Raw genomic sequence first — 56,470 nt, forward strand, 5'->3', positions numbered from 1 at the left:
CAGGGNGANCGCGGCGGCGGGCTGCGGTCCTTCGAGGCGATCGTGCCCGGCCTGGTGCACGACCACTGCGCGGCGATCCACCCGATGGCCGTGGGCTCGCCCTTCCTCGCGACCGTCGACCTCGCGCGGCACGGGCTGCGCTGGCGCGCGGCGGAACTCGAGTGCGTGCATCCGCTCGACGACGGCACGGCGGGGGTCCTGCACCGCGGCGTCGACGAGACCGCGACCGCGCTCGGGCGCGACGGCGCCGCTTGGCGGGCGCTGTTCGGCCGGCCGGTGCGGAACTTCGACAAGATCGGCCCGGCGATGCTGGGCTCGCTGCTGCGCGTACCGCGCCACCCGGTGGCGCTGGCGGGATTCGGCGCGCCCACGCTTCTCCCCGCTGCAGCGCTCGCCCGCACCTTCCGCACGCCGCAGGCGCGGGGCCTGTGGGGCGGGGTCGCGGCGCACGCCTTCCGGCCCCTGCACGAACCGATGAGCTCGGCGATCGGGAAGGGCATGCTGACCGCCGGTCACGCCTTCGGCTGGCAGGTCGCCGAGGGCGGCTCGGGGGCGATCGCCGCGGCGCTGCTCGCCGAGTTCGAGGACCTGGGCGGCCGCGTGGAGACGGGCGCGCGGGTGACCGCTGCGAACCTTCCCGCGTCCGACATCACGCTCTTCGACCTGGACCCGCGCCAGGTCGCGGCGGTCCTCGGCGACCGGCTGCCCGCCCGGGTACGGCGCGCCTTCGCACGGTTCCGGTACGGGCCCGGCGCGTTCAAGGTCGACTTCGCCGTCCAGGGCGGCGTGCCCTGGACCAACCCCGACGCCCGCCGCTCCAGCACCGTCCACCTCGGCGGCGAGTTCGCGGAGATCGCCGCCACGGAGAAGGCCATCGCCGCCGGACGGATGCCCGAACACCCCTTCGTCCTCGTCGGGCAGCAGTACCTCGCCGACCCCTCACGCAGCGTCGGCGACGTCCACCCCATCTGGTCCTACGCCCACGTCCCGAACGGCTACGCCGGCGACGCCACCGAGGCGATCATCGCGCAGATCGAACGCTTCGCCCCCGGCTTCCGCGACCGCATCGTCGGCACCGCCGTCTGCTCCACCACCGAGATGTCCCGCTACAACGCCAACTTCGTCGGCGGCGACATCAACACCGGCTCCAAGGACCCGCTCCAACTCGTCTTCGGCCCCCGGATCACCGCGGCGCCCTACGACCTCGGCGTCCCCGGCATGTACATCTGCTCCGCCGCCACCCCGCCCGGGCCCGCCGCCCACGGCATGTGCGGCTATCACGCCGCCACCCGCGCACTCGATCGGCTCGGCCGCTGAGCGCCGAGCACCCGAAGTCCCAACGATCGGGGCACCGTCGCCCCGGAACGGAGATCACATGACCGAGATCCTGCTGCTGGTGCGCTCCGCCGCGGCCTCGCCCGAGGTGGAGGACGAGTACAACTCCTGGTACGACGAGGTCCACGTGCCGCAGATCCTCGAGCGCGTGCCCGGGGTGACGTCCGCGCGGCGCTACCGTCTCGCCGAGGCCCAGCTCGCACCCGCGGACAAGCTGCCCGTCGCCTACCTGGCGGAGTACCGGATCGAGACCGACGATCCCGCGGGCTCCGCGGCGGCGCTCGGCGCGGCGCTCACGGACGGGACGCTCGACATGAGCCGCACCATCGCGCAGCCCGAGATCCTGTTCTACCGTCCGGTGTAGCGCTCCGCGGCGGCCGGCCTACTGCGCGGCGTAGGCCGGCTCGCTGCGGAACCGGGAAATGCGGCCGTCGATGCCGCAGATCCGCCACATGAGCCTGCTCAGCGGGTTCATCAGACCGCACTTCTCAGCCATCATCCGCACGTCGCCGAAGACGTCGCGCTTCATCTGCTGCGACTCGTCCGAGCGCCAGAAGATGTCCTTCTTCACCGACCGCGGGACGTCGAAGGTCTCCCAGAACTCCTTGGGCGGCATCATGATCATGGTCACCATGACGCGCATGGTGATCGGCAGCATGAGCGAGAGCACCAGACGCGGGAAGGCGCCGCGCGTGGGGATGCGGTGCTCGAGCAGCTGGTGCGCGAAACCGATGTGGCGGGCCTCCTCGGCCACGTGGATCTGCATGATCGAGCTCATGGCCGGGTGCTGCTCGGAGCCCGAGCGCAGGAACTGCTTCTGCAGGTGATCGATGGGCTCCTCGCCGCCGAGCACCATCATGTAGAAGTACAGCGGCGTCATGGTCGCGAAGAGGGGCACGATCGGCGAGATGCGGCGCAGGAACCAGCTGCCGCCGGGGACGTCCATGCCCACGCGGTTGACGAACTCCTGGAACATCAGCGTGTGCTGGCACTCCTCCTTCGCCTCGTGCGTGGCGTAGCGGAACTCCGGCGAGTTGTTCGGGAGGGCCGCCGTGTACTGCATGATGCCGCGGATGAGCATCGACTCGAACTGCAGGCCCACCTTGGCCACGTTCGCCTGGCGCCACATGCCGATCTCGATCTGCTTGGCCAGCGGCTGCGCCTGGTACCACGGGTGCCGGCCGATCGGATCGAAGCGGGAGTCGCACACCCAGCGCGGATCGTCGGGGACGATGGCCAACTCGGGCGCGTCCCAGTCGATGTCGAGGTACGGGTCGAAGTTCCGGCGCACCGACGCCTCGGAGAGGTCCGTCAGCGTCTGCTCGTACTCGGCCTGACCGGGGAACGGATCCCCCATGGTGCGGCTCATATGCGTGAGTGCCAGTCGCATCCGCTGCTCGCTTCCGTTGCTTGCTCGATGAGAGATTGATAGCCGATTTCCCTCACCCTATCACTATCAATCAGCGGTGCTGGTTTCTTCGGCGACCAGCTACACGTACGACAGGATCAGCACGCCGGCCGAGAAGGCCAGCATGCCGAGGCAGTTCACCCAGAACGTGGAACCGAGGAAGCCGGCGCGCAGGTGGGCGACGGCCGCGCACACGAAGTACGCGACGACGCCCGCGTTGGCGGCGACACCCACGCCGGGGTACGCCAGGCCGGCGAGCAGCCCCGCGACCGCGACCAGCTTGATCACGACGAGGGTCCACCACCAGTCGCGCGGGAACCGCACCCCGTCGAGGCAGTCGCGGATGAAGGCGGGCGGCCGGAGCGACATCACCGCGTCGCCCAGCAGGACGACGGCGAGCGCGACGGTGAGCCACGGCCAGTGCGGCACATCGATGAAACCGGTGGTCATTGCGGTACTCCTTGTCCGAGAATCTGTCCGATCGCCTCGACGAGGCGCTCCGCCGCCACCTCCCGCGTGAGCGCGCCGCCGGAGGTGGCGAACAGCAGGCCGATGTAGACGGCGTAGAGGGTGCGCGCGGCGGCGCCGGGGTCGCCGCATCCGGCGGCGGCGAAGACCTGTTCGAAGTCGGCCTGTAGCTCGTCACCGAGGTCGCCGAACGTCCGCGAGCGGTGCTCACCCCGCGCGAGGACCGCGGCGTACTCCCGGGAGAGGTCACCGTCGGCGTTGAAGTAGGTGACGAAGGGCCGGACGACCTCGACGAGCCGCACCGTCGCCTCCCCCGGCGTCAGCGCAGGCAGCGCCACCGCGGGCTCGCGGCCCGCGTGCACGGCCGCGATCCAGTCGTCGACGATGGCGATGAGCAGGGCGTCCTTGTCACCCACCCCCATCACCGTCCCGACGCTGACGCCGGCGTCGGCGGCGATGCCGCGCACCGTCGTGCCCGCGAATCCGTGCGCGCGGAACGAACGGTCCGCGGCGGCGAGCACCCGCGCGCGGGTGCCGGCCTTGGCCTCCGCCCGCGACTGAACGCGTTCATTGAACATGTTCAGTAGCGTAGCGGGGCTCCCCCGGACACGCAAGAGCCCCGCCGGACATGCTGCCCGGCGGGGCTCTCGAGGTGGTGCCGTGAGACCTAGGCGGTCTCGGTGATCGGACGATCGACCCAGCTCATCAGGTCGCGCAGCTTCTTGCCGGTGACCTCGATCGGGTGCTCGGCGTTCTCCTTGCGGAGGGCCTCGAGCTCCTTGTTGCCGCCCTCGACGTTCGCGACGAGACGCTTGACGAAGGTGCCGTCCTGGATGTCCGTGAGGATGTCCTGCATGCGCTTCTTGGTGTCGGCGTCGATGACGCGCGGGCCCGAGAGGTAGCCGCCGAACTCCGCGGTGTCGGACACCGAGTAGTTCATGCGAGCGATGCCGCCCTCGTACATGAGGTCCACGATGAGCTTGAGCTCGTGCAGGCACTCGAAGTAGGCCATCTCGGGGGCGTAGCCCGCCTCGACCAGCACCTCGAAGCCCACCTTGACGAGCTCCTCGGTGCCGCCGCAGAGCACGGCCTGCTCGCCGAAGAGATCCGTCTCGGTCTCCTCCTTGAAGGTGGTCTTGATGACGCCGGCGCGGGCGCCACCGATCGCGGCGGCGTAGCTCAGGGCGAGGGCCTGGCCGTTGCCGGTCGGATCCTGGTCCACGGCGATGAGCGCGGGCACGCCCTTGCCGTCGACGAACTGACGACGCACCAGGTGGCCGGGGCCCTTGGGGGCGACCATCGCGACGGTGACGTTGGCCGGGGCCTCGATCAGCTTGAAGTGGATGTTGAGGCCGTGACCGAAGAACAGCGCGTCGCCGTCCTTGAGGTTCGGCTCGATGTCGGCCTTGAAGATCTCGGCCTGCGCGGTGTCGGGCGCGAGCAGCATGATCACGTCGGCCCACGCGGCGACCTCGGCGGGCGTGCCCACGGTGAGGCCCTGCTCCTCGGCCTTGGCGCGCGACTTCGAGCCCTCCTTGAGGCCGATCCGCACGTCGACGCCGGAGTCGCGCAGGCTCAGCGAGTGCGCGTGCCCCTGCGAGCCGTAGCCGATGACGGCGACCTTCTTGCCCTGAATGATGGAGAGGTCGGCGTCCTCGTCGTAGAACAGTTCGATTGCCACTGTGGTTCGGTGTCCCTTCTTGGTTTTCTGCAGTAGTGAAGTTAGCGGGTCGCGGTGATCGACTTCGGACCGCGGCCCAGCGCGATGACGCCGGACTGCGCGATCTCGCGGATCCCGAAGGGATCCAGGACGGCCAGCAGCGCGTCGAGCTTGTCCGGCGTACCGGTGGCCTCGATGGTCACCGAGTCGGGCGAGACGTCCACGATCTTGGCACGGAACAGGTCGACGGTGTCGGTGACCTGGCCCCGCGAGGTGGCGTCCGCGCGCACCTTGATGAGCATGAGCTCGCGCGCCACGGAGGTCGTCGAATCCTGTTCGACGATCTTGAGCACGGAGACCAGCTTGTTCAGCTGCTTGGTGACCTGCTCGAGGGGCAGCTCGTCGACCGTGACCACGATCGTCATGCGGCTGACGCCCTTGAGCTCGGTGCCGCCCACCGCGAGGGATTCGATGTTGAAGCCGCGGCGGGAGAACAGGGACGAGACGCGGGCGAGCACGCCCGGACGGTCCTCGACCAGAACGCTCAGCGTGTGCGTGGTGCTCACTTCTGCTCCTCCCCGGGCAGCGTCGCAGCGTCGGGACGCTCCATCGCGGCGTGGATGACGGCCGGCTCGTCGGCCGCGTCGTCCTCGTCGAACAGCGGACGGATGTCCCGCGCCGCCATGATCTCGTCGTTGCTGGTGCCGGCGGCGACCATCGGCCACACCTGGGCGTCGGCGCCCACGATGAAGTCGATGACCACCGGGCGGTCGTTGATCTCGCGCGCCTGCGCGATGATCGCGTCGACGTCCTCGGCGCGCTCGCAGCGGAAGGACACGCAGCCCATGGCCTCGCCGAGCTTGACGAAGTCCGGGATCCGCATCGAGTGCGTGGACAGGTCGGTGCTGGAGTAGCGCTGGTCGTAGAACAGCGTCTGCCACTGGCGGACCATGCCGAGGTTGCCGTTGTTGATGACGGCGACCTTGATCGGCGCGCCCTCGATCGCGGCGGTGGCGAGCTCCTGATTGGTCATCTGGAAGCAGCCGTCACCGTCGATCGCCCAGACCTCCTTCTCGGGCGCGCCCATCTTGGCGCCGAGGGCCGCGGGGACCGCGTAGCCCATCGTGCCGAGACCGCCCGAGTTCAGCCAGGTGCGCGGCTTCTCGTACTTGACGAACTGCGCGGCCCACATCTGGTGCTGACCGACGCCCGCGCAGTAGACCGCGTCCGGGCCCGCGGCGACGCCGAGGCGCTCGATCACGTACTCCGGGCTCAGCGCACCGTCGGACGGGGTGTTGTAGGCCAGCGGGTAGGTCGCGCGGATGCCGTTCAGGTACTCCCACCAGGCGGTGAGGTCCGGGGCGGCGATGGTGGCGCGGTCCTCGGAGATCGCGGCGATGAGCTCGGCGATGACCTCCTTGCAGTCGCCCACGATCGGGACGTCCGCGAACCGGTTCTTGCCGATCTCCGCCGGGTCGATGTCGGCGTGGATGACCTTCGCGTCGGGCGCGAAGGAGTCCAGCTTGCCGGTCACGCGATCGTCGAACCGCGCGCCCAGGGTCACCAGCAGGTCGGAGCGCTGCAGCGCGGCGACGGCGCCGACGGTGCCGTGCATGCCGGGCATACCCATGTGCTGCTGGTGGCTGTCGGGGAAGACGCCCCGCGCCATCAGGGTGGTGACGACGGGGATGCCGGTCAGCTCGGCCAGCTTGAGGAGCTCGTCCGAGGCCTCGGCCTTGAGCACGCCGCCGCCGACGTAGAGCACGGGCGACGCGGCCGCGGCGATGAGGCGCGCGGCCTCCCGGATCTGCTTGCCGTGCGGCTTGGTCACGGGGCGGTAGCCCGGCAGGTCGATCTGCGGCGGCCACGAGAAGACGGTGTCCTCCTGCAGCACGTCCTTGGGGATGTCGACCAGCACCGCGCCCGGGCGGCCGCTCTGCGCCAGGTAGAAGGCCTCGGCGATGACCCGCGGGATCTCGGCCGCGTCGTAGACCAGGAAGTTGTGCTTGGTCACGGGCATCGTGATGCCCGAGATGTCGGCCTCCTGGAAGGCGTCGGTGCCGATCAGCGGGCGGCCGACCTGGCCGGTGATCGCGACGATCGGGACCGAGTCCATCTGCGCGTCGGCCAGCGGCGTGACGAGGTTGGTCGCGCCGGGGCCCGACGTCGCCATGCACACGCCGACCTTGCCGGTGGCCTGGGCGTAGCCGGTGGCGGCATGGCCGGCACCCTGCTCGTGACGCACCAGGACGTGGCGGACCTTCTTCGAATCGAGGAGCGGGTCGTAGACCGGAAGGATGCAACCACCGGGAATGCCGAAGACCGTGTCCACGCCGATCTCCTCGAGCGACCGGACCACCGACTGGGCGCCGGTGACGCGCTCGGGGGCCACGACGCGGGCGCCCTGGAGGGCGCTGTGCGCGACGTCGGCTGCGACGTGCTGCTTCGAGGCGGCGGAATGCGCGCCGGGGATCCCGGCGCCGGGCTTACGGGCCCCGGGCTTCTGCCCTGGATGGGGCCGAGCTGTAGGTGCGCTCACGATGTGACCTTCTCACCGCTCTTGCGGTGCTCTGCTCTATGGACGTATCGGCGGGCGGCGCTGCCCGAAGACTATCCGGGCAACAAAAAACCCCCGTCAGCGGTAGCTGAGCGAGGGTAGCGCGTCGATGCTGGTGCGAAACGGTGGTAACCGGTTCAGGCGTTGACGCGCCGACCGATTACGAGGAGCTGGTTGCTGTGTTTCACACCAGTGAAACTAGGCCCCGGTATGCAGTCGCGTCAAACCAGTGAGCACCCACGTCTCATAGAGTGGGATTCTGCTGCCGCGTGCGACAATGCGTGTTATGAGCGAGCGCACCGTGAAGCAACCGAGCACGACCGGCACGACCCGCACCGTGACCACCGACCACACCGCGGACACCGCCGTGCCGATCGCCACCGGTGACCGCGTCGTGTTCAAGCACCCCCGCATCGCGCTGCTCGGCGTCGCCCTCTTCGCCGTGTGCCTCGCCCCGATCGTCGGGCCGTGGACGGTGGGCCGCTCCATCGACGGCACCGCCGCCGGCACGGGCGCCGCGATTCTGGGCTGGCTGCTGCTGATCGTCCCGGTCCTGCTCGCGCTGTGGATCCTGCGCGTGCGCACCGTCATCGGACCCGACGGGGTGCGCTCGGTCCGGCTCCTCGCCGCCACCACGATCGGCTGGGACGAACTGGCAGGCATTAGGATCGGACGTAACGGTGCGGTGTACGCAGTCCGCACCGACGGTTCCGAGGTGCGACTACCCGCCGTCACCATCAGCCAGCTCCCCCGCGTCGCGGTCGCCTCGGGCGGCCGGATCCCCGACGTCACCGCGGAATAAATCCCGCCGGACGGGTCTTCTCCTGTTCATGGGGAGCCCGTCTCCTCCACCAGCCCGCACGATACGAAGATCCGAGGCGAGAAGCACATGCCACCGCTCCGCTCACGCACCACCACCGTCGGCCGCAACGCCGCAGGCGCCCGCTCGCTCTGGCGCGCCACCGGCCTCACGGACAGCGACTTCGGTAAGCCGATCGTGGCCATCGCGAACTCCTACACGCAGTTCGTGCCCGGCCACGTGCACCTCAAGGACATGGGCGAGATCGTGGCCGAGTCCGTGCGCGCCGCTGGCGGCGTGGCCCGTGAGTTCCACACCATCGCGGTGGACGACGGCATCGCCATGGGCCACGGCGGCATGCTGTACAGCCTGCCCAGCCGCGAGATCATCGCCGACTCCGTCGAGTACATGGCGAACGCCCACACCGCCGATGCGCTGGTGTGCATCTCGAACTGCGACAAGATCACGCCCGGCATGCTCAACGCCGCGATGCGCCTGAACATCCCCACCGTCTTCGTCTCGGGCGGCCCGATGGAGGCCGGCAAGGCCGTCATCGTGGACGGGATCGCCAAGGCGCCGACCGATCTCATCACCGCGATCTCCGCCTCGGCGAACGACGCGATCGACGACGCCGGGCTGAGCGAGGTCGAGCGCTCCGCGTGCCCCACCTGCGGCTCCTGTTCCGGCATGTTCACCGCCAACTCGATGAACTGCCTCACCGAGGCCCTGGGCCTCGCGCTGCCGGGCAACGGCTCGACGCTCGCCACGCACGCCGCGCGCCGCGCACTGTTCGAGCGGGCGGGCAGCGTCGTGGTCGAGGCCGCGAAGCGCTACTACCGCGACGGCGACGAGTCCGTGCTCCCCCGCAACATCGCCACCCCCGCCGCGTTCCGCAACGCCATGGCGCTCGACGTCGCCATGGGCGGATCCACCAACACCGTGTTGCACACCCTGGCCGCCGCGCAGGAGGGCGAGGTCGCCTTCGACCTCAGCACCATCGACGCGATCAGCCGCAAGGTGCCGTGCCTGTCCAAGGTGTCGCCGAACAGCGACTACCACATGGAGGACGTGCACCGGGCCGGCGGCATCCCCGCGATCCTGGGCGAGCTGCGCCGCGGCGGCCTGCTCGAGACCGACGTGCACACGGTGCACGAGCCGTCCTTCGACAAGTGGCTCGACGACTGGGACATCCGCTCCGGCAAGGCCACCGACGAGGCGCTCGAGCTCTTCCACGCGGCCCCCGGCGGCGTGCGCACCACGCAGCCCTTCTCCACCAAGAACCAGTGGGAGAGCCTCGACACCGACGCGGCCGGCGGCTGCATCCGCGACATCGAGCACGCCTACACGGTGGAGGGCGGGCTGTGCGTGCTGCGCGGCAACATCGCCGTCGACGGTGCGATCCTCAAGACCGCCGGCATCGACGAGGACCTGTTCACCTTCGAGGGCCCGGCCGTCGTGGTCGAGTCGCAGGAGGAGGCCGTCTCGAAGATCCTGGGCAAGGAGATCAAGCCGGGCGACGTCGTGGTCGTGCGGTACGAGGGCCCCAAGGGCGGCCCCGGCATGCAGGAGATGCTGCACCCCACGTCGTTCCTAAAGGGCCGGGGCCTGGGCAAGCTGTGCGCCCTGATCACCGACGGCCGTTTCTCGGGCGGCACGTCCGGCCTGTCGATCGGCCACATCTCCCCCGAGGCCGCGGCGGGCGGCGTCATCGGCCTGGTCGAGGACGGTGACCGGATCCGGATCGACGTGCACACCCGCGCGCTCGAGGTCCTGGTCGACGACGAGGAGCTCGCGCGCCGTCGCGCCAAGATGGAGGCCTCGGAACGCCCGTGGCAGCCCAAGGACCGCCAGCGCACCGTTACCACGGCGCTGCGCGCCTACGCCGCCCTGGCCACCTCCGCCGACAAGGGCGCGGTCCGCTACGTGCCGTGACCCGGTAGATCCCGCACACGAGTGATGCCCCGGTCCCCACAGACCGGGGCATCACTGGTTGCTCCCCTCCCGTCGCGGCGTACGACTACAGCCACCGCGGGGCGTGGGGTGCACCCGACGGGTCGTCCAGTCCGACGCCGCCGCGCCCCGTCGCCCACCGGGCGACCGCGGCGACCGGACCCGCCACCGTGCGGGCGGGCTCACCCCCGGTCACCGGCACGGGATCCCTGCCCGGGCTGGAGAGCACCAGCCCGGCTCCGTCGCCCCGCTGCCGCCACACGCCCACCACGTCGTCGATCAGTGTGGTGCAGACCTCGGCGGGGAAGTCGGCGAAGCGGGCGTCCGTCCCGAGGTCGACGCTGTGGATCCACACCTCGCGCGTGCGCATCCACACCGTCTCCGCGGCCGGCACGAGACGCCCCTGCGCGGTCTGCACGGTGGCCGACCACGCGGCCGGTGGCGCGTTCCGCCACTTCTCGTCGAGCCGGGCGACGGAGTGGTCGAACAGGTTCCGGAGCGCACCGGCGTTCACCGTGGCCCCCTCCGCGATCTCGCGCGCCCGTTGCTCGGCGGATTCGTACATCGGGGTCCGGGTCCCCGTCACGGCCCAGTCCATGAGCCGGCACAGGGCGATCGCGTTGTATCCGACATGCGCGAGCAGGTGCCGGCGACTCCACCCGGGCAGTGCGGAGGGCTCGTCGAGCTCCGCGTCGGTGAGGCCGCCGAGGTGCCGTGCGAAGTGGGCCGTGCCGCGTCGGGCGATCAGCAGCTGGTCGGCCAGCTCGCGCTCGCGGAACCCGGTCATCGCACGACCGTCGTGTTCCGCACCGAGCCGATCCCCTCGATGGTGACCTCCACCGTCTCGCCGTCCCGGATGTGCCGCGGCGGCTTGCGGGCGTGGCCGACCCCGCCGGTGGTGCCGGTGATGATCACGTCGCCGGGACGGAGGGTCACGATGTGGGAGATGTACTCCACCAGCGCCTCCGGCCCGAAGACGAGATCCGCGGTGTTCGCCTCCTGCATCAACTCCCCGTCGAGCGTGGCGGTGATCCGGGTGTCGGGTGTGTAGTCGGTGACGAGGACCGGTCCGAAGCCCGACGTCTTCTCGAAGTTCTTGCCCTGATCCCATTGCAGCGTGCGGTACTGGTAGTCGCGCATGGTGTAGTCGTTCATCACCGAGTACCCCGCGATGTACTCGGCCGCCTCCGCCTCCGCGACCTGGTAGGCCCGCCTGCCGATCACGAACGCGAGCTCCGCCTCCCAATCCAGCTCCCCCGCCGCGTAACCGGGGACGATCACGTCGTCGTACGGCCCCGTCAGCGCGTCGGCGAACTTCGCGAACAGCGTGGGGTGCTGCGGAAGGTCCCGGCCCATCTCGCGGATGTGGGTGGCGTAGTTCAGACCGACGCACACGATCTTGCCGGGCCTCGGCACGACCGGCGCGTAGTCCGCGCCGGCGAGGGGGATCCGGTCGCCGGACGCGGCGCGCGCCAGCGCCTCCCACTCGGGGTCGGCGAGCAGGTCGGACAGGTCGGCGAAACCGTTGATGACGGTGGCGGTATCGGTGTCGACGCGGACGGCGGCGGTGCCGCGGTCGAGGCGCAGGGTGGCCAGGCGCATGGTTCAGGCTCCTTCGGGGATGTAGGTGCGGCTGAGGTGCAACCGCTCGATGACCGGGGCGTCGGAGAACGCGAACAGGTCGAGCTGCGATTCCGCGTCGAAGGCCCAGCGGGTCCAGGACGGGACGGCGATCAGATCGCCCGTGGTCACTCGCGTCGCAGTGTCGCCGAGGTGCACGGTCCCGGTGCCCTCGAAGACCTGGTAGACGGTGCTTCCCGCGTCGTGCCGCGGCCGAGTGGACGCCCCCGGGCGCAGTCGGTGGAACTCGGCACGAATGGTGGGCATGACGTCGCCCCCGGTCGTCGGGTTCGAATAACGCACGGCGGCGTGTCCGGGGCCGCAGGTGGCGGCATGCCCCTCGTCCTCGAGTTCCAGCTGCGCTGCGAGAGCCCGATCGGTGTGTTCCCAGCGGTAGGCCGCGATCGGCGAGTTGGTCTTCGCGTCGAGTCCGATGAGCGGGCGCAGGCCGGGATGCGCCCACAGCCGCTCCGCGCGGGAGACGTCGGGGGTGGAGTCGTCGGTCACCGTATCGGACCCGAACTCGAAGAAGGCCGTGTCGGTGTACTGCACCAAGGGGATGTCGAGTCCGTCGATCCACGCCATCGGGTGGTCGGTCTCGTTGTGATGGCCGTGGAAGTGCCATCCCGGGGTCAGCAGGAAGTCGCCGCGGCGCATGGCGACCGGATCGCCGTTCACGACGGTCCACACCCCCTCGCCCTCCACGACGAACCGGAAGGCGTTCTGCGAGTGCCTGTGCTCCGGGGCCACCTCCTTCGGGCCGAGGTACTGGATCGCCGCCCAGAGGGTGGGCGTGACGTGCGGTGCCCCACCCAAGCCGGGGTTCGCCAGGGCGATCGCGCGACGTTCGCCGCCGCGCCCCACCGGAACCAGATCGCCCGAGCGCTCGGCGAGGGGATACAGCTCGGACCACCGCCACACGTACGGCACCGCCCGCGGCGCCGGCGACGCGGGCATGAGATCGGCCGTCTGGGTCCAGAGTGGATTGAGGTGGCGGGAGTCGAAGTCCCGGTACAGCTGCGCCAGGCCCGGATCGTCCGCGGGAATGGGAGAGGTCGAAGACATCTGCTGCTCCGTCGGGTGAGGGTGCGGGGTTTCGCGAGCAAACGTAGGACTCTCGCTGCGCGGACGGCCCAAAGATTCTGATGAGCAGAATCTGCGAGGTGCGGACTGCGTTGTGGATCACACTGATCGGGCCGCTCCGATACCGCTCCGACCGAAGGAATCACGATGCCCCTTCCCACTTCTCACCATCTGATCGACGGTGCGCTCGTCGGAGAACCCGACCGGCCGTCGCGGTCCCCGGCGGACGGGACCGAACTCGGCACGTACGCCGACGGTGGTGCGGCGGAGGCGGACGCGGCCATCGCGGCGGCCCGGCGCACCTTCGACGATTCCGACTGGCCGCTCGACCGTCGCCGGCGACATCGGGCATTGTCCCGGATCGCCGACGGCATCGAGGCGCGCACCGACGACCTCGCTCTGGCGCTCGCCCGGGAGAACGGGAAGGTACTGGGAGAGGCTCACTTCGAACTGTCACTCGCCGTACCCAAGCTCCGCTACTACGCCGCGCTCGCGCTGGCGGATCACGGACGAGCAGCAGAGGTCTCGCCCGGGGTGCACATCCGATCGGTCGCTGAGGCGGCGGGCGTCGCCGGGGTCATCGTGCCGTGGAACTCCCCGGTCGTGCTGGCGGTGCGGTCGTTCGCGCCCGCGCTTGCGACTGGGTGCACCGTCGCGATGAAGATGCCGGCACAGACCGCCATGGTCAACGGGCTGCTGCACGAGATCCTCGCCGCCACTCCCGACCTTCCCGACGGCGTGATCAACTCGGTCACCGAGTCGGGTTCCGAACTGGCCCAGCGGCTCGTCTCCTCACCGGACGTCGAGGTGGTCAGCTACACCGGCAGCTCCGCAGTGGGGCGCACGATCATGGCGAACGCCGCCCCGCACCTCAAGCGACTCTCGCTCGAACTCGGCGGCAAGTCCCCGATGATCGTCTTCGATGACGCCGACCTCGACGCCGTCGTTCCCACGCTGACCGCCGCGATCACCACCTTCGCCGGCCAGTTCTGCATGGCCGGCAGCAGGATCCTGGTGCAGGCGTCGATCCGGGATCGTCTCCGCGCACGTCTCATCGAGTCGCTCGGCGCCGTGCGCCCGGGCCCCGGCGATGCACCCGACAGCGCCATGGGTCCGATGATCGACGCCGCGAACGCGCGTCGGGTCGAGCGGATCCTCAGCGACGCCGAGCAGGACCCGGCAGTCGACGTGATCGTCCGCGGCGGGCAGCTCGGCGGGCCGGAGAGCGCATTCGTCGCGCCGGCCCTGCTCGCCCCGCACCACGCGGCGCATCCCGTCGTGCAGGAGGAGATCTTCGGCCCCGTAGCGACGTTCGAGTCGTTCGACACCGAGGACGACGCCGTCGACCTCGCCCACGCGACGCGGTACGGACTCGCCGCGTCGATCTGGTCCCGCGACGTCGACCGCCCGACCCGCGTGGCGCGACGCGTCCGCGCCGGCACGGTGTGGATCAACGGCTGGGCCGTCGTGGCCGATCAGTTCGAAGAAGGTGGGTTCGATCAAAGCGGCCTCGGCCGTCTCAACGGCACCGCGGCGCTCGCCGAGTTCCAGGAGGTGAAGACCTATGTCCAATCTGTCGACTCCTGAGCGCGGGGTGGCTGCGCCGTCCGCAGCGGCCCGGGCCTCGCTCCTGGTGACCATCATCTGTTGGGGCATGGTGGTGATCGAGGGCTACGACCTCATCTCCTTCGGCAGCGTCCTGCCGGTGCTTCTGCGAGATCCCGGTTCCGGCTTCACCCCGCAGAACGCCGGCCTCGTCGGCGCCACCGCCTTCATCGGCGCGACCGTCGGCGCGCTCTCCTCCGGCTGGCTGTCGGACCGCATCGGGCGGCGTCCGGTGGCCATCGGCTCGCTGGTGTGGTTCTCGGTGTTCACCTTCCTCTGCGGGTTCGCCGATGGGCCCGCAACACTCGGTCTCCTCCGCCTTCTCGCCGGTATCGGCATCGGCGCCATCGTGCCGTCGACGTCGGCGCTGACGCTCGAGTACGCGGTCCCCGAACACCGCACCCTGTCGTACACGCTCATGCTGTCCGGAGTGCCGATCGGCGGTGTCCTGGCCGCGGTCTCCGGCATGACGGTGATCCCGTCGCTCGGCTGGAACTGGGTCTTCTTCGTCGCCGTCGTTCCCGCTGTGCTGATCCTCCCGATCGTCCTGTGGAAACTGCCCGAGTCGATCACGTTTCTCGAGCACCGGGGACGCCTCGCCCGTGCCGACGTCCTGCGTGAGCGGTTCGGCCTGCCGCGGCCCGCATCCCCGCCCGCCGCCGACGACGGCTCCCCGACACCGGGGATCTTCAGCACCGACTACCGGCGGGCCTCGGCCCTGTTCGCCGTCGCCTCGTTCTTCGGGCTCCTCACCTGGTTCGGACTCGGGACCTGGATCCCCGGGATCATGCGACACATGGGGTACGACCTGGGCTCCGCACTGCGGTTCCTCCTCATCCTCAACATCGGCGCGATCATCGGTTCGATCTTCATCGCACTCGCCACCGATCGATGGGGATCGAAGAAGGTGGTCGTGGGCACCTACCTGTGCCTCGCGGTGGTGCTCACAGTGCTGCTGATCAAGCTTCCGCAGCCGCCGCTGCTGGTCGCGATGGCCCTCGCCGGGGTCGGCGGCCACGGCGGGCAGATCCTGATCAACCGGTACGTCGGCCGTTCGTACCCCGCCGCCACCCGCGCGCGAGCGCTGGGATGGTCGCTCGGCGCCGGCCGGATCGGCACGATCCTGGGCCCGATCGTGATCGGTCTCATCGTCGCCGACGGTCGCGCCTCGCTCGGGTTCCTCTTCTTCGCCGGATGCGCCGCGGCCGCCGCGGTGACCCTCCTCGCCGTTCCCCGCACCCCGGCGGCCTCCCGAGACGAGGAATGATGACCGCTCTGATCACCGTCGAGGACTACCGCACCGCCGCCCGGAAGCGGCTCCCCCGCATGATCTTCGACTTCATCGACGGCGGTGCCGAGGATGAGCGCACCCTGCGCGCCAATCGTCGTGCCTTCTCCGATCGCACGCTCGCCCCGCGGCTGCTCAGCGGTGCCGCTACGCGATCCCAGGCCACCACGGTGTTCGGCGAGACCCTCTCGCTCCCGGTCCTGCTCGCCCCGACCGGGCTGTCGCGCCTCGCGGGGCGGGACGGCGAACTCGCCGCGGCCCGCGGCGCCCGCGCCGCGGGCACACAGTCGGTACTCAGCTCGGCGGCGTCGGTACCGGTGGACGAGGTGGCCCGCGGATCGGGCGTACCGCCCTGGTTCCAGCTGTATCCGTGGCGCGATCGGATGCTCACGTCGGCGCTCATGGACCGAGCCCGGGCAGCGGGCTGCACCACCCTCGTCGTGACGCTCGACGTTCCGGTCACCGGAGCACGGGAACGCGACTACCGCAACGGGATGACGATCCCCGTACGCCCGACCCCGTCGTCCGCCCTCGACGTCCTGCGTCACCCGCGCTGGGCGGCCAGGGTGCTCACGGGCCCCCGCGTCACCATGGCGCACCTGGTGGGGCTGTCGGCGGAACGCGGATCGAGCGCGGCGTCACTCGCGCAGCTGAACCTCGACCTGCTCAACCCCGCGTACTCCTGGGACGACCTCCGGCGCACCCGCGACCACTGGACCGGTCCGCTGCTCGTGAAGGGAGTACTGGGCGCGGCCGACGCGCGGCTCGCCGTCGACTGCGGGGCGGACGGCGTGATCGTCTCGAACCACGGTGGCCGGCAGGCGGACGGCGTACCCGCGTCCCTCGACGTGCTCCCCGAGGTGGTCGCCGCGGTCGGCGACGTGGCGACGGTCCTCATGGACGGCGGTGTCCGCCGCGGCACCGACGTCCTCATGGCGTTGGCGATGGGTGCCGAGGCCGTTCTCATCGGCCGCCCGTGGATGTACGGTCTCGCCGTCGGCGGCGAGGAGGGCGTCACCCGGGTCCTCGACCTCCTTCGAGCGGAGATCGATCGGGCTCTTGCGCTGATCGGCGCGGCATCGACGACCGACGTGACCCGGGCGATGCTCGCGGACTCGGGGACGTCGCGGTGAACCGCACCGTGCGCGAGATCGTCCACCAGCTGCTCCAGGACCGCGGCATCACGCACGTCTTCGGCAACCCCGGATCGACCGAGATGCGCTTCTTCCGGGACTTCCCCGCCGACCTCCGATACGTCGTCGGCCTGCAGGAGGCCTCGGTGATCGCGATGGCGGACGGTCATGCCCGCGCGACGGGCGGCGTCGGACTCGCGATGGTCCACTCCGCGTCGGGATTGGGGCACGGCCTGGGCAGCCTGTTCACCGCGGCGCGGAACGGGACCCCGCTGGTGGTGCTCGCGGGCCAACAGACCCGCTCGCTGCTGCCCCACGCGCCGTATCTCCAGGCGCAGGACGCGGCGGCGTTTCCGCGGCCGCACGTCAAAGATGCGATCGAACCCGCGCGCGCGGCCGACGTCCCGGAGCTCCTCGCCCAGGCCATCGATCTCGCAGCGGCGCCTCCCGCGGGACCGGTGTTCGTGTCCGTCCCCGAGGACGACTGGGACGAACCCGGCGGTGAGGTCGCGCCGCGGCGCGCCGCACGCGGCCTGCTCCTCCCCGCCGATTCGGCGCTCGCCGAGCTCGTCGACGATCTCACCGGAGCCCATCACCCGGCGCTCGTTCTCGGCGGCGCCGTCGAAGCCGGCGGAGGGCGCGGCGCCGCGGTCGCGCTCGCGCGGTCGCTGGGTGCGGCGGTGTACGCCGCCCCGCTCACCGACCGGGCGGCGTTCCCGGAGGACGACCCGCATTTCGCCGGGTTCCTGCCCCCGTTCGCCGAGGGCGTGCGCGCGGCGCTGGACGGACACGACGTGGTTCTCGTCGCGGGAGCGCCCGTCTTCACGTTCCACGTGCCGTCGGACGGGCCCGTCATCCGCCCCGGGACCCGGCTGTGGCACGTGACCGACGACCCGGGCGACGCGTCCCGGGCGTTGGCGGGGACCTCCCTGCTCGCCCCACCGGCGAGCACGGTGGGCGTGCTGGCACGGCTGACCGCCGCGGCCGGGACCGTGCCGCTGCGCGCACCGTCGGGCCGCACCCGGGACGACGCCGCCGCCCCACCGGCCGCCGGGACGCTGAGCCCCGAGGCCGCGCTGGCCGCGATCGCCGCCGTGCTCCCCGACGATGCGCGGATCGTGGAGGAGGCGCCGACGCACCGCAACGCGATGCACGCGCACCTGCCGATCCGCAGTGGGCAGGACTTCCACGTCGCCGCCAGCGGCGGACTGGGGTGGGGCATGCCCGCCGCGGTCGGCATCGCCCTCGCCGACCCCGACCGCCCGGTGGTGTGCGTCATCGGCGACGGATCGAGCCTGTACTCGGTACAAGCCCTGTGGACTGCGGCGCAGCACGGCGCGGGCGTGCTCTTCGCGGTGCTGGACAACGGCGGGTACGCGGCGATGAAGGCGTTCGGAGGGCGCCTCGGGGTGCCGGACGCCCCCGGCCTCGACCTCCCGGGCGTCGATCCGACCGCACTCGCCCGGGGGTTCGGGGTCGGCGCCGCGACCGCCGGCACCCCCGACGAGGTCCGGTCCATCGCCGCGACGGCGATCGCCGGCCGGCGGCCGTTCCTGCTGCGGATTCCCGTGGGTCCCGCCGCCGGGGCCCTCTACTGAGATGGGGCCGCACGACGCCTCGAGGGGTAGCTTCGGTCTCGTGCAACGGTTCACGGTCGTCAAACGCCCCGAGTACGCGGTGCGGGCGGCGGACAACACCCTGCAGCTGTTGCTCCTGCTCCAGGCCGAACCCGACGGCGTCCGGGTCCAACAGGTGGCGGAGCACCTCGGTATGGCACCGTCGAGCGCGCACCGTCTCCTCTCCACCCTCGTCTACCGGGGGTTCGCGAGTCAGGACGCCGCACGCAGGTACGTCCCCGGGCCGATCCTCAACGGCCGCCGCGGGGTGGCGGGAGTAGCCGGTCTCCCCGCGCCGATCGCCGGGCCGCTCGCCGATCTCGCGCACACCACCGGGGAGACCGTCTCGCTCCTGCGCCGGGCTGGTGCCAGCGTCGAGTTCGTCGGCTCCATCGAGTCCCGCCAGCGGCTGCGGGTCGGGGAGCGCACCGGAACCGTCCTGCCGGCGCACCTGACGTCCGGTGGCAAGGCCCTCCTCGCGGCGTTCGGCGATGCCCCGGTACGCCGGATGTACACGGGGTCGGCCGCGCGCCGGACGGGCATCCAGCTCTCGGCGCCGGATCTCGAGTCGCTGATCGGCGAACTCGCGGAGGTCCGCGCGCACGGCTACGCCCTGAACTTCGGGCTCACGGAGGCCGGCATCTCGGCGATCGGGATGGCGGTGCCCGCCGAGGCCGGTCATCCTCCGACGTTCGCCGTCGCTGTCGGTGCCCCGTCGGTACGGGCCGACGTACTGACCGATCCCGCCACGAGGGCCGCGCTGCTGGACGCCTGCGCAGCGCTGAGTGCGCCGCTGCGCGAGGCCTCCGCGGCTCCCCCGAGCTGACGACCGGCTACTGCTTGACCAGCGGGTTCGCGCCGTTGAGCAGGATCCACACGGTGACCGCCCCGGCGACCGCGATGATCAGCCACACGACAGAACCGATGTGCGGACGCCGCGCCCAGCCCCGGTTGAAGTCCAGCGAGATCCTGCCCGGGCCGGTGAGGATGATCGCCACCGCCGCGAACAGGAGCAGCAGCTCGAACTCGACGCCCTTGTCCTGCGCGAAGAAGACGAAGCCGTTGCCCGCCGTCGTCAGCTTGAACAGCGTCGCCGAGAGCATCACGCCCACCGCGCCCGCGGCGGCGATCGGGGTGAGCAGGCCGAGGATCAGCATCGCGCCGCCGCCCAGCTCGACGACGCCGGTGGCGATGGAGATGACCTTGGTGAACCGCTCGAAGCCGAGCGACGGGTCGCTGCCGTTCTGCAGGTAGGCGGCGAACCCGTCGATGCCGGGGCCACCCCAGATGCCGAAGAGCTTCTGGATGCCGTGCGCCGCCAGGATGACGCCGACGGCCACGCGCAGCACGAGGAGCCCGAGGTCGGTGGTGCCGCGGCGGGCGGCCTTGCGCGCCTCCTCCAGCTCGGCGGGCACGTCGGCGACGGGCTTGCCGAACCGGCGGCCGGGCGGGGGTGCGATCGGCTCGGTGGCCGCGGACTCCAGCGGGATGCCCTCCGCCTCGGCGCGGGCCTGCGCGGCGCGCTCGCGGCCCCGTCGGCGGTTGTAGCGCTTGCCGAACTCGTCGCGTTCGTCGCTCGAGAGGTCGGCACGCTCGGTCTCGGCGTCCGGGCTCCCCGGGGTGCCGGACGTGGAGATCGCGGCCGTGGCCGCATTCGCCGCGGCGATCGCGGCGGCGAGGTCACTGGTGTCGGGCACGGAGGCCGTCGGCTCGTCGCCGCCCGCCGCCGACGANGCGGCCGCCGCGGAGGGCGTGCTCGCAGCAGCCGGNGAGGCGGCNGGCGTCGCCGGGGTCGTGTCCGCCGACGTGCCCGCGGGCTCGTCGCGGTAGCGCGGGAGCACCGGCCCGATGCCCGTGTCCGAATCGTCGTGGGGGTCCAGGATGAACCCGCCCGTGGGGTGCCGCTCGCCGAACCGGGGCAGCTCGCCCGTGGATCGGAAGTCGAAAGGGGACTCGCCCGCACCCTCGCTGGTCTCGTTCTCGGTTCCGTCCTTGTCACTCACGGAAACCACCCTAGAGTGCGAACGCGTCGCGGGCCGGGAGCGAACCGCGGCGGGGCCCGATCGGTAGGGTGGCGGCATGAGTGTGGGGACCCGGCGCGCGCGTTCCGGCGCGCGGCGCGCCGTCGTGGTCGCGACGGCCGCAGCGCTGCTGGCGGGGTGCGCCGACTTCTCCGGCAGCGAGGCCGCACCCTTCACCGGGCCGCCGACGGGCCAGGTCACGACGACGAAGCGGCCGACGACGCCGAGCCAGAAACCGAAGTTTCCCGGACCGTGCGTCGACATGGATCGGGCCGTTACGGCCACGTGCCTCGACACACCGACGACCATCATTCCAACGGACACGGCGGAGCACTCGATCGTGGCCCAGAGGAACGGCCTCATCACCTACACGACGACGGATCAGCCGAGCCGAGAAATGCTGCGCTTGGACGTGGACACGTCTGGCGACGGCGGCCTTTCGTCGATCGCTTTGTCGCCGACGTATGACGAGGACCGGCTGATCTTCGCGCTCATCTCGACGCCGACCGACAACCGCGTCGTCCGCGTCACTCAGGGCGATGCCCCGAAGGTAATTTTCACCGGCATCCCCAAGGGGCGGACCGGCAATATGGGTTCACTCCTGTGGACCCGTCAGGGGCTCGTAGTGGCGTCAGGTAATGCCGGGGACCCCGCGGCCGCCGCTGACCCGAACTCGCTCGCCGGAAAGGTGTTCCTGCTCGAAGGGCACGGACCGAACCAACCTGCCACGGCCCGCGTCCTCGCCAACAACGGCGGCGTCCGCTCCTCGCTCTGCCAACAGTGGGGCGAATCCAACGCCCCGTTGTACGTCGCCGACGACAACGGTCGCTCCGGCGACACACTCCGCGTGGTGTATCCGGCGCGCCCGGCGGAAACCGTCTGGACCTGGGCGGACCGCCCGGGAGCTCTCGGCTGCGGAGTCGCCGGCGATTGGGTCGGCGTCTCGCAGCGCGGAGCAGACAACGTCTACTGGATCAAACTCAAGCCAGGATCCGCGACTGCGGAGCAGGATCCGATCAGAATGAACGTCGAACAGGGGCGGACCTTCGGATCGTTCGGCCGGATAGGAGGAGGCTCCGACCCCAAGACCGTTCTCGCCGGGACCGTCAACAAGGCCGTGGGCACCCCCTCCCCCACCGACGACCGGGTCGTGCTCCTGACACCCCCGGACCCCGCCTCGAACGGCGAAGGTCCCGACTGACCCGACGACTGAGCCAACGGGCCCCGAGACGGGCCAGGACGTCGTGATCAGCGACGCCGGCGCGGCATGCGGAACCGGTCCGACATCACTCGCAGGCGGCGAGGACCAGCTCGCGGACGCGGGCGGCGTCCGCCTGGCCGCGGGTGGCCTTCATGACGTCGCCGACGATCTTGCCCGCGGCCTGCACCTTGCCGGCCTTGATCTTGTCCACGATGTCGGGGTTCGCGGCCAGCGCCTCGTCGACGGCCTTCTGCAGCGCACCGTCGTCGCGCACGACCTCGAGGCCACGGGCGGCGACGACCTCGTCGGGCTCGCCCTCGCCGTCGAGCACGCCCACAATGACCTGCTGCGCCAGCTTGCTCGTGAGCTTGCCCTCGTCGACCAGGGCGATGACGCGGGCGACCTGCGCGGGCGAGATGGCCAGCGCCTCCAGCTCGACGCCGCGGGTGTTGGCCTGCTGGGGCAGGAAGCTGCCCCACCACGAGCGCGCGGCGTCGGGGGTGGCACCGGCGTCGACGGTCGCGATGATCCGGTCGATGGCGCCGAGGTTGATCAGGTCGCGCATGACCTCGTCGGAGAGGCCCCAATCGGACTGGATCCGCGCGCGGCGCAACCACGGCAGCTCGGGGATCGTCGCGCGCAGCTCCTCGACGAGCTCCGCCGGCGGCGCGACGGGGCCGAGGTCCGGGTCCGGGAAGTACCGGTAGTCGTCGGCGGTCTCCTTGGGGCGGCCGGGCGTGGTGGTGCCGTCGCCCTCCTGGAAGTGCCGGGTCTCGAGGACCACCTCACCGCCACCGTCGAGAACGGCCGCCTGGCGCCGCATCTCGTACCGCACGGCGACCTCGACCGACCGCAGCGAGTTGACGTTCTTGGTCTCGGTGCGCGTGCCGAACTCGGCCCGTCCGACCGGCTTGAGCGAGACGTTCGCATCGCAGCGCATGGACCCCTGGTCCATGCGGACGTCGGAGACATCGAGGGAGGCGAGCAGGTCGCGCAGCGCGGTCACGTAGGCGCGGGCGATCTCCGGCGCCCGCTCCCCCGCACCCTCGATGGGGCGGGAGACGATCTCGACCAGCGGCACGCCCGCGCGGTTGAAGTCGAGCAGCGAGTGCGAGGCGCCGTGGATGCGGCCGGTGGCCGACCCGATGTGGGTCGACTTGCCCGTGTCCTCCTCCATGTGTGCGCGCTCGATCTCCACGCGCCAGGTGGTGCCGTCCTCGAGCGGGACGTCGAGGTGGCCGTCGTAGGCGATCGGGTCCTCGTACTGGCTGATCTGGTAGTTCTTCGGCTGGTCCGGGTAGAAGTAGTTCTTCCGCGCGAACACCGAGCTCGGCCGGATGGAGCAGTTCAGGGCGAGGCCGATCCGGATGGCCGAGCGCACCGCCTCGCGGTTGACGACGGGCAGCGCGCCCGGCATGCCGAGGCACGTGGGGCACACCTGGGTGTTCGGCGCGGCGCCGAACTCGGTGCGGCAGCCGCAGAACATCTTGGTGGCGGTGCCGAGCTCGACGTGGACCTCCATGCCCATGACGGGCTCGTAGCGGGCGACGACGTCCGCGTACTCGGGGAGATCGATATCGGCAAGCTCGGCACTCATGCCCCCAGCCTAATGGGCGCCGGTCAGCGCACCGAGACGGCCACCGCGTCGGCGGTCACAGTGATGGTGCCGGAGACGAAGCCCGAGTCGGATCCCGTGATCGGCCGGCCGTCGCGCCCGGTCGCGGTGAACGTCCACGGGCGGGTGTCGCGGAAGGAGACCTCCCCGTCGCGGACGGTATCGCCGAGGTCGATGTCCTGGACGTTCGGCGCGGTCCAGGTGTAGGTGCCGTTCTCGCCGGAGAAGTCCGACTGCGGGCAACCCGACGGATAGCGGTCCTTCGACGCTGCGCACGCGGAGTACTTCGCCGCGATCTGCTCACGCGCGGAGGTCTTCCCGGCATCGCTCAGCCCGAAGGCGATGCTGAACGTGCTGCCCACGCTGTAGCGCGACAGTCCGTCGACCGGGGCCTGCCCCTTGTTGTCGCCGACGCTGATCTTCTCCTGCTGCGGCACCAGGTTCTTGTTGACGGAGCCGAGGTCGAGCGCACCGGGGAAGACGTACACGACGCCCGACGCGGGCAACGGCTTACCGAGGATGGTGACGTTCTTCTTGTCCGAATCGTACGACGAGTACGGCTTGAGCTGGACCGCCGCGGTCTGCAGCTTCCACTCGTCGCCCACCTTCTCGAGGCTGAGGTTCTCGTCGTAGGACACCTCGCCGATCGTCACCGTCAGGTGCACGGAGCCCGTGTAACTGTTGGTCTCGCTGACGATCTTCAGGTCCTTGATCGGCGCCAGATCGCGCTGCTTGCGCAGCACCTCGTCGGTGAGCAGCTCGGTGGAGGCGGGGGCCTCCTTGCCGTAGCTCAGGGCCTTCTTGGCATCGCCGGACTGCAGGGCCGCGAAATAGGCCTTGACGGTGCCACCGGGTGAGCCCGTGTCACCCCCGCCGCCGACGCTCTTGACGATCGCGATCCCCGCGATGAGAACGATCACCAGGATCACGGCGCCGCCGCCGATCAGGGCCGGGATCAGCCAGGACGGGCGCGGCTTCTTCGGCGCGCCGGGGCCGGGCTGGAACGGGGGCACACCCGGTCCCTGCGGTCCGCCGGGGGCGCCGAAGCCCTGCGCCGCCGGGTACTGGGGATACGACGGTGCGCCGCCCTGCTGCGGATACGGTGCGCCGGCCGGGTTCCCGGGCTGCCACGTGGGGCGCATCTGGGTCTGCTGGTTCGGGTCGGACGGATCCTGGCCCGGGTTGAACCCCGGGTTCGAGGGAGGATTCGGATTCATACCGGGAATTGTGTACGACGCGTCTTAAGGATCGCTTCAGGGTGACCAATCCGAAGGGCCCGGCCGGGGCGTTCACCCCGCGGGCCGCAGGTCAGCAGCTCAGCCGAAGAATTCGGCGGCGTCGTCGTAGCGCTCGCGGGGGACGCGTTTGAGCTGCTTGACCGCCTCGGCGAGCGGGACGAGCCCGATCTGCGCGCCGCGCAGCGAGACCATCTGCCCGAACTCCCCCGCGTGCGCGGCGTCGGCGGCGTTGACGCCGAACCGGGTGGCGAGCACCCGGTCGGCAGGCGTCGGGGTCCCACCGCGCTGGACGTGGCCGAGGACCGTGGTGCGGACCTCCTTGTTGATCCGTTTCTCGATCTCCACGCCCAGCTGGTGGGCGACGCCGGTGAAGCGCTCGTGGCCGAACTCGTCGGTACCTCCGACGCGCAGCTCCATGGTGCCCTCCGCCGGTTTGGCGCCCTCGGCGACGACGACGATGAAGCTCGAGTGCCCGCGCTGGAAGCGGCGCTTGATCATGGCGCACACCTGCTCCACGTCGAACGGCACCTCCGGGATGAGCACCATGTGCGCGCCGGACGCCAGCCCGGAGTTCAGCGCGATCCAGCCCGCGTGCCGGCCCATCACCTCCACCAGCATCACCCGCTGATGCGACTCCGCGGTCGAGTGCAGCCGGTCGATGGCGTCGGTCGCGATGGTGAGCGCGGTGTCGAAGCCGAAGGTGACGTCGGTGCAGTCGATGTCGTTGTCGATGGTCTTCGGTACACCGACCACCGGCACGCCCTCGTCGGCGAGCCACGACGCCGCCGTCAGGGTGCCCTCGCCGCCGATGGGGATGAGCACGTCGATGCCGTTGTCGTCGAGGGTGGCCTTGATCCGGTCCAGGCCGGCGCGGAGCACGTCCGGGTGGGTGCGAGCGGTGCCGAGCATGGTGCCACCCTTGGTGAGGAGGCGGTCGTTGCGGTCGTCGTTGGACAGTTGCACGCGGCGGTCCTCGAGCAGGCCGCGCCAGCCGTCCTGGAACCCGACGACGGCGGATCCGTAGCGGGAGTCGCTGGTGCGGACCACCGCCCGGATCACCGCGTTCAGGCCCGGGCAGTCACCACCACCGGTCAGCACTCCGATGCGCAGGCTCATGCCCTCGATCTTGCCGCCTCTGCCGGGACCTGTCATGACAACCCACGAGGAGTTCACCCCGGGGTCACGACCCCCGTCTCGTAGGCGTAGACCACGGCCTGCGCCCGGTCCCGCAGGCCGAGCTTCTGCAGGACCTTGCTGACGTGCGTCTTCACAGTCTGATCGGAGACGAACAGGGCCGCGGCGATCTCCGCGTTGGACCGCCCGGCGGCGACGGCCTCGAGCACCTCGCGCTCGCGGGGCGTGAGCGTCGCCAGCTCGGGCGGCGCGGTCCGACGGTGCGCCCGGACGGCGGTGACCTCGGCGATCATCCGCCGCGTGACCGAGGGGGCGAGCAGGGACTGTCCCTCGTGCACCACCCGGACCGCGCGGACGAGTTCCTCGGCGGGGGCGTCCTTGAGCATGAAACCGGACGCTCCGACACGCAGCGCCTCGTACACGTAGTCGTCGATGTCGAAGGTGGTGAGCATGAGCACCCGCACGCCGTCGTGCCGGCGGAGGATCTCGGCGGCGGCCTGCAGCCCGTTCATCTCGGGCATGCGGACGTCCATGAGCACCACGTCGGGTTGCAGCCGGGCGACCTCGGCGACCGCGGCCTTCCCGTCGGGGGCGTCCCCGATCACGGAGATGTCCGGCTGCGCGCCGAGCAGGGCGCCGAAGCCCTGCCGGACCATGGCCTGATCGTCGGCGATGAACACGGTGATGGGCACGTCCCCAGCCTAGGCGGTGGCGCCGTCCGGGCGGGCCGGGAGCGCGGCGCGGACCGCGAAGCCCCCACCCGCCGTCGGCGTCGCCGACAGGGAGCCGCCGACGGTGCGCGCCCGCTCGGCCATGCCGGGGATGCCCTGCCCCAGACCGGGGCCGCCGAGGTCGGCGTCCGAGGTCCTGGGGCCGTTCTCGATGCTCAGGTTCAGCGTGCCCGTGTCCAGGGTGAGCGCGACGGTGATCGCGGCGCCCTGGGCGTGCCGGGTCGCGTTCGCGATGGACTCCTGCACGATGCGGTAGGCGACGAGCGCCGTGCTCTCCCCGATCGCCGACGGGTCCGGCAGCGGCAGGTAGTCGACGACGACCCCCGCCGCGCGGGCACCGTCGATGAGCTCGTCGACCCCGCCCAGGCCGGGCGCGGGCGCGAGCTCCGCCGAGGCGTCGTCGAGCCGGAGCACGCCGAGGAGCGCGCGGACCTCGTTGAGGGCCTCGCGGGCGGAGACGGCGATCCCGTCGAACTCGGCACGGGCGCGCTCGGAGACGTCGGGCACGCGGTACTGGGCGGTCTGGGCCTGCACCACGACGAGGGACATCCGGTGCGCCACGATGTCGTGCAGGTCGCGGGCGATGCGGGTGCGCTCCTCCAGGATGGCGCGGCGGCCGCGCTCGAGCTCGCTGACCTCGGTCTGCTCCTCGAGCCGGTTGCGGGACTGCAGCGCCAGGCGCAGCAGCAGGATGATGACCAGCGAGACCATGATCCCGGCGACCCAGCCACCGCCGGTGCCGTCCTGCGCGTTGATCCAGAACAGCACCGACGAGGCCGCGGCGATGGCGAGCGCGTCGAGCGGCGAGCACTTGAGGAAGGCGATCCAGCTGGTGATCAGCATCGCCATGATCAGCGAGACCTGCCAGTTCCACTGCCAGTCCTGCTTCGCGTCGAACCACAGCAGCGGGAAGACCGCAGCCGTCGCGGCGACGATGCCCCACGCGGCGCGCGGGTGCGCCCAGGCGATGGCGATGGGCAGGACGGACAGGCCGCTGAAGATCGGCAGCAGCGCCGCCGGCACCGCGAACTGCTCGTTCAGGGTGGGCCAGGCGACGGCCCACATGATGAGCGCGACCACCAGGAACAGCCAATTGATCTTCCGGGACAGGAAGATCCCGAGCGGGGTGGCGTGCAGCGCGCCGTCGGGGGCCTGGATGTGCAGCGCGCTCTGCCGGTCCAGGTAGCGGCCGGCACGCACCGTGGCGCGGCCGAACCGCTCGATCCTCTTCGTGGTCGTCCTCATGGAAGGCAACGCTAGGTGGACCGCGCGCCCGGCGTCCTCATACTTCCGAGTGATATCGAACCCCTCGCGCAGCCGATCCGGGCGTCGGTCCCGCGTTCCTAGCGTCGCTGTCATGAACCGCCGCATGCTCGCCGCCGCAGCCGTCCTCGCCGTCCCCCTCTCGTTCGGGATCTCCCTTCCGGCCGCCGCGGGAGACTCCGCCGAGCGCGAGGATTCCGCGGCCGCCACCGCCGTCCGCGCCATCACCGATCCCGCCCTCGACCCCGCGGCTCAGGTGCGCGCGGTGCCCCGCGGCCTCGGGTACGCGGCCGCTGCCGGGCCGGGCTACGCGGTGAACCCGCACGGCGACTGCTCCTCGGTGGTGCGGCTGCCCGCCGATTTCGACGCTCCCTGCAAGGCGCACGACCTGGGCTACGACCTGCTGCGCCACGCGGACGCCGCCGGGCGGCCGCTGGGCGGCTGGGCCCGTCACCGGATCGACGACGCCTTCGCCGACCGGCTGGCCACGGCGTGCGCCGCGCGCCCCGCGGCGCAGCAGCGGCACTGCGCCGAGGTCGCCGGGTTGACGGTGATGGCCGTGCGCGCCAACACGTGGCGCCAGCACGACGGCCCGCCGCGCGCCGAGTCCGTGCACGAGATCGTCACCAGCTGGCTCACGGTCGGAGGCCGGCTGTGATCGCGCGGCCGCGCCTGCGCCTGCGCAGCGGGGTGCTCACCGGGTACGCCGTGGGGGTGGCGTGCGCGCTGTTCCCGAACCAGTTGCCGCGCACCGTCGTCGTGCAGATCGTGGTGTGCCTGCTGTTCGGGGCTGTGGGGGCGGTGGCGGGATGGGCGGTCGTGCGCCGGCGGGAGCCGTCCGACGGTGGCGGCCACGTCGCCCTGTACGTCGCGGCGGCGGCGCTCGTGGGCTGGGTGCTGTGGCAGAACCACCTCCGCGCGGCGGCCGGCGCGGATCCGGTGGGGCCGCCGGCCTTCGCCGCGCTCGCCGGCGTCATCGCNGCGGCGCCGCTGGNGGCCGCCGCGCTGCGTCCCGTGCGCACCCGGACGGCTGCTGCGGCCCTGGCCGGGCTCGCGGTGATGGCCGGGATCGCCTGGCCCGCTACGGCGACATCGGCGGAGACCGCGTCGTACGCCGAGCGCTTCACCGGCATCGAATCGTCGGCGCGGGGCGTGCGGGCGTACGCCTCGCTCGGCGACGGGGACTCCCCCGCCGCGCGCGCGGCGGTGGCGGTGGACCGGCTCGTCGCCGCGGGCGGCCTCACCCGGCGGGCGGTCGTCGTCGCGGTACCGACCGGATCCGGCTGGGTCGACCCGCATTTCGTGCGCGGCGTTGAGGAGGCCCTGCACGGGGACAGCGCGATCGTGGCGGTGCAGTACACCGAGATGCCGAGCTGGCAGTCCTTCGTCCTGCACCGCGACGCCGCGGCCGCGAGCACGGCCGCACTGATCGACGAGCTGCACCGGCGGGCACCGTCGACCCCGGTGCGGGTGTACGGACAGAGCCTGGGGACGGTGGGCGTGCTCGCGGCGCAGCGGCGGGCGGCGGAGCTCCACGTCCCCGTCGCCGCCACCCTGCAGGTCGGCACGCCCGCCGGCGTGGCGATCGCGGGCCCCGCACAGCTCAACGCCTCTGATCCGGTGGGGATCTGGTCGTCGCGGCTGGTGGTGGCGCCGCCGTCGCGGGCGGCTTCCGGGTCCGGCCGCGCCACGCCGCGACCGCCCTGGGTGCCCGTGCTCTCGTTCGTGCAGGCGACCGTCGACCTGCTGGGCGCCACCGCACCGCCGCCCGGTCTGGGGCACCGCTACGACGAGCGACAGGGATCGGAGCTGGTCACCGACCTCGTCGCGCGGGAGGGCTTGCCCGCCTCGGCTTAACCGGATACATTTTGTCCAGGTTAAGGAGGCGGGTATGCAGATGGGCGAGGGCGTCGAGTGGGCGGCGCACGCATGCGTGCTGCTGCACTGGCTCGACGAGGGCGGCATCACCCCCGTCCCGGCCTCGCGGCTCGCCGAGTCCTACGACCTGCCCGCCGCCTACCTCGGCAAGCAGCTGCAGGCATTGGCACGCAACGGGATCACCGAATCCCTCCCCGGCCGTCGGGGCGGGATCCGGCTGGCGCGCCCGGCGTCCGAGATCACTCTGATGGACGTCGTCGCGGCCATCGAGGGCGGCACCGCCGCCTTCGCCTGCACCGAGATCCGGCAGCGCGGAATGAACGAGGGCAGGCCGCGCAGCGAGTTCTCGCAGCCGTGCGGTATCGCCCACGCCATGCGCGGCGCCGAGTTGGCATGGCGGCGCGAGCTCGCCGCGACGTCCATCGCCGACCTGTCGGACGCCACGCCGCGGCGGGTCGCCGATGCGGCCCGCCGCCACTTCCGCGGCGCCTGATCCCCCTTCGCAACCACCTCGAGACCCCCGACCCAAAACCTGGACATTTGTTATCCGCGTATCGAGAGGAATCCACCATGAGCCGCACCCCTGGTGCCACGTCGTCGCCCGAGACCTACAAGGCACTGGTCGCGCTGGACAGCCGCCTCGCGACGTCGCTCGGCACCATCCTGTACGACCTCGTCAAACTGCGCGCCTCGCAGCTGAACGGCTGCGCGTTCTGCGTCGACAAGCACGCGGCCGACCTGGAACGCCTCGGCGTGCCGGCGCGGACGATCTACGCCCTGCCCGCGTGGGAGGAGACGCCCTTCTTCGACGAGACGCAGCGCGTCGCGCTGGCCTTCGTCGAGCGCCTGACCGGCGGCATCGACGCGGTCGACGACGCCCTGTGGGACGAGGCCGGCCGCCTCCTCGGCGAGGAGCGCCGCACCGACCTGCTCGTCGCCGTCGGCACCATCAACACCTGGAACATGCTGGGCATCACCACCCACCTCCACCCCGCCCCATGACCCCACCCTGACCTCGGCCGCCACCCGGACTTAACAGCGTGAGCCCAGGACGCTTCCTGGGACTTCTCCTGCATCGGTTGCCGGCTACCCACCGGTAGCCGATACAGGGGAACCGCAACACGGGGCTCGTGCGTCCAATGAACATGGGGGGCGTTCGAACGCGAAGTACACCGGTCGGCAGAACTGATCGCCGCCGTGGGCCGGTACGCGGCGGAGAAGGACTACCGCTGCATCACCCCCGGATTCCGGGTTCCGCGCGGCACCGGCAGCGGCGCGGTGGGCGACCTCGCGACGGCGATGGTCCGCCGCTATCCGGGATCGGTGTTGTGCGGCTGGACGGCGGCGCGGCTGCACCTGCACACGATGGCGAAGTCTCGCGAGTCCGTCGAAGTGCTGGGGCCCAAGCAGATCCGCCGTCGTGGCGTCATCAGCCGCACCGCCGAGTTCGATGCCGACGACATCGTGATCCGCGACGGACTGCCGTGCACCTCGCCTCTGCGCACGACGATGGACCTCATCCGCTACACCGCCGGCGACGAGGGGATCGCCGCCGCGGACCAGTGCCTGCGCATCTTCGGCAGGCCGGGCACAGCGCACCGTCCGGCCTGGGTCGCGCGCCCGGCGATGGCGACGGCGCCGCAGATCGAGGCGGAACTCGCGCGGCGCGAGTGGTGGCGGGGCACTCGCATCCGGGCCGTGCTCGACGAGGCCGACGGCCGCGCCCAGTCACCGTGGGAGACCTTCTCACGACTGACGCTCCACCGCGCGGGCCTGACAACCATGGTCCCGCAGGTGCCGGTCCTCGACGGTGAGTACTTCCTCGACCTCGCGGACGAGGAGCACAAGGTCGCGGTCGAGTACGACGGCGCCTATCATCGCGACGCCGAGCAGCACGCCGCCGATGTCGAACGATGGAACGTGCTCGAGAAGGACATGGGCTGGAACCTCATCATCGTGACGTCGGGGCCGCTGAAGAACCGGCCCGATGTGCTTCTGCGCCGCGTCCGCCGGGCGCTCGTCGAGCACGACCACCCAGTGCCCGCCGGGTTGGTAGCACCCGATGCAGACGTTTCCGCAGGAAGCCGTCTGGGCTAACGCTGTTAAGTCCTGGGGCTCGACGGTGCCGNCGNGCNCCNGGCAGCTACGGCGGACCGTCAGGCGACGGGGCCGCGGGCGGCCTCGTAGGCGGCGCCCACGGTGTAGAGCCGGTCGTCGGCCTGCGCGGGGGCCAGGATCTGCAGGCCGACGGGCAGCCCGTCGTCCGTCGAGAGACCCGAGGGCACCGACATGCCGCAGTGGCCGGCGAGGTTCGTCGGCAGCGTGAACAGATCGAACAGGTACATCGCCAGCGGATCGCCGACCTTCTCCCCCAGCTTGAACGCCGTGGTGGGGGTCGTCGGCGAGACGATGACGTCGACCTGCTCGTAGGCCTTCGCGAAGTCCGCGGCGAGCAGCGTGCGGACCTTCTGCGCGCTGCCGTAGTAGGCGTCGTAGTACCCGGAGCTCAGCGCATAGGTGCCGATCATGATGCGCCGCTTGACCTCCGCTCCGAAGCCGGCCTCGCGCGTGAGCGCCATGACCTCCTCGGCGGAGTGCGTGCCGTCATCGCCGACGCGCAGGCCGTAGCGCATGGCGTCGAACCGGGCGAGGTTCGAGGAGACCTCCGACGGGAGGATCAGGTAGTAGGCGGCCAGCGAGTACTGCAGCGTGGGCAGCGAGACCTCGACGGTCTCGGCGCCCAGGTCGCGCAGCTGCTGCACGGCCTTCTCGAAGGACGCCTGGACGCCGGCCTCGGTGCCGTCGGCGCCGAACTCCTTGACCAGGCCGATCTTCACGCCCTTCAGGTCGCCCTGAGCGCCGGCGCGGGCCGCGGCGACAACGCCGGGGACGGGGGCGTCGAGCGAGGTCGAGTCGCGCGGGTCGTGCCCGGCGATCACCTCGTGCAGGAGCGCGGTGTCGAGGACGGTGCGCGCGCACGGCCCGCCCTGGTCCAGCGACGACGCACAGGCGACGAGGCCGTAGCGGCTGACGGCGCCGTACGTCGGACGCACGCCGACGGTGGCCGTCAGCGACGCGGGCTGGCGGATCGAGCCGCCGGTGTCGGTGCCGATGGCGAGCGGCGCCTCGTAAGAGGCGAGGGCCGCGGCGCTGCCGCCGCCCGAACCGCCCGGCGTGCGGTCGGCGGCCCAGGGGTTGCGCGTCACGCCGTACGCCGAGTTCTCCGTCGACGAGCCCATGGCGAACTCGTCCATGTTGGTCTTGCCGAGGATCGGGATCCCCGCGGCGCGCAGCTTCGTGGTGACGGTCGCGTCGTACGGCGCGGTCCAGCCCTCGAGGATCTTGGAGCCGCACGTGGTGGGCGCGTCCGTGGTGGTGAAGACGTCCTTGAGCGCCAGCGGCACGCCGGCGAGGGCGGACGCGGGCTGCTCGCCGCGGGCCCGGGCCTCGTCGACGGCGCGGGCGGCCGCGAGGGCCTCCTCCCCGGAGACGTGCAGGAAGGCTCCCAGGTCGCCGTCGACCTCGGCGATGCGGTCCAGGTGCGCCTGGGTCACCTCGACGGAGCTCAGCTCGCCGGCGGCGATCTTCGCGGCCAGGTCGGCCGCGGTCGCGCCGGTGATCTCGTTCGATGCCCTTAGATCGGTCACGGTCACTCCTCCCCCAGGATGCGCGGCACGGCGAAGCGATCGCCCTCGCGGGCGGGCGCGCCGGAGAGCGCCTGCTCCGGCGTGAGGCCCGGAACCGGCACGTCGGCGCGGTCGACGTTCACGTTGCCGACCGGCAGCGTCAGCGGCGCGACGTCCGCGTTCGCGCCGTCGGAGCCGATCTCGGTCACCACCTTGACGTGCTCGAGGATCGAATCGAGCTGCGTGGCGAAGACGTCGAGCTCTTCGTCGGTGACGGCGAGGCGCGACAGGCGCGCCAGATGGGCGACCTCGTCCCGGGAGATGGCAGACATGCCCTTGATCTTATGCGGCGTTCACCCGCGCGCCCCGACCACCCGGTAGCGGCCGCAGAGGAAGGCCTTGTTGCGCGCCCACTCGACCAGCTCGAAGTCGAAGGCGCGCGGGAACAGCGGCCGCCCGGAGCCGACGGTGGCGGGCGCGTAGCTGATCACCACCTCGTCGAGCATGCCCGCCTCGGCGAACTGCGCCGCCAGGTCTCCGCCGCCCACCACCCACACGCCCTTCTCCCCCGCCGCCGCCTCCAGCGTCGCGCGGAGCTCGGCCGGGGTGCCTGCCACGAAGCGCACCCCGGGGTGGATGGGGGCGAGGTCCCGGTGGGTGAAGACGAACACCGGGTAGTCGGCGTAGTACCACGGTTCGTCGCCGGCCTCGACCCGATCGACCACCCACTGGTAGGTGGTGTATCCCATCACGATCGCGCCCACCGTCGTCATGTACTCCTCGATGTTCATCGGCCCGCCGTCGTCGATCGGCTGGCTGAGCAGCCAGTCCAGGCTGTCGCTGGAGTCGGCGAGGAAGCCGTCGAGGGTGGACGCGGTGTAGTACGAGTAGGCGGTCATGGTTCTCCTCCGGTGATGCGGCGGTGCCAGATGATGGGATCGGGATCGAGTTCGGGGGTGTCGACGGCGACGCCGGCGTCGGCCAGCATCCAGCGCGCCAGCAGCCGGCGGTGCGCGGAGAAGGTCAGCTCGTGCACCACGATCTGCGAGAGCAGGAAGGATTCGGGCGGATCGCACAGGGCGTCGATCACGCGATCGCCCCACGCGCCGCGCCGGTCGATGTCGCGGATCACACCGAGCCACCGTGGTGAGACCCGTTCGTGGTGTGCGCGGAGAACGTCGGGAGACTGATCGGGATCGCGCTGGGGCTCCGGATCGCCCGCGATCGTCGCGAGCCACGGCTCGGTGCTGTGCACGAGGTGCCACATCACCTGCGCGAGGGACTCGTCCGGTCCGTCCCAGTGCCGCGGAATCGCCCCGGGGAGCCGCACCTTTCCGTACTCCGCGGGTGAGAGCTCGGCGACCGCCCCCAACAGCGCGTCGATGTCGGCCGCGTCGTGCTGCACCTGCAGCGCCAGCACGTCCCCCGTCGACTCCTCGTGCCCGTCCTCGACGTACAGCACCGTCGGCGAGTGGAAGTGCAGGCCGTTCGGCGACGGCAGCCAGTGCCCGACGGTGGCCGGAAGCTGCGAGGGGGAATGTCCGTAGGCGCGGGCGAACGCCCGGATGAAGCCCTCGACGGACTCGTACCCCGCCGCGAAGGCGGCGGCGGTCACCGTCGACCCGCGCTGCAGCTGCCAGGCGGCGCGTTCGAGCAGGACCCGGCGGCGCAGCGCCACGGGCGATTCGCCCGCTCCGGCGCGCACCTGCCGGGCGAAGTGGTGCATCGAGCTGTGCGCGCCGGCGGCCATGGCGTCGAGGCTGTCGTGCGGGTCGGCGAGCACGGCCTCGAGGAGTCGGCGCAGCGGATCGGCGGGTTCGGACATGGGTCCAGTATCGACCGCCCGGGCCGGCCGCCGCTTGACCGTTCTTGCTCAGGTGGCACGGACGGGGGGCCCGTCGTTCAGCGCTCATTCGCTCCAGCGCGATCCGTCCACGGCGCTATAGTCCGACGGTGGAATCGTCGTGGCCGCGCGTGGACGGACGCACCGCTGCCCTGATGCGGGAAGTCGCGGAGCGCCTTCTGCTCTCGACCGATGCGGCGGTGGAGGAACTGACGGCGGTCGCGCAGCAGTCGGCGGACTACCGAGCCCTGATCGAGGACCCGCAGTTGGCCGCCGCCGACCGGCAGATGAACCGGGCCAACATGCTGCACTGGCTGATGTCCAACGTCCAGTCCCCCGGCGCTCGGGTGCCCCCGAACCTCGCCCCGGAGATCCTCCAGTTCGCCCGTGACGTGGTCAGGCGCGGCCTCGACATGCATGATCTCGGATCGTGGCGGGGCGCGCAGCACGGCGCCTGGGAGGCGTGGGTCGACGAGTGCTTCGGGGTCACCGGCGATCACGACGAGCTGCGGGAGCTCATGAAGGTCTCCGAGCGGTCGATGTCGACGTTCATCGACGACTCGATGGCCGCCCTCGACGCCTACGTGGAGGAGGAACGCGCTGAACTCGCGCGCGGCGCCACCGCCGAACGCCACGCGACCGCGCAGCTCCTACTGGAGGGTGCGCCGATCGGTCGGGGACGCGCGGAGCGGCAATTGGGATACTCGTTGGCTGGTAGCCATGTGGCGGCGATCATCTGGAGCGAGTCCGCTGAGGCGGCCGCGGAGCTCGACGCCGCAGCGGAGTCCGTGATGCGCGCCTGCGGTGCGGCGCGACGCCTCACGCTGAACGCGAGTACGTCCACCCTGTGGGTCTGGATTCCGGCGGAGTCGGTACCCGCCGCGGACGCGGTGCGCACCGCGCTCGCCGACCGGCCCGGGGTCCGGGTGGCCTTGGGCCGGCCCGGCAGCGACATCGAGGGCTTCCGTCGGACCCACCTCGATGCCACTGCCGCGCAACGGGTTCTCGCGCGCGTCGGCTCCACCCGGCCGGTGGTCCGGTACGAGGACGTGGCGCTGGTCTCCGTGCTCTCCGCGGACATGACGCAGGCGGACAAGTTCGTGGCGGACACGCTCGGCGACTTCGCCGCCGCCGACGCGGTGCTCCGGGAGACCGTTCTCACCTACGTGCAGGAACGGTTCAACGCCTCGGCCGCGGCGGAGCGGCTGTACACGCACCGCAACACGGTCGAACGGCGACTCTCCCGGGCCGGCCAGCTGCTTCCCGTGCCGCTGGCCGACAACGCCACCTCCATCGTGGCCGCACTCATGCTGGTGCAGTTGCGCGACTGACGGTTCAGGAGAACTCGAAGTACCGGCGGGACTCCCACTCCGACAGTTCGACGTAGGGGTCACCCCCGGTGGTGTGGAACTGCATCCACTCCCATCGGCGCGACGCGGTCCAGAAGTCGACGAACTCGTCGCCGAGGTACTCGCGCAGGAGCGGGTCCGCGTCGAGCGCCGCGATCGCCTTCGTCATCGAGTCGGGTATCCGCTCGACGCCGCAGTCGTCGGGCAGGCACCACGCCATCTCGTCGACCTGCGGCGGCGCCTGCAGGTTCTTCTCGATCCCCGCCGCGATGCCGGCGAGCACGCCGGCGAGGGCGTAGTAGGGGTTGACGTCCGAGCCGGGAACCCGGTATTCGAGCCGCGAGTACTTCGGATGGCCCGCGATCGCGCGCAGCGCCGCGGTCTTGTTGTTCACGCCCCAGGTGATCGTGGTGGGCGGCCCGGAGACGTCGACGAGGCGACGGTACGAGGTGATCTGCGGCAGCGCGAGGAGGGTGTTGCCTGCCATCGTCGCCATGAGCCCGCCCACGGCGTTGAGCATGACGTCGGACGGGCCGTCCGGCGCGTAGAACGCGTTCACCCCGTCGCGCTGCAGCGAGACGTTCAGGTGCGCGCCCTGCCCGAACCCGGCGGTCGGCTTGGCCATGAAGGTGACCGATCGCCCCTTCTCGCAGGCGATCTCGCGCATGACCTGCTTCGTGCGCACCCACGAGTCCGCGACCGTGAGCGGGTCGGTGGGCGCGAGGTTCAGCTCCGTCTGGCCCGGTGCGGCCTCGTCCGTCCACGCCTCCCAGACGATGCCGAGCTCGTCGAGCCTGTCCGTCACGGCCTCCATGTAGTCGATCCAGTCGGAGGACCGCGCGAGGTTGTAGGTGGCGCCGGTCTCCCCGCCCAGCGGGGTCAGATCGCGGTAGCCGCGCGCCCTGGCCTCCTGGATCGACTCCTCGAACAGCGTGGTCTCGATCTCCACGGCGACGGTGGCGGTGTAGCCGAGCTCCGCGAGGCGGTCGATCTGCCGGCGCATGAGGTTGCGCGGGCAGATCGGATTGGGGCTGCCGTCCCGGAGCCAGAAGTCGCCGATCACGGACTGCACGCCGGGCTTCCACTCGACCAGCGTGTTCATGTCGGGCTGCAGCGAGATGTCGTAGAGGTTGCCCCGCCACTCGGGGTAGGGATCGCCGAAGACGATGTCGGTGCCCATGTCGATGGCGAACAGGACGTCGGCGAAGGCGAAGCCGGACGTGCGGCCGGAGTCGAACTTCGCGGGTGTGACGTTCTTGCCCATGAAACTGCCGTCGTGGTTGGTGGCCTCGACGCGGTACGCCTTGACCGGCGGGCCGGCGGGGGTGACGGCACGGGTGGGATCAGACATCGTAGCGGGCCTTCCAGGATGCGGCGGTCATGGTCGAGAGCTGGGCCATGGTCCCCTGGACGCGCAGGCCGCGTTCCAGGGCGGTGAGGAGGAAATCGGTGCCGGTGAAGACGCCGGCGAGCGCGTCGGCGGTGCCGACTATGCGGTAGGTCGAGGGGCCCGATCCGAAGCGGGCCTCCTCCCGGCCGTCCGGTCCGTCCGCGACGGCGACGAGGACGTCCGGAACGCCGGGGACGCCGCGAGTGATCTCCCAGAACCGGGCGGCGGCCTCGCGCCACTCGGCCGGCGGGACCTGCAGCGCCCGGAGCGTCGCGTCCGCGAGCTCGGGGTCACCGTCGGATCCCGTCCGCGCGAAGCGGTTGTGGAGATCGACGACGACGGTCGCGTCGGTCGGGGCGAACACGCCGCCCGTGACGGTCACGGCGCCGCCGGAGAAGGTGACGGTCGCGGCCTGCGGGGTGGTGTGCGACCGGACGGCGACGGTGCCGGAGGCGCGGCCGAGCACGTCGGGCGCGTGGCCCAGCCGGGCCGCGTCGCGGAGCGTGCGACCGATCAGCCGGACGATGGGCGTGGCGTCGTCGTCGATCGTGACCGGGACCTGTGTCGCGGCGCCGTGCGCGGGGAGTGTCGTGGTGTTCATGGGGATTCCTTGTTCAGCGAGTTTCACGGGACTGATGTCATTCGAAGGCGGCGTACACATCGGGCCGGCGCCGGCGGAGCACCACCGCCCAGATCAGGCCGATGACGAACGACCCGCCGATCACGCCGAGGAAGACGTTCGCCAGCGCCCGGGAGCCGACGAGCAGCTCGAAGTTGCTCACGACGAGCACGAGGATCGCTCCGAGCGCGACCATTGCGAGGGCCGGTGCGACGGTGCCGCGCCACGGGCTCGTGGTGCGCCGCCGGCGGAAGTGCACGACGACGGCGGCCGAGGTCAGGGTGAGCAGCGCGACCAGGCCGAGGGTGCCTGCGCCGCCGAACCAGGCGTAGACCTCGGTGACGGGATGCAGCCCGGCGACGGCGGTGAGCGCGACGAGCGTCCCGATCACCACGGAGGTCACCACCGACGCGGTGTGCGGCGACCGGTGCACCGGATGCACGGCACCGAGCCGGCGCGGGACCGCCTCCTGCCGCCCGAGGGCGAACAGGTAGCGCGAGACCACGTTGTGCGCGGTGAGGATGCACGCGAAGAAGCTCGTGACCAGCAGTACCTGCACCACGTCGTGGGCGACGTGCGAGACGTAGCGCGTCGCGAGGCCGGGCGCGAGCCCCTCGGGATCCGCGGCGGCGAGCGCGGGAGCGCGATCGACGCCCAGGCCGATGATCATGGCCCACGACGAGACCGCGTAGACGGCCGCGATGACGATCACCGCGATGTACGTGGCCCGCGGGATCGTGCGATCGGGGTCCTTGGCCTCCGACCGGAACACCGCCGTCGCCTCGAAACCGACGAACCCGAAGACGGCGAACATGATCCCGGTACCGACCGCTCCGCTCGTGAAAGCACTCCAGGACAAGGGTTCCGCCGAGAGTCCATCGGCGCCGCCCCGCACCAGGATCGCGAGGTCGATGACGGCGACGATGCCGATCTCGGCGACGAGCAGCACGCCCAGCACTCGAGCGCTGACCTCGACGTTGCGGTACCCGAGGACACCGATCAGCACCAGCCCGGCCGCGGAGAGCACCCACCACGGGATCACCACGCCGGTGACGTTCTCGACCACGGTGGCCGCGGCGGCGCCCAGGTACGCGGTGACCGCGATCATGAGCACCGAGTAGGTGACCAGCGCCAGCGCCGCAGCGCCCAGGCCGGCCGTGGTGCCGAGGCCGCGCTGGACGTAGGAGTAGAACGCGCCCGCGCTGCGGACCTCGGGCGTCATCGCGGAATAGCCGACGGTGAACAGGACGAGCACCGCGCCCACGACGAGGAAGTCGACGGGCGTTCCGATGCCGTTCCCGGTCCCGAGCATGAGCGGGATCAGCCCGGCGAACACCGTCAGGGGCGCTGCCACCGCCACGACCATGAAGACGATCTGCGGGACCCCGAGGGTCCGCTGCAGGCCGACGCCGACCGGCGGCGCCTCGATGGTCACCGTGCCACCGCCCGCTCGAGGTGCCCGACGACGAGGTCGGCGATCCGGAGCGCGAGCGCATCCGGCAGGTGGTGCCCCATCCCGGGAATGACGACGTGCCGAGCACCGAGGATCGCCGCCGCCGTGGCGTCGCCGCCGGACGGTGCGACGATGAGGTCCCGGTCGCCGTTGACGACCAGCGTCGGCGCCGTGATCCGTGCGATCTCCTCGGTCCGGTCGCCCGAGGCCTGGATGGCCTGGAGCTGCCGGGAGGTACCGGCGACGGCGTCGCCCGCGGTGCGCTCCCAGGTCGTGACGGCGTGCGCCGCCTCCTCGGCCTCGTCGATCGGGTACGCGGTGCCCGCGAGGTGCGCGGTCATCCGCAGGTGGGAGCGGACCGCGCCCACGCGGTCCTTCGGCGGTGGCGCCGAGATCAGGACCCAGGTCGACGGTGCCGGCTGACCGACCCCGGTATCGCCGGTGGTGGAGTACAGCGAGGTGAGGGTCGAGACGAGGTGCGGGTACCGGGCGGCGACGGTCTGGGCGATCATGCCGCCCATCGATCGCCCGACGAGGTGCACGGGGCCCAGTCCCAGGTGCTCGATCAGCTGCGCCGTATCGACCGCCATGTCGGCGAGCGTGTACGCGTCCTTGCGGGGCCGGGAGAGCAACTGCCGCAGCGTGCTCGGCGGCGGGGTCGTGGCGTAGGTCGACCGGCCGCAGTCCCGGTTGTCCATCCGGATCACCCGGTAGCCGGTGGCCGTGAGGGCCGAGACGAAGCGCTCGGACCACGTCGTCAGGTCCTCGGCGAGGCCGGCGACGAGCAGCACTGGCGCGCCGTCTGCGGGACCGTCCACCCGGTAGCAGACGCGCGTGCCGCCGGGCAGCACGGCGAACCGGTCCAGGTCCTCAGGCATCGACCCGCTCCTCCGCCGGTGCATCGGCGCCGCGCACGTCGTCGCGCGTGGAACCGAACTGCAGTGCGTCGTCGAGCAGGGGGCCGCGCAGGATCTTGGCGTCCTGCTGGTACGACATCGACATCTGGAACATGCCCGTGCCCTGCTTCGGGATGACGTCCTTGGCGCGCTGGGCGTAGCCCGAGCTGAGGTCCAGGATCGGCCGGCGCTCCATCGCGGGGTCGGCCTCGACGCGGACGCTGTCGTACCCGAATGCGTCCATGTGCTTGATGAGTTCGCAGAGGTAGCGGGCGACGATCTGGATCTTGAGCGTCCATGCCGAGGTGGTGTAACCGATCGCGATGGAGACGTTGGGGAGACCGGTGAGCAGGGTGCCACGGTAGGCGGTGGTGTCCTCCACGGCCACGGGCGCACCGTCGACGTCGAACTCGATCCCGCCGAGGAGCCGCATGTTCAGGCCGGTCGCGGTGACGATCAGGTCCGCGTCCAGGTGCTCGCCCGATTCGAGCACGATCCCCGTCTCGGTGAACCGCTCGATCCTGTCGGTCGTGACGGATGCGCTACCGCCGCTCAGGGCCTCGAAGAAGTCCCCGTCGGGGGACAGGCACAGGCGCTGATCCCACGGGTCGTACGGCGGGTTGAAGTGGGTGTCCACCGCGTAGCCCTCCGGCAGTAGGGACGTGTTCTGCTTGCGGACCAGCGCCCGCGCGATCCGCGGGAACGCGCGCATGAACTTCACCTGACCGCGTTCGGCCCAGATGCTGGCGAACCGGGTGAGGGCGTACCCCCGCTTCTCGCCGAACCACTTGGTGAAGAGCAGCGCCGTGGAATCGACCTTCGGCCAGGCGACCACGTACGTGGGGGTGCGCTGGAGCATGGTGACGTGGGCGGCGGCGCCCGCGTGGTTCAGCATCGACGGGATCATGGTCACGGCGGTGGCGCCGCTGCCGATCACCACGACGTTCTTGCCGGCGTAGTCGTAGCCCTCGGGCCAGTGCTGCGGATGCAGGATGTCGCCCTGGAAGTCCTCGCGGCCCTCGAAGTGCGGGGTGTAGCCCTCGTCGTAGCGGTAGTAGCCAGTGCCCGCGAAGATCCAGCTCGTCGTGACGCGCTTGTCGCCGTCCGGAGTGCTGAGGTCGAGTGTCCACCGGGCGTCGGCGGACGACCACGAGGCGTGCTGCACGGCGTGCTCGAACCGGATGAGCCGGCCCAGGTCGTACTCGTCGACGGTCTCCCGCAGGTAGTTCAGGATCTTCGGGGCCTCCGCGATGGCGTCGGGGTCGGTCCACGGCTTGAACTCGTAGCCGTAGGTGTGCAGGCCGTTGTCGGAGCGGATCCCGGGGTATTTGAACAGGTCCCACGTACCGCCGATGTTCTCGCGTCCTTCCAGCATCACGACCCGCTTGTCGGGGAAGGCCTCGGTGATGTACTTCGCGGCGCCGATACCGGCGATTCCGGCGCCGATGATGACGATGTCGAAATCCTCGGGCTGGTGGGTCTGTGCGTTCATCGGGGGGCCTTTCGGTGTCGCCGTGTGATGTGTACCCACACTGCCTCATAGTCGGTCATATGATCAACATCACGTTGCCCTGACTTTCGCCACCCGGCTGTGCACAGTGCACCACATCACACCTGCCCGCACCCTGAGACAGCACTCACAGCACTGGCGACCTCCGACGTGCACTGTTCAGGCGATTGACAGACGGGCAGCCGTCCCCCCATGATCATGATCACATGACCTAGACGTCCAACTCCGAGCGCGAGCAGAAGGATTGAAATGACCGGCGGATACAGCAGCACCCTCGTCGAGGACTCCCCCCGCAAACCCCTGATCGGCCTCACCGGCCGGCGATTCCGGATGGGCCTGATCGAAGGAGCCCACCCGGGTTACGGAGAGCGCCTCACCGACAGCTTCTTCACCGACTTCGCGAGCCGGATCACGCTCGCGGGCGGGGTACCGGTGATGCTGCCCTACGACGCCGCCCCCGACGACCTCTGCACATGGCTCTCCGGCGTCGTGATCACAGGCGGCCAGGACGTGCACCCGGGCTACTGGGGCGGTGACGAATCCGTCGTCAAGGACATCGCCCCCGAGTCCGACCCGAACGTCCACGACCCGCACCGCGACGAGTTCGAGACGGCGATGGTGCGCGCCGCACTGAGCGCCGGCCTCCCCCTCCTCGGCGTGTGCCGGGGCCTCCAGGTCCTCAACGTCGCGCTCGGTGGCACGCTCGTCCCGGACCTGCCGTCGGGCCCCGTTCGGCATCTGATGGAGACGGGACCGCTCTCGGACGGCGACCCGGAGCACGTGGTCGACTTCGAGCCGGGCTCACTGGCGCACAGCGTGTTCGGCGACCGGCTGCGGACCAACTCCTGGCACCACCAGGCCGTCGCCACCTGCGGGCGCGATCTGGTGGTCACGGGCAGGACATCCGACGGTGTCGTCGAATCGGTCGAGTCGCCGGGCTCCGATGTGCTCGGGGTGCAGTGGCATCCCGAGTGGATGGAGACCTCCGACGGTGCTCTCGAGTGGATCGTGCGGGCCGCCTCAGCCCACGTCCACCCACGAGACGAGGCCCGCGATCGGGTCGGCTGACGCAGTCGCCTCCGGCTGCGAGCGGGGTTCCGCCGCGGCCGGGGGCACCGCCTCCCCTCCCGGCAGGTTGGCGGCCAGCCAGGCGTCCAGCATGCCGAGGGTCAGGTCGATCTCCGGTTGTACGCCGGTGGAACGGCTGACCATCCAGTTGATCGCGAAACCGTCGGAGATCACCGTCACCACGTACGCCAGCCGATCGAGCGTGCCCGCATCGATGATCTGTCCGGCGGCCGCCGCGTCCGCGACGAGGATCGACCGCACGGTGTCGAGGGCCTCGTCGTAGACCCCGGTGGCCTTCGCGGCATCCTGACGCTGGGCCCAGCTGATCAATTCGAAGATCGCCGAGGCCGTCTCGGGATTGTCGACGTACCACTGCAGCAGCCCACGCATCAGCCCGCGCGCAGTCGTCGCCACGTCGCCGTGCACGTCGCTCTCCGTGAGGACGTCACGGTAGCGGCCGGCGATGTGCTCGTAGACGGCACCGAACAGCATCTCCTTCGAGGCGAAGCAGTAATGCAGCGTGGCGAGGGGCGCTCCGGCACGGTCGGCGATCCGTCGCGTCGTCGCGCCGTCCACACCGTTCTCGGCGATCACGAGCACGGCCGCATCGATCAGCTCCTGCCGACGTTCCACCGCAGAGATCCGGGCCACCTGGCACCTCCCGAGTTCGATCGTGACGCTCGATCAAGTCACCGCGAACGATACCAGCCCGTCCGGACTCATGGCGCGCCCGACCGCAGGTCAGGGTGTCACGAAATGAATGAGTCATTCGCCTTGATCGTTTGACCATGTTCGGTTACCGTGTATGACCAGGATCACATCGCCACCGAAGGGAACCCCATGGCCCAGCCCACCCTCGTCGACCTTCTCGCGCAGCGCGCCTCGGACGCCGGTGACCGCGAGTTCCTCCGGTTCGCCGAGCGCTCCTGGACGTTCGCCGAGGTCGACGCATGGACCTCTCGCCTCGCGCACCGGCTGATCGCGGTCGACGGCGTGCGTCCCGGCGATCGCGTCGCGATCATGCTGCCCAACACCGCCTCCTGGCCGATCTCCTGGCTCGCGATCCTCAAGGCCGGCGGCGTCGTGGTCCCCGTCAACTCGTCGTACCAGCTCGCCGACCTCGATTTCGTGCTGCGGGACTCCGGTGCCCGGCTGATCGTGACCGACGACGCGCACGCGCCCTTGGTCTACGAGGTGGCATCGGGCGGAACCGATCCCATCGACGTGCGCGTGATCGATGCGGGCACGACCGACGGCCTGGCACGGTTCCCCGGGACCGCCCCCGAGGTCGCCGTCGACGGCGAGACCCTCGCGAACCTCCAGTACACCTCCGGGACCACCGGGTTCCCCAAGGCCTGCATGCTGACTCACGACTACTGGGCCCGGCTGGGACGCATCTGCGCGGAGACGGCCGGCCTCGGCCCCGACGACGTGATCCTCACGTCGCAGCCGTACTCGTACATGGACCCGCAGTGGAACACCGTGCTGGCGTTGACCATCGGTGCACCGCTCGTCGTCCTCCCCCGCTTCTCCGCCTCCGGCTTCATGGCCGACGTGCGCCGCCACGGTGCCACGTTCTGTTACGTCCTCGGCTCCATGCCCACGCTGCTGTTCAAGCAGCGTCCGACCCACGAGGATCGCGACAACCGGCTCCGCCTGGTCCTGTGCTCCGCCATCCCCGCCGGCCTGCACGCGCAGCTCGAGGAGCGGTGGGGCGCACCGTGGCGCGAGATCTTCGGGATGACCGAATCCGGTGCCGATCTGGCCAGCCTGCCCGCGGACACCGCCGACGTGGGCACCGGCCGCCTGGGGCGTCCCGTCCCGGGGAAGACGGTGCGCGTCGTCGCACCCGACGGCACCGACGTGGCCGACGGCGAACCCGGCGAGCTGATCACCTCCGGTCGCCCGATGATGCTGGGCTACTGGAACCGCCCCGATGCCACCGCCGAGACGATCCGGGACGGCTGGCTGCACACCGGCGACGTCGCCGTCCGCGAGGCGGGCTCGTACCGCATCGTCGGCCGCATCAAGGACATGGTCCGGCGCGGCGGCGAGAACATCGCGAGCACCGAGGTCGAGCGGGTCCTGGAGGGCGACGCGGACGTGGTCGCCTCCGCCGTCGTCGCCGAGCCCGACGAGCTGTTCGGCGAGGAGGTCAAGGCTTACGTCCAGCTCGCGCCGGGGGTCGCCGCGGACCGCGCCACCGCCGAACGCCTCCTCGACGGCGCCCGCGCCCAGCTGGCGCGGTTCAAGGTGCCGCGGTACATCGAGTTCGTCGCGGACTTCCCCCGCACCCCGTCGGAGCGGATCGCCAAGCCCGCCCTCGTCAAGCGCGCCGCGGAGCACCCCGGCACCACCTACGACCTGCAGCCGGCGCGCGCTGCCGCACAGGGGAAGTGAGCGAGACCATGACCGACACCCACCTGGACGTCCGCATCGACGACGACGTCGCCGTCCTCACGCTGAACCGTCCCGAGAAGCTCAACGTGATGAACGTGCCCACGCGGGTGCGCCTGGCCCAGGAGATCCGGCGCTTCGGCACCGGCGACCTGGTCCGCGGGATCGTGCTCACGGGCACCGGCCGCGCCTTCTCCGCGGGCGAGGACCTGGCCGCCGTCCCGTCGACGTACCGCGAGATCCAGGAGGCCTTCGCCACCTTCCACGACATCACGCGAGCGATCCTCGAGACGAAGGTGCCCGTGATCGCTGCGGTCAACGGCATCGCCGTGGGCGGCGCGTCCGAGATCACGCTGTGCTGCGACGGGCGGATCGGGACCCCGGAAACGCAGTACTACCAGCCCGAGAACCACCGCGGCATCATCATCTCCAACGCCTCGAGCTTCCTCATGACCCGGCTCGTCCGGAACCACGCGATGCGGATCGTGTTGGGCTCGCAGCGGATCGACGCCGACGACGCGCTGCGCATCGGCCTGCTCGACGAGATCGTTCCCGCCGACTCGCTCACCGACCGCGCTGCCGCACTCGCCCGCTCGTGGAACTCCGACCCGCGGATCACAGGCCTCCACCTGCGCTTGCTGCGCCCGCGCCCCGAAGACATCGAGGCCGCGTTCGCCCGCGAGGACGATGCCGCCCAGGAGGCCTGGGACTCCGGCGCCTTCACCGACGGCGTCGAGGGCTTCTGGGCCGACCGCGCCGCAGCCACGAACTGAACGACACCCATCGACGAAGGACATCCACGATGATCACCACGCAAGCCGCCGTACTCACCGCGATCAACACCCCGCTCGTCCTCACGGACATCCAGGTCGACGACCCCGAGCCCCACGAGGTACGGCTCGCCGTCACCCATGTGGGCCTGTGCCACAGCGACCTGCACTACATGACCGGTACCGTCGGCGCGGATCTCCCCGTCGTCGTCGGCCACGAGGTGGCCGGCCTCGTCGAGTCCGTCGGCTCCGCGGTCACCGACTTCGCACCCGGCGACCGCGTCGTCGGAGCGCTCACCCCGTCGTGCGGGAAGTGCCGCAACTGCGCTGCCGGGCATTCGACGCAGTGCCAGCGGCAGGCGGAGGTCCGGGTGCGGCAGCGCCCCGCCTTCACCCTGCCCGACGGCACGGTCATCGACCGCCTCGGTAGCGTGGGCGCGTTCTCCCAGCACATCCTCATGCGCGAGAACACCCTCGTGAAGATGCCCGACGAGGTCGGCCTGCACGTCGGCTGCCTGCTCTCCTGCTGCATCATCACCGGCGTCGGCGCCGTCTTCCGCGGAGCGCAGATCCGCCCGGGCTCGACGGTGGCCGTGATCGGCTGCGGCGGCGTCGGTTCCGCGATCATCCAGGGTGCCCGCATGGCCGGCGCGTCGGCGATCGTCGCGGTCGATCTCGACGACGCGCGGCTCGAGGCCTCCCGCGTCTACGGCGCGACGCACGTCGTGAACGGCGCCTCCGACGTGCCGGCGGCGATCCGCGAGATCCTCGGCGACGGCGTGGACTACGCCTTCGAGGCGGTCGGCTCGGCGCGTACGGCGCAGACCGCCTTCGCCGCGCTCCGCGCGACCGGCACCGCCGTGCTCGTCGGGATCGCTCCGGACGGCACCGACCTGCAGGTCCCCGCGTCGGACTTCTTCTTCGGCGAGAAGAAGCTCGTCGGCTCCTACATGGGCTCCGGCCAGGCGCAGGAGGACATCGCCGAGTTCGCCCGTCTCTACCTGCAGGGCCGCCTGCTGCTCGACGAGATGGTCACGAAGGTCATCCCGTTCTCCGAGATCAACGAGGGCTTCGAGGCGATGAAGTCGGGCGACGTGACCCGCATCGTCGCCGACCTCACCGTCTGACCACCACCCGCTAGGAGACTCCGCCATGCCGAACCCGACACTGCCCCAACCGATCAACTACATCGCCGACGAATGGGTCGCGGCCGAGGTCGTCCCCGACGCCTGGAACCTCGACCCGAACACCCGGGAGCCGATCCACCGCACCGTGACCACGCGTCCCGAGGACGTCGAACGGGCCCTCGCGCACGCCGAGAGGTCCTACGGCTTCGACCGCTGGGAGGACGCCGCGACCGAGGAGCGCGCGCAGGTGATCGAGCGCGCCGCGGACATCCTGGAGACCCGGCTCGAGGACGTCGCCCGCACCGACGCACTCACCAGCGGCACCACCATAGCGAACACCCGCAAGGTGGCCGCGTTCCTCCCGCACCGGATCCGCGGAGCTGCAGCCGAACTCCGGTCGATTCCGCGCCGCTCCCCGCTCGACGCCGACGGGCGGGACGTCCGCCTGTACAAGGTTCCGCTGGGCCCCACCGCGATCCTCACGCCGTGGAACGGGCCGAGCTTCATCCCCGCCGCGAAAGCGGTCAGTGCGCTGGCCGCCGGCTGCCCCGTGATCCTCAAGCCCTCCGAACATGCACCGACCAGCGCCCAGATCGTGGTCGAGGCCTTCGTCGAGGCCGGGCTGCCCGCGGGAGCACTCCAGCTGGTGCACGGCCTGGGCGACGTGGGCGCCGCGCTCACCGGCGACCGCCGGATCAAGGCGATCTCCTTCACCGGCGGTCCCGGCGCGGGGCGCGCGATCGCCCACGCGGCCGCGGACAACTTCACCACGATCCAGCTCGAGCTGGGCGGCAACAACCCCGCTCTCGTCCTCGAGGACGCCGACGTCGACGTGGCCGCCGACGGTCTCATCGAGGGCATGACCAAGCTCAACGGCCAGTGGTGCGAGGGCCCGGGCAAGGTGTTGGCGCACCGCCGCCTCGTGGCTCCGCTGATCGACGCCCTCGTCGACCGGATCTCGGCCCTGACGATCGGACACTCGCTCGACGAGGCCGCCGACGTGGGCCCGATCTCGAACGCGCCGCACTACGCGACGCTGATGCAGCGGATCGAGGACCTACGCGGCAAGGGCGCCACGATCCACCAGCCCGGCGCCCTGCCCGACCTGGGCGGCTTCTTCCTCTCCCCCACTCTCGCCTCCGGTCTCGACGCCGCCGACGCGAACGCGGAGCTCTTCGGTCCCGTCATCAGCCTGCACGCCGTCGACACCGACGAGGAGGCCCTGCGGGCGGCGAACGCCGCACCGTCGGGCCTGGACGCCTACGTCTTCGGTACCGACCTGACCCGCGCCGTCGACATCGGCTCCCGCGTGATGTCCGGCGAGGTGCGGATCAACGGCGCGAAGGTCGCGGACCTCGCCGACGGCTCGGCGCAGAGCTTCTGGGGCACCGCCGGGATCGGCGGCCACGGCCCCGCCGAGTCCGTGCGCGTCTTCTGCGGCGACCGCGTGGTCGGCGTCGATTCGCCCGATCTGCCCATGTGACCGCGGCAGGAACCGGACGAATCCCCCACCCTCTTGACTGTGACCGGGCTCACGCATACCGTCATAGTCAGTCACTTGATCATGACGCCTGACCGTCAACGTCGCCGTCACTCGAAACCACCGCGGAAAGCATCATGAAGACCACCACCCCCAGCAACGACACCGCCACGAACGCCACCGTCGTGCACCGGCGCTACGTCGCCTTCTCGGACGCCCACTACGCGGGCAACCTCGTCGACGGCGCCTTCGCGCTGAAGTTGTTCGGCGATGTGGGCACGAACCTGTCCATCGAGACCGACGGCCACGAGGGACTGTTCGCCGGTTACTCGTCCGTGGAGTTCCTCGCTCCCATCCGCGGCGGCGACATCGTCGAAGCGCAGGCGACCCTGGTGAAGAAGGGGAACCGCAGCCGGACCATCGATTTCGAACTGCGGGTCGCGTGCCGCGCAGCCGACGACACCGGGCGCTCCCGGCTTCTCGACCAGCCCATCATCGCCGTCCGCGCCCGCGGCACCGGCGTGCTCCCCAAGGACGCGTAGCGGTCATCGCTCGGCAGCCAATACTCACTGATCCGAAGGAAAAATCATGAAGGAAATACTGTTCATGATCGCCGATCTCTGGGCGATCGTCGTCGGCTTCACCTACGGCATCAAGTTCATCCGCAGACATCACAACTACCTGCTCGGCCTCGAGTGGATCGTGGTCGCCACCTCGTGCACCAACTTCCTCATCTTCGCCGCCACCAAGTCCAGCCACGACAGTGTGCTGTACACCATCGCCTCCTTCTTCGACGCCTTCTCCCGCTCGGTCGGCATCACCCTGATCCTGGTCCTCGGCCTGCTTCAGGTCACTCACCGGTACAAGCCGACCCTCGCCGTCGAGATCGGCTCGTTCGCGCTCGCCGCGGTCGTCGGCTCCCTCCTGGTCGGCTACCAGGAATCGGCCTACGCGACCCCCATCGCGATCTTCTTCGTCGTCGTCAACGTGCTCACCAGCATCTTCCTCATCTACTTCGGCAAGCGCCTGTGGGACATCGGCGAGCACAAGCACGCCCTGTGGGTGTTCATCTCGACCTTCTGCAGCTTCCTCGTCGCCGCGATCTACGACTTCGTCCAGATTCCCGGTGACGACGCCGAGCACACGATCTTCTACACCTTCGCCCTGGCCTCCTGGGGCCTGCAGATGTTCGTCTTCTACCGGGCGTACGACGCGTTCGACGCCCACAACAAGCGGGTCGACGCGGCGAACGGACAGCACACGACGGGAGCCCACGCATGAGCACGACCGACGACACCGTCCACGACGCCGTGGTCATCGGCGCCGGCATGTCCGGCCTGATGGCGGCGACCACCCTCGCACCCGACGCCGACGTGATCGTCCTCGAATCCGCCGACCGCACCGGCGGCCGGGTCGAGACGGTGCGCCGCGGCGACTACTGGGTCAACGTGGGCACGCAGTTCACCGAAGGCAACGGCACCCTCATCGACGCCCTGCACCGGCACGGCATCGAGATGGGATCCCTCGCCGGCACGAGCCTCGGGCTGTATCTCAACGGGGGCATGGTCGACACCTCGAACCCGTTGGCGCTCATGGTCAAGACGAAGATGACGATGAAGGACCGGCTCGGCATGGCCCTGGTCGGCAGCCGGATCATCGCGGCCATGCCCTTCCTCGAGTCGCAGAGCGCGATCGCGCAGAAGGTGCGCGCGACGATGGAGACGCGCCTCGCGTCGTATCTGCTCAAGGGCGTGAACTCGAAGCTCGCCGACCAGATCGTCCGTTCGTGGTCGGCCCAGTGGATGGGCTGCGAGCCCGAGGAGACCGCCGCCACGCAGTTCGTCACCTCCGTGGGACTCGCGCTCGCCGACCCGGAGAAGATCCCCAACTTCGCGTTGCCGCACGGCGGGAACCAGGCCCTCACCGACGTCCTCGCCGAGGACCTCGGCGACCGCATCCGCCTGAACACCCGGGTCCAGCAGGTGCGGCGGGACGGCGACGGGGTGGTCGTCGACTACCTCGACGGTGATCGCCCCGCCCGGCTGCGCGCGCGCCGCGCGATCGTGAGCACCCCCGCCGACATCACCGAGCGCATCGTCGACGGGCTCCCGCAGCAACAGCTCAACGCCCTGAGCGACATCACGTACGGCCGCTACGTGATCGTGGGCTTCTTCACCGAGGAGGAGGGGCCGCAGCAGTGGGACCACTTCTTCGGCGTCTCCGCGCCGCAGCTGTCGTTCCAGGCGATGTTCAACCACGCGGCAGCACTGCGCCGCACCGGCCCTCGGACGCCCGGCGGTGCGCTCGCGTGCTTCGCCGGCGGAGCCCGGGCCGACGCGCTGTTCGACCTCCCGGACGAGGAGATCATCGCGCGGTTCTCCGAGGACCTGCTGTCCGTGTTCCCGGAACTGCGCGGCAAGCTCGGCGCGGACCCCGTCCTCCGGAGGCACCGCCGGGTGGTCCCGTTCTGGGCGCCGGGCCGGCGGTCCTCACTACCCGTGCTCCGGGACCCGCTGGGTCCGATCCACTTCGCCGGCGACTACCAGCTCGACCTTCCGTCGCTGGCCGACGCAGCGGCGTCCGGCGAGCGTGCCGGCCGGGCCGTGCTGGCCGAACTCGGATCTACCGCCGCTCCAGCCAGGGCTTGATCCGAGCGGTCACCCACGGCAGCACGAGGAAGACCATGAGCGGGGTGTTGATCAGCGTCGCGATCAGGGTGCGGCCCACGAGGCCCCAGCCGTGCGCGGGCAGGAACGTCAGGTGCGGCAGCACCAGGAAGTTGATCAGCAGCGACAAGGGGAAGAAGCCGAGCCAGATGGCGACGGCCTGCTTCCAGCGCGGCGGCACGGCCGTCACGGGCGACGCGACGGGGCCGGCACCGTCGGCCTGCGGGTCGAACCAGCCCTCGATCCCGGACAGGCGGTGCGTGGCGGTCTCGACGGCGAGGCCCTCGCACCGCTCCAGCCAGTGCTTGCGCACGCGGGAGCGCTGCCAGTCGTCCAGCTCCTCGTCGGAGGCGAAGCGATAGATCACGAAGTAGAGCTCGGGGTCGTCCGCGGAACGGACCCACCCGCCGCCCAGGAAGCCGCGGTAGGTACGGGCCAGCGCGATCCCCGCGTCGGTCCAGGCCAGGAATTCGTGTTCGCGGCCGGGGGCGATGCGTCGGGCGACGGAGGTCAGCGAGGCCTTGTGGGCCGCTCCTGCCTCCGACCGGGTCTCGGTGTGGGGCATGCGTACCAGTGTCGGGGCCGAGACCGCAGGACACCAACCGGGGCGATGTGATGTTCGCGACGTTCCGGTCGAGCCCCTGTCACGGGCCGTCACACCGCGCCCGGGCGGATCAGCGCGACGCGGGGCCGGGTGCCACAATCGGAGGGTGTCCTACCTCCTGCGCGTCCGCCTCACCGACCGCCCCGGCAGCCTGGGTTCCCTGGCCGTGGCCCTCGGCTCGGTGGGCGCCGACATCCTCTCGCTCGACGTCGTGGAGCGCGGCGAGGGCTTCGCGGTGGACGACATCGTCGTGGACCTGGGCCCGCAGTCGCTGCCGGACACCCTGATCACCGCGGCGGAGTCGCTGGACGGGATCACGGTCGACTCGATCCGCCCGTACGCCGACGTCCTGGACACCCACCGCGAGCTCGAGCTCATCGACCACGTGGCCGGCGCCGNCCACGACCAGCTCCAGATGCTGGCGGATCAGGTGCCGCGCGTCCTGCGGGTGGGCTGGTGCGCCGTGCTGAGCAACACCCCGGAGACGCCCTGGCCGGTCTTCGGATCGTCGGGCCTGCCGGAGACGCCGCCCGAGCACCTCGGCTTCCTGCCGCTCAGCGGCCCCGTCGCCCTCGACGCCGAGGCCGACTGGGTGCCGGAGGCGTGGCAGAACATGGACACCAAGCTGGCCGCCGCGCCGCTCGGCGCGATCGGCAAGGTCGTGCTCGTCGGCCGCCCCGGCGGCCCGGACTTCCGCCCGTCCGAGGTGGCCCGGCTGGGCTACCTCGCGGGCATCGTGGCGACGGTGCTGGTCCGCTGAGTCCCGTGGTGCCGGATTCGCCCGGGCGCGGTCTTGCGCATTTGTATAGACAGCGCTATACATAGGCGGGTGTGATCCGCCACACACCTCCGCCCGCCCGCTAAGGAGTCCCCCGTGAGCGATCTCGGCTCCACCCTGGTCCGCGGCCTGTCCGCGCGCCACATCCGATTCATCGCCCTCGGCTCCGCGATCGGCACGGGCCTGTTCTACGGCTCCGCCTCGGCCATCCAGTCCGCCGGTCCCGCGGTCCTCGTGGCGTACATCATCGGCGGCGCCGCGATCTACATCGTGTTGCGCGCCCTCGGCGAACTGGCCGTCCGCAACCCCGTCGCCGGCTCCTTCGGCGAGTTCGCCTCCGCGAACCTCGGCCCGCTCGCGGGTTTCATGACCGGGTGGACCTACATCTTCGAGATGATCGTCGTCGCGCTCGCCGACGTCACCGCGTTCGGCGTGTACATGGGCTTCTGGTTCCCCGACGTGCCGCGCTGGATCTGGGTACTGTCCATCATCTTCTTCATCGCGGCCGTGAACCTGGTGGGCGTCAAGACCTTCGGCGAGCTCGAGTTCTGGTTCACCCTCGTCAAGATCGTGGCGATCATCGCGATGATCGCCGGCGGCATCGCCGTGCTGATCTTCGGCTTCGGCCTCCACGACACCTCGCAGGGCGTGTCCAACCTGTGGTCGAACGGCGGCTTCTTCGCGACCGGCCTCGGCGGCTTCCTCGGCTGTTTCGCCATCGTCATCTTCGCGTTCGGCGGCAGCGAGATCATCGGCATCACGGCGGGCGAGGCGCAGGACCCCGAGAAGACCATCCCGCGCGCGGTCAACACGGTGCCGATCCGGATCCTGCTGTTCTACGTCCTCACCCTCGCGGTGATCATGGCGATCATCCCGTGGAACGAGATCACCACGGAGCGCAGCCCGTTCGTGCAGATCTTCGAGGCGCTCGGCGTCGGCCCCGCGGCGGCCGTGCTCAACGTCGTGGTGATCACCGCCGCCCTCTCCGCGATCAACAGCGACGTCTTCGGCGCGGGCCGCATGCTGTACGGCATGGCGCAGCGCGGCCAGGCACCGCAGGCGCTGACCAGGGTCTCCCGGAACGGCGTCCCGTACCTCACCGTGGTCATCATGGCCGGCGCCCTCCTCGTGGGCGTCGTCCTGAACTGGCTGATCCCCGAGAACGTCTTCGCCGTGATCGCCTCGATCGCGACCTTCGCCACCATCTTCGTGTGGCTGATGATCCTGGCCGCCCAGTACAGGGCGCGTCGCTCGATGACGCCCGAGCAGGAGGCCGGCCTGAAGTTCCCCGTGCCGCTGTGGCCCTACGGCCAGGTGATCACGATGGCCTTCCTCGTCTTCGTCACCGTCCTGCTCGCCTTCCACGCGGACACCCGCGTGGCCCTCTACGTCGGAGCCGTCTGGCTGATCGCCCTGGCCGTCGCGTTCCGCTTCCTCCCCCGCACCCCGAAGATCGAACTGGAGAAGATCTGATGACCACCGTCACCGTCGGCATCGGCCCCGTCAGCCCCGATGACGTCCTGCGGGTCGCCCGCGAGGGCGCCGCCGTGGAGCTGTCGCAGGAGTCGCTGGACGCGATGGCCGCCACCCGCGCCCACATCCGCGCCCTCGCCGACAGCCCCGATCCCGTGTACGGCGTCTCCACCGGCTTCGGCGCGCTCGCCACCCGGCACATCCCCACCGAGCTGCGCAAGCAGTTGCAGCGCAGCCTGATCCGCTCGCACGCCGCCGGTTCCGGGCCCGAAGTCGAGCGCGAGGTGATCCGCGGGCTCATGCTGCTCCGCCTCTCGACGCTGGCCACCGGCCGCACCGGCGTGCGCCCCGAGGTCGCGCGGGCCTACGCGGCGCTGCTCACCGCCGGGATCACCCCGGTCGTGCACGAGTACGGCAGCCTCGGCTGCTCCGGCGACCTCGCGCCGCTGGCGCACTGCGCCCTCGCCGTCATCGGCGAGGGCACGGTCCGCACGGCCGACGGTGCCCTCGTCCCCGCCGCGGAGGCCCTGGCCGCGGCCGGCATCACCCCCGTGGTGCTGGAGGAGAAGGAGGGCCTCGCCCTCATCAACGGCACCGACGGCATGCTCGGCATGCTCGTGATGGCGTGTCACGACCTGCGCGGCCTGCTCAAGCTCGCCGACATCACCGCGGCGATGAGCGTCGAGGGCCTCATGGGCACCAACCGCGTCTTCGCGGCCGATCTGCAGGCCCTGCGGCCGCAGCCCGGCCAGGCCGTGGCGGCCGCGAACATGACCCGCCTGCTCGACGGGTCGCCGATCGTCGCGAGCCACCGCGAGGACACGACCGTCGTGCAGGACGCCTACTCGCTGCGCTGCGCGCCGATCGTCACCGGCGCCGCCCGCGACACCGTCGCCCACGCGGAGACGGTCGCCGGCTACGAGCTGGCCAGCGCCGTGGACAACCCGGTCATCACGCTCGACGGCCGCGTCGAGTCGAACGGCAACTTCCACGGTGCGCCCGTCGCGTACGTGCTGGACTTCCTCGCCATCGTCGCCGCCGACGTCGCGTCCATGAGCGAGCGGCGCACGGACCGCTTCCTGGACAAGGCCCGCAACCACGGCCTGAACCCGTTCCTCGCGGACGACCCGGGCGTCGATTCCGGCCACATGATCGCGCAGTACACCCAGGCCGCGATCGTCTCCGAGCTCAAGCGGCTCGCGGCACCGTCCTCGGTGGACTCGATCCCCTCCTCCGCGATGCAGGAGGACCATGTGTCGATGGGCTGGTCCGGGGCGCGCAAGCTGCGCCGCGCCATCGACGGCCTCACCCGCGTCCTGGCGATCGAGGCGCTGACCGCGGCCCGCGCGATCGATCTCCGCGCGCCGCTGGAGCCCGCCGCCGCGACCGGCGCCGTCCGCGACCTCATCCGCAGCCGCGTCGAGGGCCCCGGCACCGACCGCTACCTCGCCCCCGAGATCGAGGCAGTCGTCGAACTGGCCGCGTCGGGCGCGCTCGTGGCCGCGGCGGAGGAGGTCGCGGGCGAGCTCGGGTGAGCCTGCGGGCGCTGAGGCGGCCGGGGGCGGCGCCGTGATGCGGTAGTCGCCCGCGGCGGCCATGCGCGCGGCGCGGGGGACGACCGCGATGCGACGACGACAGGTGCACCGGACCGATGAGTGAGGCCATGCGCGGCGCGCATGACCTCACTCGTCGAAACACCTTGTGAACAGCGGTTTTCGAGCCATGCGCGCCGCGCATGGCTGTTCGGATCGACGATCGGGCCTCGCCGCGTGAGTGCGTTCGCGCTCAGCGGCGGGTGACGATGCGGTGGATCAACCG

The 56,470-nt window shown here is 71.0% G+C and carries 54 protein-coding genes and 1 pseudogene (1 of these 55 running past the window's edge); 28 read left to right on the forward strand and 27 right to left on the reverse strand.

Features of this window, described 5'->3' with window-relative positions:
• Positions 1-6 precede the first annotated feature (6 nt).
• Positions 7-1,317 (forward strand): phytoene desaturase family protein (locus ACNAYW_RS15170; protein ID WP_415850510.1); only part of this gene is annotated, 1,311 nt, incomplete at its 5' end.
• A gap of 58 nt (positions 1,318-1,375) precedes the next feature.
• Positions 1,376-1,699, forward strand: a complete 324-nt coding sequence (locus ACNAYW_RS15175) for a hypothetical protein (protein WP_415850511.1) — start codon at positions 1,376-1,378, stop codon at positions 1,697-1,699.
• A gap of 18 nt (positions 1,700-1,717) precedes the next feature.
• Here the strand turns inward: ACNAYW_RS15175 and ACNAYW_RS15180 are convergent, their stop codons facing one another.
• The 6 genes from ACNAYW_RS15180 to ACNAYW_RS15205 form a co-directional block, all read right to left on the reverse strand.
• The gene (locus tag ACNAYW_RS15180; protein WP_415850512.1) at positions 1,718-2,725 is read right to left on the reverse strand and encodes an AurF N-oxygenase family protein; all 1,008 of its coding nucleotides are present in this window, start codon (positions 2,723-2,725) and stop codon (positions 1,718-1,720) included.
• Positions 2,726-2,824: 99 nt separating this feature from the next.
• Positions 2,825-3,193: a DoxX family protein gene (locus tag ACNAYW_RS15185; protein WP_415850513.1), complete on the reverse strand. Its 369-nt coding sequence runs from the start codon at positions 3,191-3,193 to the stop codon at positions 2,825-2,827.
• Positions 3,190-3,789, reverse strand: a complete 600-nt coding sequence (locus ACNAYW_RS15190) for a TetR/AcrR family transcriptional regulator (protein ID WP_415850514.1) — start codon at positions 3,787-3,789, stop codon at positions 3,190-3,192. Before ACNAYW_RS15190 ends, ACNAYW_RS15185 begins: the two co-directional genes overlap by 4 nt.
• Positions 3,790-3,878: 89 nt before the next feature.
• Positions 3,879-4,925, reverse strand: a complete 1,047-nt coding sequence (gene ilvC, locus ACNAYW_RS15195) for a ketol-acid reductoisomerase (protein WP_224646823.1) — start codon at positions 4,923-4,925, stop codon at positions 3,879-3,881.
• A gap of 8 nt (positions 4,926-4,933) precedes the next feature.
• Entirely contained in the window at positions 4,934-5,437 is a 504-nt protein-coding gene (gene ilvN, locus ACNAYW_RS15200) for an acetolactate synthase small subunit (RefSeq protein ID WP_013127475.1), read from the reverse strand.
• Positions 5,434-7,410: an acetolactate synthase large subunit gene (locus ACNAYW_RS15205; protein WP_415850515.1), complete on the reverse strand. Its 1,977-nt coding sequence runs from the start codon at positions 7,408-7,410 to the stop codon at positions 5,434-5,436. Before ACNAYW_RS15205 ends, ilvN begins: the two co-directional genes overlap by 4 nt.
• 304 nt (positions 7,411-7,714) lie before the next feature.
• Between ACNAYW_RS15205 and ACNAYW_RS15210 the strand changes: the two genes are divergently transcribed.
• Complete coding sequence (locus ACNAYW_RS15210; RefSeq protein WP_415850516.1) at positions 7,715-8,230, forward strand: PH domain-containing protein; 516 nt, start codon at positions 7,715-7,717, stop codon at positions 8,228-8,230.
• Between the two features lie 87 nt (positions 8,231-8,317).
• A complete protein-coding gene (gene ilvD / locus ACNAYW_RS15215) occupies positions 8,318-10,159 on the forward strand; it encodes a dihydroxy-acid dehydratase (protein ID WP_415850517.1) in 1,842 nt (613 codons plus the stop codon).
• Positions 10,160-10,244: 85 nt separating this feature from the next.
• Here ilvD and ACNAYW_RS15220 read toward each other — a convergent pair whose 3' ends face one another.
• Genes ACNAYW_RS15220 through ACNAYW_RS15230 form a run of 3 tightly spaced genes read right to left on the reverse strand, consistent with a single transcriptional unit; the run spans position 10,245 to position 12,862 of the window.
• Positions 10,245-10,964, reverse strand: a complete 720-nt coding sequence (locus tag ACNAYW_RS15220; protein WP_415850518.1) for a maleylpyruvate isomerase family mycothiol-dependent enzyme — start codon at positions 10,962-10,964, stop codon at positions 10,245-10,247.
• Positions 10,961-11,779: a fumarylacetoacetate hydrolase family protein gene (locus ACNAYW_RS15225; protein WP_415850519.1), complete on the reverse strand. Its 819-nt coding sequence runs from the start codon at positions 11,777-11,779 to the stop codon at positions 10,961-10,963. The genes ACNAYW_RS15220 and ACNAYW_RS15225 overlap by 4 nt, the downstream gene beginning before the upstream one ends.
• A gap of 3 nt (positions 11,780-11,782) precedes the next feature.
• Entirely contained in the window at positions 11,783-12,862 is a 1,080-nt protein-coding gene (locus ACNAYW_RS15230; protein ID WP_415850520.1) for a cupin domain-containing protein, read from the reverse strand.
• A 165-nt stretch (positions 12,863-13,027) separates the two neighbouring features.
• Between ACNAYW_RS15230 and ACNAYW_RS15235 the strand changes: the two genes are divergently transcribed.
• From ACNAYW_RS15235 to ACNAYW_RS15255, 5 genes are read left to right on the forward strand one after another with little or no spacing between them, the layout of a single operon-like run.
• Positions 13,028-14,467, forward strand: coding sequence for an aldehyde dehydrogenase family protein (locus ACNAYW_RS15235; protein WP_415850521.1), 1,440 nt, complete (start codon positions 13,028-13,030; stop codon positions 14,465-14,467).
• The gene (locus tag ACNAYW_RS15240) at positions 14,445-15,752 is read left to right on the forward strand and encodes an MFS transporter (protein WP_415850522.1); all 1,308 of its coding nucleotides are present in this window, start codon (positions 14,445-14,447) and stop codon (positions 15,750-15,752) included. Before ACNAYW_RS15235 ends, ACNAYW_RS15240 begins: the two co-directional genes overlap by 23 nt.
• Positions 15,752-16,906: an alpha-hydroxy acid oxidase gene (locus tag ACNAYW_RS15245; protein ID WP_415850523.1), complete on the forward strand. Its 1,155-nt coding sequence runs from the start codon at positions 15,752-15,754 to the stop codon at positions 16,904-16,906. Before ACNAYW_RS15240 ends, ACNAYW_RS15245 begins: the two co-directional genes overlap by 1 nt.
• A complete protein-coding gene (gene mdlC / locus ACNAYW_RS15250; RefSeq protein WP_415850524.1) occupies positions 16,903-18,504 on the forward strand; it encodes a benzoylformate decarboxylase in 1,602 nt (533 codons plus the stop codon). The genes ACNAYW_RS15245 and mdlC overlap by 4 nt, the downstream gene beginning before the upstream one ends.
• 40 nt (positions 18,505-18,544) lie before the next feature.
• A complete protein-coding gene (locus tag ACNAYW_RS15255; protein ID WP_415850525.1) occupies positions 18,545-19,348 on the forward strand; it encodes an IclR family transcriptional regulator in 804 nt (267 codons plus the stop codon).
• Between the two features lie 7 nt (positions 19,349-19,355).
• Here ACNAYW_RS15255 and ACNAYW_RS15260 read toward each other — a convergent pair.
• Positions 19,356-20,255, reverse strand: a 900-nt coding sequence (locus ACNAYW_RS15260; RefSeq protein WP_415850526.1) for a DoxX family protein, incomplete at its 5' end; no start/stop codon positions are given.
• Positions 20,256-20,601: 346 nt separating this feature from the next.
• Here ACNAYW_RS15260 and ACNAYW_RS15265 point away from each other — a divergent pair.
• Positions 20,602-21,744 (forward strand): PQQ-dependent sugar dehydrogenase, encoded by a 1,143-nt coding sequence (locus ACNAYW_RS15265; RefSeq protein ID WP_415850527.1) that lies wholly within the window; start codon positions 20,602-20,604, stop codon positions 21,742-21,744.
• Positions 21,745-21,829: 85 nt separating this feature from the next.
• On the opposite strand, the gene gatB is transcribed toward ACNAYW_RS15265, so the two are convergent.
• From gatB to ACNAYW_RS15290, 5 genes are all read right to left on the reverse strand, one after another.
• On the reverse strand, positions 21,830-23,341 hold the full coding sequence (gatB, locus tag ACNAYW_RS15270; protein ID WP_415850528.1) for an Asp-tRNA(Asn)/Glu-tRNA(Gln) amidotransferase subunit GatB: 1,512 nt from the start codon (positions 23,339-23,341) through the stop codon (positions 21,830-21,832).
• A gap of 23 nt (positions 23,342-23,364) precedes the next feature.
• On the reverse strand, positions 23,365-24,576 hold the full coding sequence (locus tag ACNAYW_RS15275; RefSeq protein ID WP_415850529.1) for a hypothetical protein: 1,212 nt from the start codon (positions 24,574-24,576) through the stop codon (positions 23,365-23,367).
• A 99-nt stretch (positions 24,577-24,675) separates the two neighbouring features.
• Positions 24,676-25,707, reverse strand: coding sequence for an ATP-dependent 6-phosphofructokinase (locus tag ACNAYW_RS15280; protein ID WP_415850579.1), 1,032 nt, complete (start codon positions 25,705-25,707; stop codon positions 24,676-24,678).
• Between the two features lie 59 nt (positions 25,708-25,766).
• Positions 25,767-26,423, reverse strand: coding sequence for a response regulator (locus tag ACNAYW_RS15285; protein WP_415850530.1), 657 nt, complete (start codon positions 26,421-26,423; stop codon positions 25,767-25,769).
• 9 nt (positions 26,424-26,432) lie between these two features.
• Positions 26,433-27,707 carry a sensor histidine kinase gene (locus ACNAYW_RS15290; RefSeq protein ID WP_415850531.1) on the reverse strand — a complete coding sequence of 425 codons (1,275 nt, stop codon included), beginning with the start codon at positions 27,705-27,707 and terminating at the stop codon, positions 26,433-26,435.
• A gap of 112 nt (positions 27,708-27,819) precedes the next feature.
• Between ACNAYW_RS15290 and ACNAYW_RS15295 the strand changes: the two genes are divergently transcribed.
• The 5 genes from ACNAYW_RS15295 to ACNAYW_RS15315 all read left to right on the forward strand — a co-directional run bounded on the left by ACNAYW_RS15295 (position 27,820) and on the right by ACNAYW_RS15315 (position 31,700).
• A complete protein-coding gene (locus ACNAYW_RS15295) occupies positions 27,820-28,383 on the forward strand; it encodes a hypothetical protein (protein ID WP_415850532.1) in 564 nt (187 codons plus the stop codon).
• Between the two features lie 401 nt (positions 28,384-28,784).
• Entirely contained in the window at positions 28,785-29,582 is a 798-nt protein-coding gene (locus tag ACNAYW_RS15300) for an alpha/beta-hydrolase family protein (RefSeq protein ID WP_415850580.1), read from the forward strand.
• A 34-nt stretch (positions 29,583-29,616) separates the two neighbouring features.
• Positions 29,617-30,096: an RrF2 family transcriptional regulator gene (locus ACNAYW_RS15305; protein ID WP_415850533.1), complete on the forward strand. Its 480-nt coding sequence runs from the start codon at positions 29,617-29,619 to the stop codon at positions 30,094-30,096.
• A gap of 77 nt (positions 30,097-30,173) precedes the next feature.
• Positions 30,174-30,605, forward strand: a complete 432-nt coding sequence (locus tag ACNAYW_RS15310; RefSeq protein ID WP_415850534.1) for a carboxymuconolactone decarboxylase family protein — start codon at positions 30,174-30,176, stop codon at positions 30,603-30,605.
• Between the two features lie 195 nt (positions 30,606-30,800).
• A complete protein-coding gene (locus ACNAYW_RS15315; RefSeq protein WP_415850535.1) occupies positions 30,801-31,700 on the forward strand; it encodes a DUF559 domain-containing protein in 900 nt (299 codons plus the stop codon).
• Between the two features lie 59 nt (positions 31,701-31,759).
• Here ACNAYW_RS15315 and gatA read toward each other — a convergent pair whose 3' ends face one another.
• Genes gatA through ACNAYW_RS15335 form a run of 4 tightly spaced genes read right to left on the reverse strand, consistent with a single transcriptional unit; the run spans position 31,760 to position 35,054 of the window.
• Positions 31,760-33,256, reverse strand: a complete 1,497-nt coding sequence (gatA, locus tag ACNAYW_RS15320; RefSeq protein WP_415850536.1) for an Asp-tRNA(Asn)/Glu-tRNA(Gln) amidotransferase subunit GatA — start codon at positions 33,254-33,256, stop codon at positions 31,760-31,762.
• Positions 33,253-33,561 carry an Asp-tRNA(Asn)/Glu-tRNA(Gln) amidotransferase subunit GatC gene (gene gatC, locus ACNAYW_RS15325; protein WP_415850537.1) on the reverse strand — a complete coding sequence of 103 codons (309 nt, stop codon included), beginning with the start codon at positions 33,559-33,561 and terminating at the stop codon, positions 33,253-33,255. Before gatC ends, gatA begins: the two co-directional genes overlap by 4 nt.
• Positions 33,562-33,582: 21 nt before the next feature.
• Positions 33,583-34,128: a dihydrofolate reductase family protein gene (locus ACNAYW_RS15330; protein WP_415850538.1), complete on the reverse strand. Its 546-nt coding sequence runs from the start codon at positions 34,126-34,128 to the stop codon at positions 33,583-33,585.
• Entirely contained in the window at positions 34,125-35,054 is a 930-nt protein-coding gene (locus ACNAYW_RS15335; RefSeq protein ID WP_415850539.1) for a helix-turn-helix domain-containing protein, read from the reverse strand. Before ACNAYW_RS15335 ends, ACNAYW_RS15330 begins: the two co-directional genes overlap by 4 nt.
• 128 nt (positions 35,055-35,182) lie before the next feature.
• Here ACNAYW_RS15335 and ACNAYW_RS15340 point away from each other — a divergent pair, with 128 nt between their 5' ends.
• Complete coding sequence (locus ACNAYW_RS15340; RefSeq protein WP_415850540.1) at positions 35,183-36,403, forward strand: PucR family transcriptional regulator; 1,221 nt, start codon at positions 35,183-35,185, stop codon at positions 36,401-36,403.
• 4 nt (positions 36,404-36,407) lie between these two features.
• On the opposite strand, the gene ACNAYW_RS15345 is transcribed toward ACNAYW_RS15340, so the two are convergent.
• The 5 genes from ACNAYW_RS15345 to ACNAYW_RS15365 are packed head-to-tail and all read right to left on the reverse strand — an operon-like array spanning position 36,408 to position 42,271.
• Positions 36,408-37,772, reverse strand: coding sequence for a glutamine synthetase family protein (locus ACNAYW_RS15345; protein ID WP_415850541.1), 1,365 nt, complete (start codon positions 37,770-37,772; stop codon positions 36,408-36,410).
• Positions 37,765-38,412 carry a hypothetical protein gene (locus ACNAYW_RS15350; RefSeq protein WP_415850542.1) on the reverse strand — a complete coding sequence of 216 codons (648 nt, stop codon included), beginning with the start codon at positions 38,410-38,412 and terminating at the stop codon, positions 37,765-37,767. Before ACNAYW_RS15350 ends, ACNAYW_RS15345 begins: the two co-directional genes overlap by 8 nt.
• A 37-nt stretch (positions 38,413-38,449) precedes the next feature.
• Entirely contained in the window at positions 38,450-39,865 is a 1,416-nt protein-coding gene (locus ACNAYW_RS15355) for an APC family permease (protein WP_415850543.1), read from the reverse strand.
• Positions 39,862-40,761 (reverse strand): alpha/beta fold hydrolase, encoded by a 900-nt coding sequence (locus ACNAYW_RS15360; RefSeq protein WP_415850544.1) that lies wholly within the window; start codon positions 40,759-40,761, stop codon positions 39,862-39,864. The genes ACNAYW_RS15355 and ACNAYW_RS15360 overlap by 4 nt, the downstream gene beginning before the upstream one ends.
• Positions 40,754-42,271 carry a flavin-containing monooxygenase gene (locus tag ACNAYW_RS15365; protein WP_415850545.1) on the reverse strand — a complete coding sequence of 506 codons (1,518 nt, stop codon included), beginning with the start codon at positions 42,269-42,271 and terminating at the stop codon, positions 40,754-40,756. Before ACNAYW_RS15365 ends, ACNAYW_RS15360 begins: the two co-directional genes overlap by 8 nt.
• Positions 42,272-42,538: 267 nt before the next feature.
• Between ACNAYW_RS15365 and ACNAYW_RS15370 the strand changes: the two genes are divergently transcribed.
• Positions 42,539-43,357, forward strand: a complete 819-nt coding sequence (locus ACNAYW_RS15370; protein WP_415850546.1) for a gamma-glutamyl-gamma-aminobutyrate hydrolase family protein — start codon at positions 42,539-42,541, stop codon at positions 43,355-43,357.
• Here ACNAYW_RS15370 and ACNAYW_RS15375 read toward each other — a convergent pair.
• Positions 43,310-44,008, reverse strand: a complete 699-nt coding sequence (locus ACNAYW_RS15375) for a TetR/AcrR family transcriptional regulator (protein ID WP_415850547.1) — start codon at positions 44,006-44,008, stop codon at positions 43,310-43,312. The two genes, ACNAYW_RS15370 and ACNAYW_RS15375, sit on opposite strands and share 48 nt — an antisense overlap.
• A gap of 189 nt (positions 44,009-44,197) precedes the next feature.
• Here ACNAYW_RS15375 and ACNAYW_RS15380 point away from each other — a divergent pair, with 189 nt between their 5' ends.
• The 7 genes from ACNAYW_RS15380 to ACNAYW_RS15410 all read left to right on the forward strand — a co-directional run bounded on the left by ACNAYW_RS15380 (position 44,198) and on the right by ACNAYW_RS15410 (position 51,779).
• Positions 44,198-45,757, forward strand: coding sequence for a class I adenylate-forming enzyme family protein (locus ACNAYW_RS15380; protein ID WP_415850548.1), 1,560 nt, complete (start codon positions 44,198-44,200; stop codon positions 45,755-45,757).
• Positions 45,758-45,765: 8 nt separating this feature from the next.
• A complete protein-coding gene (locus tag ACNAYW_RS15385; protein ID WP_415850549.1) occupies positions 45,766-46,527 on the forward strand; it encodes an enoyl-CoA hydratase/isomerase family protein in 762 nt (253 codons plus the stop codon).
• Between the two features lie 29 nt (positions 46,528-46,556).
• A complete protein-coding gene (locus tag ACNAYW_RS15390) occupies positions 46,557-47,651 on the forward strand; it encodes a Zn-dependent alcohol dehydrogenase (RefSeq protein WP_415850550.1) in 1,095 nt (364 codons plus the stop codon).
• A 25-nt stretch (positions 47,652-47,676) separates the two neighbouring features.
• Positions 47,677-49,134 (forward strand): aldehyde dehydrogenase family protein, encoded by a 1,458-nt coding sequence (locus ACNAYW_RS15395; protein WP_415850551.1) that lies wholly within the window; start codon positions 47,677-47,679, stop codon positions 49,132-49,134.
• A 134-nt stretch (positions 49,135-49,268) separates the two neighbouring features.
• Positions 49,269-49,673, forward strand: a complete 405-nt coding sequence (locus ACNAYW_RS15400; RefSeq protein ID WP_415850552.1) for a hotdog fold domain-containing protein — start codon at positions 49,269-49,271, stop codon at positions 49,671-49,673.
• A gap of 46 nt (positions 49,674-49,719) precedes the next feature.
• Positions 49,720-50,412 carry a transporter gene (locus ACNAYW_RS15405; protein ID WP_415850553.1) on the forward strand — a complete coding sequence of 231 codons (693 nt, stop codon included), beginning with the start codon at positions 49,720-49,722 and terminating at the stop codon, positions 50,410-50,412.
• A complete protein-coding gene (locus ACNAYW_RS15410) occupies positions 50,409-51,779 on the forward strand; it encodes a flavin monoamine oxidase family protein (RefSeq protein WP_415850554.1) in 1,371 nt (456 codons plus the stop codon). The genes ACNAYW_RS15405 and ACNAYW_RS15410 overlap by 4 nt, the downstream gene beginning before the upstream one ends.
• Here the strand turns inward: ACNAYW_RS15410 and ACNAYW_RS15415 are convergent.
• Positions 51,754-52,362 carry an antibiotic biosynthesis monooxygenase gene (locus ACNAYW_RS15415; RefSeq protein ID WP_415850555.1) on the reverse strand — a complete coding sequence of 203 codons (609 nt, stop codon included), beginning with the start codon at positions 52,360-52,362 and terminating at the stop codon, positions 51,754-51,756. The genes ACNAYW_RS15410 and ACNAYW_RS15415 overlap by 26 nt on opposite strands.
• A gap of 145 nt (positions 52,363-52,507) precedes the next feature.
• Here ACNAYW_RS15415 and ACNAYW_RS15420 point away from each other — a divergent pair.
• From ACNAYW_RS15420 to hutH, 4 genes and pseudogenes are all read left to right on the forward strand, one after another.
• Positions 52,508-52,799, forward strand: a 292-nt coding sequence (locus tag ACNAYW_RS15420; RefSeq protein WP_415850556.1) for an ACT domain-containing protein, incomplete at its 3' end; no start/stop codon positions are given.
• Between the two features lies 1 nt (position 52,800).
• Positions 52,801-53,161 (forward strand): annotated as a pseudogene (locus ACNAYW_RS15425) (amino acid-binding protein); the annotation flags it as partial.
• Between the two features lie 114 nt (positions 53,162-53,275).
• Entirely contained in the window at positions 53,276-54,652 is a 1,377-nt protein-coding gene (locus ACNAYW_RS15430) for an amino acid permease (RefSeq protein ID WP_415850557.1), read from the forward strand.
• Complete coding sequence (gene hutH / locus ACNAYW_RS15435; RefSeq protein WP_415850558.1) at positions 54,652-56,187, forward strand: histidine ammonia-lyase; 1,536 nt, start codon at positions 54,652-54,654, stop codon at positions 56,185-56,187. The genes ACNAYW_RS15430 and hutH overlap by 1 nt, the downstream gene beginning before the upstream one ends.
• A 250-nt stretch (positions 56,188-56,437) precedes the next feature.
• Here hutH and hutG read toward each other — a convergent pair whose 3' ends face one another.
• On the reverse strand, positions 56,438-56,470 hold the end of the coding sequence (gene hutG, locus ACNAYW_RS15440; RefSeq protein ID WP_415850559.1) for a formimidoylglutamase. 900 nt of this gene lie beyond the right edge of the window; 33 of the gene's 933 nt are visible here — the last part of the coding sequence; the start codon falls outside the window, past its right edge; its stop codon occupies positions 56,438-56,440.

The sequence above is a fragment of the Tsukamurella ocularis genome, from assembly GCF_965138335.1.
Lineage (GTDB): Bacteria > Actinomycetota > Actinomycetes > Mycobacteriales > Mycobacteriaceae > Tsukamurella > Tsukamurella ocularis_A.

Bases quoted from the DNA above. Each gene is read 5' to 3' on its own strand.
- ACNAYW_RS15300 (WP_415850580.1), top strand. From the start codon at position 28,785: ATGGCCGGGATCGCCTGGCCCGCTACGGCGACATCGGCGGAGACCGCG.
- ACNAYW_RS15390 (WP_415850550.1), top strand. From the start codon at position 46,557: ATGATCACCACGCAAGCCGCCGTACTCACCGCGATCAACACCCCGCTC.
- ACNAYW_RS15175 (WP_415850511.1), top strand. From the start codon at position 1,376: ATGACCGAGATCCTGCTGCTGGTGCGCTCCGCCGCGGCCTCGCCCGAG.
- ACNAYW_RS15240 (WP_415850522.1), top strand. From the start codon at position 14,445: ATGTCCAATCTGTCGACTCCTGAGCGCGGGGTGGCTGCGCCGTCCGCA.
- gatB (WP_415850528.1), bottom strand. From the start codon at position 23,341: ATGAGTGCCGAGCTTGCCGATATCGATCTCCCCGAGTACGCGGACGTC.
- ACNAYW_RS15345 (WP_415850541.1), bottom strand. From the start codon at position 37,772: ATGTCTGATCCCACCCGTGCCGTCACCCCCGCCGGCCCGCCGGTCAAG.
- ACNAYW_RS15380 (WP_415850548.1), top strand. From the start codon at position 44,198: ATGGCCCAGCCCACCCTCGTCGACCTTCTCGCGCAGCGCGCCTCGGAC.
- ACNAYW_RS15350 (WP_415850542.1), bottom strand. From the start codon at position 38,412: ATGAACACCACGACACTCCCCGCGCACGGCGCCGCGACACAGGTCCCG.
- ACNAYW_RS15365 (WP_415850545.1), bottom strand. From the start codon at position 42,271: ATGAACGCACAGACCCACCAGCCCGAGGATTTCGACATCGTCATCATC.
- ACNAYW_RS15400 (WP_415850552.1), top strand. From the start codon at position 49,269: ATGAAGACCACCACCCCCAGCAACGACACCGCCACGAACGCCACCGTC.
- ACNAYW_RS15335 (WP_415850539.1), bottom strand. From the start codon at position 35,054: ATGTCCGAACCCGCCGATCCGCTGCGCCGACTCCTCGAGGCCGTGCTC.
- ACNAYW_RS15275 (WP_415850529.1), bottom strand. From the start codon at position 24,576: ATGAATCCGAATCCTCCCTCGAACCCGGGGTTCAACCCGGGCCAGGAT.
- ACNAYW_RS15185 (WP_415850513.1), bottom strand. From the start codon at position 3,193: ATGACCACCGGTTTCATCGATGTGCCGCACTGGCCGTGGCTCACCGTC.
- ACNAYW_RS15230 (WP_415850520.1), bottom strand. From the start codon at position 12,862: ATGTCTTCGACCTCTCCCATTCCCGCGGACGATCCGGGCCTGGCGCAG.
- ACNAYW_RS15265 (WP_415850527.1), top strand. From the start codon at position 20,602: ATGAGTGTGGGGACCCGGCGCGCGCGTTCCGGCGCGCGGCGCGCCGTC.
- ACNAYW_RS15360 (WP_415850544.1), bottom strand. From the start codon at position 40,761: ATGCCTGAGGACCTGGACCGGTTCGCCGTGCTGCCCGGCGGCACGCGC.
- ACNAYW_RS15305 (WP_415850533.1), top strand. From the start codon at position 29,617: ATGCAGATGGGCGAGGGCGTCGAGTGGGCGGCGCACGCATGCGTGCTG.
- ACNAYW_RS15395 (WP_415850551.1), top strand. From the start codon at position 47,677: ATGCCGAACCCGACACTGCCCCAACCGATCAACTACATCGCCGACGAA.
- ACNAYW_RS15405 (WP_415850553.1), top strand. From the start codon at position 49,720: ATGAAGGAAATACTGTTCATGATCGCCGATCTCTGGGCGATCGTCGTC.
- ACNAYW_RS15220 (WP_415850518.1), bottom strand. From the start codon at position 10,964: ATGACCGGGTTCCGCGAGCGCGAGCTGGCCGACCAGCTGCTGATCGCC.
- gatC (WP_415850537.1), bottom strand. From the start codon at position 33,561: ATGTCTGCCATCTCCCGGGACGAGGTCGCCCATCTGGCGCGCCTGTCG.
- ACNAYW_RS15235 (WP_415850521.1), top strand. From the start codon at position 13,028: ATGCCCCTTCCCACTTCTCACCATCTGATCGACGGTGCGCTCGTCGGA.
- ACNAYW_RS15210 (WP_415850516.1), top strand. From the start codon at position 7,715: ATGAGCGAGCGCACCGTGAAGCAACCGAGCACGACCGGCACGACCCGC.
- hutH (WP_415850558.1), top strand. From the start codon at position 54,652: ATGACCACCGTCACCGTCGGCATCGGCCCCGTCAGCCCCGATGACGTC.
- ACNAYW_RS15415 (WP_415850555.1), bottom strand. From the start codon at position 52,362: ATGCCCCACACCGAGACCCGGTCGGAGGCAGGAGCGGCCCACAAGGCC.
- ACNAYW_RS15310 (WP_415850534.1), top strand. From the start codon at position 30,174: ATGAGCCGCACCCCTGGTGCCACGTCGTCGCCCGAGACCTACAAGGCA.
- ACNAYW_RS15370 (WP_415850546.1), top strand. From the start codon at position 42,539: ATGACCGGCGGATACAGCAGCACCCTCGTCGAGGACTCCCCCCGCAAA.
- ACNAYW_RS15245 (WP_415850523.1), top strand. From the start codon at position 15,752: ATGACCGCTCTGATCACCGTCGAGGACTACCGCACCGCCGCCCGGAAG.
- ACNAYW_RS15410 (WP_415850554.1), top strand. From the start codon at position 50,409: ATGAGCACGACCGACGACACCGTCCACGACGCCGTGGTCATCGGCGCC.
- ACNAYW_RS15190 (WP_415850514.1), bottom strand. From the start codon at position 3,789: ATGTTCAATGAACGCGTTCAGTCGCGGGCGGAGGCCAAGGCCGGCACC.
- ACNAYW_RS15385 (WP_415850549.1), top strand. From the start codon at position 45,766: ATGACCGACACCCACCTGGACGTCCGCATCGACGACGACGTCGCCGTC.
- ACNAYW_RS15180 (WP_415850512.1), bottom strand. From the start codon at position 2,725: ATGCGACTGGCACTCACGCATATGAGCCGCACCATGGGGGATCCGTTC.
- ACNAYW_RS15290 (WP_415850531.1), bottom strand. From the start codon at position 27,707: ATGAGGACGACCACGAAGAGGATCGAGCGGTTCGGCCGCGCCACGGTG.
- ACNAYW_RS15295 (WP_415850532.1), top strand. From the start codon at position 27,820: ATGAACCGCCGCATGCTCGCCGCCGCAGCCGTCCTCGCCGTCCCCCTC.
- ACNAYW_RS15225 (WP_415850519.1), bottom strand. From the start codon at position 11,779: ATGCGCCTGGCCACCCTGCGCCTCGACCGCGGCACCGCCGCCGTCCGC.
- ACNAYW_RS15330 (WP_415850538.1), bottom strand. From the start codon at position 34,128: ATGACCGCCTACTCGTACTACACCGCGTCCACCCTCGACGGCTTCCTC.
- ilvD (WP_415850517.1), top strand. From the start codon at position 8,318: ATGCCACCGCTCCGCTCACGCACCACCACCGTCGGCCGCAACGCCGCA.